The 48930-nt window shown below is 73.0% G+C and carries 48 protein-coding genes (1 of these 48 cut by a window edge); 25 read left to right on the plus strand and 23 right to left on the minus strand.

What is annotated here, in order from left to right; all coding sequences use genetic code 11:
• The 8 genes from AB0I67_RS34545 to AB0I67_RS34580 all read left to right on the plus strand — a co-directional run.
• Positions 1-999 carry the final stretch of a right-handed parallel beta-helix repeat-containing protein gene (locus tag AB0I67_RS34545; protein ID WP_357932447.1) on the plus strand. Its footprint begins 1026 nt before the window's first position, so only the last 999 of its 2025 coding nucleotides appear in the window; the start codon falls outside the window, past its left edge; its stop codon occupies positions 997-999.
• A gap of 123 nt (positions 1000-1122) precedes the next feature.
• Positions 1123-2376: a Gfo/Idh/MocA family oxidoreductase gene (locus AB0I67_RS34550; RefSeq protein WP_357932450.1), complete on the plus strand. Its 1254-nt coding sequence runs from the start codon at positions 1123-1125 to the stop codon at positions 2374-2376.
• Between the two features lie 12 nt (positions 2377-2388).
• Positions 2389-3666, plus strand: coding sequence for an extracellular solute-binding protein (locus tag AB0I67_RS34555; protein ID WP_357932453.1), 1278 nt, complete (start codon positions 2389-2391; stop codon positions 3664-3666).
• Between the two features lie 4 nt (positions 3667-3670).
• Positions 3671-4615 (plus strand): sugar ABC transporter permease, encoded by a 945-nt coding sequence (locus AB0I67_RS34560; RefSeq protein ID WP_357932456.1) that lies wholly within the window; start codon positions 3671-3673, stop codon positions 4613-4615.
• The gene (locus AB0I67_RS34565) at positions 4612-5478 is read left to right on the plus strand and encodes a carbohydrate ABC transporter permease (RefSeq protein WP_357932459.1); all 867 of its coding nucleotides are present in this window, start codon (positions 4612-4614) and stop codon (positions 5476-5478) included. Before AB0I67_RS34560 ends, AB0I67_RS34565 begins: the two co-directional genes overlap by 4 nt.
• A 25-nt stretch (positions 5479-5503) precedes the next feature.
• Positions 5504-7960, plus strand: a complete 2457-nt coding sequence (locus tag AB0I67_RS34570; RefSeq protein WP_357932462.1) for a discoidin domain-containing protein — start codon at positions 5504-5506, stop codon at positions 7958-7960.
• A 58-nt stretch (positions 7961-8018) separates the two neighbouring features.
• Entirely contained in the window at positions 8019-8735 is a 717-nt protein-coding gene (locus AB0I67_RS34575; RefSeq protein ID WP_357932465.1) for an endonuclease/exonuclease/phosphatase family protein, read from the plus strand.
• A gap of 336 nt (positions 8736-9071) precedes the next feature.
• Positions 9072-9275: a cold-shock protein gene (locus AB0I67_RS34580; protein ID WP_357932468.1), complete on the plus strand. Its 204-nt coding sequence runs from the start codon at positions 9072-9074 to the stop codon at positions 9273-9275.
• A 97-nt stretch (positions 9276-9372) separates the two neighbouring features.
• Here AB0I67_RS34580 and AB0I67_RS34585 read toward each other — a convergent pair whose 3' ends face one another.
• The gene (locus tag AB0I67_RS34585) at positions 9373-10485 is read right to left on the minus strand and encodes a hypothetical protein (RefSeq protein WP_357932471.1); all 1113 of its coding nucleotides are present in this window, start codon (positions 10483-10485) and stop codon (positions 9373-9375) included.
• A gap of 137 nt (positions 10486-10622) precedes the next feature.
• Here AB0I67_RS34585 and AB0I67_RS34590 point away from each other — a divergent pair, with 137 nt between their 5' ends.
• Complete coding sequence (locus tag AB0I67_RS34590) at positions 10623-11288, plus strand: response regulator transcription factor (RefSeq protein WP_357932474.1); 666 nt, start codon at positions 10623-10625, stop codon at positions 11286-11288.
• Positions 11285-12385 (plus strand): ATP-binding protein, encoded by a 1101-nt coding sequence (locus AB0I67_RS34595; RefSeq protein ID WP_357932476.1) that lies wholly within the window; start codon positions 11285-11287, stop codon positions 12383-12385. The genes AB0I67_RS34590 and AB0I67_RS34595 overlap by 4 nt, the downstream gene beginning before the upstream one ends.
• 6 nt (positions 12386-12391) lie before the next feature.
• Here AB0I67_RS34595 and AB0I67_RS34600 read toward each other — a convergent pair whose 3' ends face one another.
• Positions 12392-13348, minus strand: a complete 957-nt coding sequence (locus AB0I67_RS34600) for a helix-turn-helix domain-containing protein (RefSeq protein ID WP_357932478.1) — start codon at positions 13346-13348, stop codon at positions 12392-12394.
• Between the two features lie 114 nt (positions 13349-13462).
• On the opposite strand from AB0I67_RS34600, the gene AB0I67_RS34605 reads away from it, so the two are divergent.
• The 5 genes from AB0I67_RS34605 to AB0I67_RS34625 all read left to right on the plus strand — a co-directional run bounded on the left by AB0I67_RS34605 (position 13463) and on the right by AB0I67_RS34625 (position 20105).
• The gene (locus AB0I67_RS34605; RefSeq protein WP_357932481.1) at positions 13463-14395 is read left to right on the plus strand and encodes an NADP-dependent oxidoreductase; all 933 of its coding nucleotides are present in this window, start codon (positions 13463-13465) and stop codon (positions 14393-14395) included.
• 59 nt (positions 14396-14454) lie between these two features.
• Positions 14455-14874 carry a DNA-binding protein gene (locus AB0I67_RS34610; RefSeq protein WP_357932483.1) on the plus strand — a complete coding sequence of 140 codons (420 nt, stop codon included), beginning with the start codon at positions 14455-14457 and terminating at the stop codon, positions 14872-14874.
• A gap of 111 nt (positions 14875-14985) precedes the next feature.
• Positions 14986-16437, plus strand: coding sequence for a serine hydrolase domain-containing protein (locus AB0I67_RS34615; RefSeq protein ID WP_357932485.1), 1452 nt, complete (start codon positions 14986-14988; stop codon positions 16435-16437).
• 78 nt (positions 16438-16515) lie between these two features.
• Positions 16516-18336: an ABC transporter ATP-binding protein gene (locus AB0I67_RS34620; protein WP_357932488.1), complete on the plus strand. Its 1821-nt coding sequence runs from the start codon at positions 16516-16518 to the stop codon at positions 18334-18336.
• The gene (locus tag AB0I67_RS34625) at positions 18333-20105 is read left to right on the plus strand and encodes an ABC transporter ATP-binding protein (RefSeq protein WP_357932490.1); all 1773 of its coding nucleotides are present in this window, start codon (positions 18333-18335) and stop codon (positions 20103-20105) included. Before AB0I67_RS34620 ends, AB0I67_RS34625 begins: the two co-directional genes overlap by 4 nt.
• On the opposite strand, the gene AB0I67_RS34630 is transcribed toward AB0I67_RS34625, so the two are convergent.
• Entirely contained in the window at positions 20088-20540 is a 453-nt protein-coding gene (locus AB0I67_RS34630) for a MarR family transcriptional regulator (protein WP_357932493.1), read from the minus strand. The two genes, AB0I67_RS34625 and AB0I67_RS34630, sit on opposite strands and share 18 nt — an antisense overlap.
• A gap of 131 nt (positions 20541-20671) precedes the next feature.
• Here AB0I67_RS34630 and AB0I67_RS34635 point away from each other — a divergent pair, with 131 nt between their 5' ends.
• Together AB0I67_RS34635 and AB0I67_RS34640 are read left to right on the plus strand one after the other, a co-directional pair.
• Entirely contained in the window at positions 20672-21016 is a 345-nt protein-coding gene (locus AB0I67_RS34635) for a multidrug efflux SMR transporter (protein WP_357932496.1), read from the plus strand.
• A 29-nt stretch (positions 21017-21045) separates the two neighbouring features.
• The gene (locus AB0I67_RS34640; RefSeq protein WP_357932499.1) at positions 21046-21366 is read left to right on the plus strand and encodes a multidrug efflux SMR transporter; all 321 of its coding nucleotides are present in this window, start codon (positions 21046-21048) and stop codon (positions 21364-21366) included.
• An 11-nt stretch (positions 21367-21377) separates the two neighbouring features.
• Here AB0I67_RS34640 and AB0I67_RS34645 read toward each other — a convergent pair whose 3' ends face one another.
• Positions 21378-22292, minus strand: coding sequence for an alpha/beta fold hydrolase (locus AB0I67_RS34645; protein WP_357932501.1), 915 nt, complete (start codon positions 22290-22292; stop codon positions 21378-21380).
• An 81-nt stretch (positions 22293-22373) separates the two neighbouring features.
• Here AB0I67_RS34645 and AB0I67_RS34650 point away from each other — a divergent pair, with 81 nt between their 5' ends.
• A complete protein-coding gene (locus tag AB0I67_RS34650) occupies positions 22374-22964 on the plus strand; it encodes a TetR family transcriptional regulator (protein WP_357932504.1) in 591 nt (196 codons plus the stop codon).
• Here AB0I67_RS34650 and AB0I67_RS34655 read toward each other — a convergent pair.
• Positions 22951-23784 carry a pyridoxamine 5'-phosphate oxidase family protein gene (locus AB0I67_RS34655; RefSeq protein WP_357932507.1) on the minus strand — a complete coding sequence of 278 codons (834 nt, stop codon included), beginning with the start codon at positions 23782-23784 and terminating at the stop codon, positions 22951-22953. The genes AB0I67_RS34650 and AB0I67_RS34655 overlap by 14 nt on opposite strands.
• 2 nt (positions 23785-23786) lie before the next feature.
• The gene (locus tag AB0I67_RS34660; protein ID WP_357932510.1) at positions 23787-24233 is read right to left on the minus strand and encodes a VOC family protein; all 447 of its coding nucleotides are present in this window, start codon (positions 24231-24233) and stop codon (positions 23787-23789) included.
• A gap of 82 nt (positions 24234-24315) precedes the next feature.
• Here AB0I67_RS34660 and AB0I67_RS34665 point away from each other — a divergent pair, with 82 nt between their 5' ends.
• A complete protein-coding gene (locus AB0I67_RS34665) occupies positions 24316-24846 on the plus strand; it encodes an ABATE domain-containing protein (RefSeq protein ID WP_357932513.1) in 531 nt (176 codons plus the stop codon).
• Positions 24847-24855: 9 nt separating this feature from the next.
• On the opposite strand, the gene AB0I67_RS34670 is transcribed toward AB0I67_RS34665, so the two are convergent.
• Complete coding sequence (locus AB0I67_RS34670) at positions 24856-25809, minus strand: helix-turn-helix domain-containing protein (RefSeq protein ID WP_357932516.1); 954 nt, start codon at positions 25807-25809, stop codon at positions 24856-24858.
• A gap of 72 nt (positions 25810-25881) precedes the next feature.
• Between AB0I67_RS34670 and AB0I67_RS34675 the strand changes: the two genes are divergently transcribed.
• A complete protein-coding gene (locus AB0I67_RS34675; protein WP_357932519.1) occupies positions 25882-26208 on the plus strand; it encodes a cupin domain-containing protein in 327 nt (108 codons plus the stop codon).
• Positions 26209-26212: 4 nt separating this feature from the next.
• On the opposite strand, the gene AB0I67_RS34680 is transcribed toward AB0I67_RS34675, so the two are convergent.
• The 15 genes from AB0I67_RS34680 to AB0I67_RS34750 form a co-directional block, all read right to left on the minus strand.
• A complete protein-coding gene (locus tag AB0I67_RS34680) occupies positions 26213-27331 on the minus strand; it encodes a BMP family ABC transporter substrate-binding protein (protein ID WP_357932522.1) in 1119 nt (372 codons plus the stop codon).
• A gap of 7 nt (positions 27332-27338) precedes the next feature.
• Positions 27339-28283 (minus strand): LLM class flavin-dependent oxidoreductase, encoded by a 945-nt coding sequence (locus AB0I67_RS34685; protein ID WP_357932525.1) that lies wholly within the window; start codon positions 28281-28283, stop codon positions 27339-27341.
• Complete coding sequence (locus AB0I67_RS34690) at positions 28280-29323, minus strand: oligopeptide/dipeptide ABC transporter ATP-binding protein (protein WP_357932528.1); 1044 nt, start codon at positions 29321-29323, stop codon at positions 28280-28282. Before AB0I67_RS34690 ends, AB0I67_RS34685 begins: the two co-directional genes overlap by 4 nt.
• On the minus strand, positions 29320-31254 hold the full coding sequence (locus AB0I67_RS34695; protein WP_357932531.1) for a dipeptide/oligopeptide/nickel ABC transporter permease/ATP-binding protein: 1935 nt from the start codon (positions 31252-31254) through the stop codon (positions 29320-29322). The genes AB0I67_RS34690 and AB0I67_RS34695 overlap by 4 nt, the downstream gene beginning before the upstream one ends.
• Positions 31251-32195 (minus strand): ABC transporter permease, encoded by a 945-nt coding sequence (locus tag AB0I67_RS34700; protein WP_357932534.1) that lies wholly within the window; start codon positions 32193-32195, stop codon positions 31251-31253. The genes AB0I67_RS34695 and AB0I67_RS34700 overlap by 4 nt, the downstream gene beginning before the upstream one ends.
• 3 nt (positions 32196-32198) lie before the next feature.
• Positions 32199-33761, minus strand: coding sequence for an ABC transporter substrate-binding protein (locus AB0I67_RS34705; RefSeq protein WP_357932537.1), 1563 nt, complete (start codon positions 33759-33761; stop codon positions 32199-32201).
• Between the two features lie 38 nt (positions 33762-33799).
• Positions 33800-34696, minus strand: a complete 897-nt coding sequence (locus AB0I67_RS34710; RefSeq protein WP_357932540.1) for a tryptophan 2,3-dioxygenase family protein — start codon at positions 34694-34696, stop codon at positions 33800-33802.
• Positions 34693-35556 carry an alpha/beta hydrolase gene (locus AB0I67_RS34715; protein ID WP_357932543.1) on the minus strand — a complete coding sequence of 288 codons (864 nt, stop codon included), beginning with the start codon at positions 35554-35556 and terminating at the stop codon, positions 34693-34695. The genes AB0I67_RS34710 and AB0I67_RS34715 overlap by 4 nt, the downstream gene beginning before the upstream one ends.
• A gap of 1 nt (position 35557) precedes the next feature.
• A complete protein-coding gene (locus tag AB0I67_RS34720) occupies positions 35558-36835 on the minus strand; it encodes an amidohydrolase family protein (RefSeq protein ID WP_357932545.1) in 1278 nt (425 codons plus the stop codon).
• A gap of 275 nt (positions 36836-37110) precedes the next feature.
• Positions 37111-38067, minus strand: a complete 957-nt coding sequence (locus AB0I67_RS34725) for an endonuclease/exonuclease/phosphatase family protein (protein ID WP_357932548.1) — start codon at positions 38065-38067, stop codon at positions 37111-37113.
• A gap of 23 nt (positions 38068-38090) precedes the next feature.
• The gene (locus AB0I67_RS34730; protein WP_357932551.1) at positions 38091-39332 is read right to left on the minus strand and encodes a Gfo/Idh/MocA family oxidoreductase; all 1242 of its coding nucleotides are present in this window, start codon (positions 39330-39332) and stop codon (positions 38091-38093) included.
• 10 nt (positions 39333-39342) lie between these two features.
• Positions 39343-40509, minus strand: coding sequence for an ROK family protein (locus AB0I67_RS34735; protein ID WP_357932554.1), 1167 nt, complete (start codon positions 40507-40509; stop codon positions 39343-39345).
• Positions 40510-40557: 48 nt separating this feature from the next.
• Positions 40558-41376 carry a carbohydrate ABC transporter permease gene (locus tag AB0I67_RS34740; RefSeq protein WP_357932556.1) on the minus strand — a complete coding sequence of 273 codons (819 nt, stop codon included), beginning with the start codon at positions 41374-41376 and terminating at the stop codon, positions 40558-40560.
• Positions 41373-42227 (minus strand): sugar ABC transporter permease, encoded by an 855-nt coding sequence (locus AB0I67_RS34745; RefSeq protein WP_357932559.1) that lies wholly within the window; start codon positions 42225-42227, stop codon positions 41373-41375. The genes AB0I67_RS34740 and AB0I67_RS34745 overlap by 4 nt, the downstream gene beginning before the upstream one ends.
• Positions 42224-43495 carry an extracellular solute-binding protein gene (locus tag AB0I67_RS34750; RefSeq protein ID WP_357932562.1) on the minus strand — a complete coding sequence of 424 codons (1272 nt, stop codon included), beginning with the start codon at positions 43493-43495 and terminating at the stop codon, positions 42224-42226. Before AB0I67_RS34750 ends, AB0I67_RS34745 begins: the two co-directional genes overlap by 4 nt.
• 117 nt (positions 43496-43612) lie before the next feature.
• Here AB0I67_RS34750 and AB0I67_RS34755 point away from each other — a divergent pair, with 117 nt between their 5' ends.
• The 4 genes from AB0I67_RS34755 to AB0I67_RS34770 all read left to right on the plus strand — a co-directional run bounded on the left by AB0I67_RS34755 (position 43613) and on the right by AB0I67_RS34770 (position 46618).
• Positions 43613-45145: a phosphodiester glycosidase family protein gene (locus tag AB0I67_RS34755; RefSeq protein WP_357932565.1), complete on the plus strand. Its 1533-nt coding sequence runs from the start codon at positions 43613-43615 to the stop codon at positions 45143-45145.
• 156 nt (positions 45146-45301) lie between these two features.
• Positions 45302-45742, plus strand: a complete 441-nt coding sequence (locus AB0I67_RS34760) for a hypothetical protein (RefSeq protein ID WP_357932568.1) — start codon at positions 45302-45304, stop codon at positions 45740-45742.
• A 52-nt stretch (positions 45743-45794) separates the two neighbouring features.
• Positions 45795-46277 (plus strand): hypothetical protein, encoded by a 483-nt coding sequence (locus tag AB0I67_RS34765; RefSeq protein ID WP_357932571.1) that lies wholly within the window; start codon positions 45795-45797, stop codon positions 46275-46277.
• Positions 46274-46618, plus strand: coding sequence for a hypothetical protein (locus tag AB0I67_RS34770; protein WP_357932573.1), 345 nt, complete (start codon positions 46274-46276; stop codon positions 46616-46618). The genes AB0I67_RS34765 and AB0I67_RS34770 overlap by 4 nt, the downstream gene beginning before the upstream one ends.
• 51 nt (positions 46619-46669) lie before the next feature.
• On the opposite strand, the gene AB0I67_RS34775 is transcribed toward AB0I67_RS34770, so the two are convergent.
• Entirely contained in the window at positions 46670-48301 is a 1632-nt protein-coding gene (locus tag AB0I67_RS34775) for a discoidin domain-containing protein (RefSeq protein ID WP_357932576.1), read from the minus strand.
• A gap of 165 nt (positions 48302-48466) precedes the next feature.
• On the opposite strand from AB0I67_RS34775, the gene AB0I67_RS34780 reads away from it, so the two are divergent.
• The coding region (locus AB0I67_RS34780; protein ID WP_357932579.1) for a carbohydrate-binding protein at positions 48467-48930 on the plus strand (464 nt) is incomplete at its 3' end.

Raw genomic sequence — 48930 nt, forward strand, 5'->3', positions numbered from 1 at the left:
CAGTACAACTTCAGCCACGACAACGAGGGCGGCTTCTTCATCGCCGTCTCGACCGGCACCGGGCCGGCCGAGGCGACCATCCGCTACAACGTCAGCCAGGGTGACGCCAACCAGGTCTTCGCCCTGTCGACGAACGCCACCAACATCGACGTCTACAACAACACCATCTGGGTGCCGCTGACGCCCTTCATCCGCGACCATCCGGACCGGGGCTCGTTCAGCCTGGTCAAGGTGTGGAACTCCAGCGTGGGCAGCGTCCGGTTCCGCAACAACGTCATCCACAACTCGGCCGGCCTGCCGTACAACGACAGCGGGAAGGTCGTCTACGACCGCAACCTGTACCACGGCGGTCCCGTGCCGTCGCGCGACAAGGCGGCGCTGACCGGCGATCCGCTGCTGACCTCGCCGGGGACGGCCACCGCCATCACCGGGCTCGCCGGATACCTGCCGGCCGCCGGCTCGCCGGTGCTCCGCCAGGGCCTGGAGATCCCGCTCGACGGCGGGCGGGACACGGTCGGCACCGCGCTGCCCGCCGGCATGCCCGACCTCGGCGGCCTGCAGCGCGCCGCGGGCTCCGGGAGCAACGAGGTCGCGGCCTCGGTGGCCACCACGTTCGGCAACGGCCAGTCGACCACCCCGGCCGGCCTCACCGACGGCACCGACTACGTGACCTGGGCCAGCCCCAGCTCCGGGGTCACTCTGCCGGGCAGCATCACGCTGACCTACCCGAGCTCGCGCCAGGTGTCGGAGGTCGTGCTCGCCACGCACTTCGGCCAGGGCCAGGGCATCACCAAGCTGGACGTCCAGACGTGGAACGGCTCGGCCTGGGTCACCCAGGTGACCGACGCCGCGATCACCTGGGCGAGCAACACGGCCACCGTGGAACGCCGGGCCGTACCCCTGCCCGCCGCGGTCGCCACGACGCAGGTACGGCTGGTCGTCAAGGCCGCCAACCGCACGTGGGGCAACCTGTCGGTCAACGAGATCACCACTCGCTGACGCCCCGGCCCCGGCGGCCCGTGCCGCCGGGGCACACCGGAAAGCGCTTCCCTCTTGCTCTTGACAGGCTCCGGCGCGAACTAATAAAAACACTAACCATTAATAAGTCGGGGGAGAACACTCATGGTCACACTCGCCGTCATCGGGGCGGGACTGCGCGGGCTCGGCTACGCGCGCCACGCCCTGGAGAGCGGCCGGGCCCGCGTCGTCGCGGTGGCGGAACCGGACCGCCACCGGCGGGAGAGCTTCGCGGCCGAGCACGACCTGCCCGCCGCGAACGTCTTCGCCGACTGGAGCGAGCTGCTGGCCGGGCCGAAGCTGGCCGACGCCGTGATCGTGGCCACGCAGGACCGGATGCACGTCGGCCCCGCCGTACGGGCGGCTGAGCTGGGCTACCACATCCTGCTGGAGAAGCCGATGGCGCCGACCGAGGCGGACGCCACCGTGATCGCCGAGGCCGCCGAGAAGCACGGCGTGCTGCTGGCCGTCTGCCACGTGATGCGTTACACGCCCTACACCCGGACGCTGAAGGCGCTCATCGACGAGGGCCGCATCGGCCAGGTCATGAACATCCAGCACCTGGAGCAGGTCGGCTGGTGGCACATGGCGCACTCCTTCGTCCGCGGCAACTGGCGCAACGAGGCCGAGTCCGCGCCGCTGCTGCTCGCCAAGGCCTGCCACGACCTCGACTGGCTCGTCCACCTGAAGGGCGCGCTGCCCGAGCGGCTGTCCTCCTTCGGCAACCTGGTGCACTTCCGGCCCGAGCAGCGCCCGGCCGGCGCCGCCGCCCGCTGCCTCGACTGCCCGATCGAGGCCACCTGCCCCTACTCGGCCAAGCGCCTCTACCTCGGCTGCCTGGGCGACCCGGAGCAGGAGTTCTGGCCGCTCTCGGCGGTGACGCACGACCACACCGAGGCCGGCGTGCTGGCGGCGCTGCGCGAGGGACCCTACGGCCGCTGCGTCTACGCCGCCGACAACGACGTCGTCGACACCCAGGTCGTGACCATGGAGTTCGCCGACGGCACCTCCGCCACCTGCACGGTCACCGCCTTCGCCGCCCTGGAGCACCGCAAGACGCGCGTGTTCGGCACGCACGGCTCGATCGAGGGCGACGGCGTCACACTGCGGCTGCACGACTTCCTCACCGACCAGGTGTCGGTGATCGACACCCGCACCGGCGCGGGCGCCTCGGCCGCCACCGGCCACGGCGGCGGCGACGGCGGGCTGCTCGACGCGTTCGTGGCCGCCGTCGCCGGCGGCGACCCCTCGCTCGTGCTGACCAGCGGCCGCGAGAGCCTCGCCACCCACCGCGTGGTCTGGGCCGCCGAGCAGGCCCGGCACGCCGGCACCGTCGTCCCCTTCACCCCCCACCCCTGAAAGGCATCCATCATGCGCAAGTTGACGGCCGTCCTCACCGTCGGAGCCCTCGCCCTGGGCCTGGCCGCGTGCGGCAAGAAGAACAGCGACGCCGGCGCCGCGCCGGCCGCCTCGCTGGCCTACCGCTCCTCCTGGGGCGCCGACGAGCCGCAAGGCAAGATCATCAAGACCCTGCTGGACGACTTCGCCAAGCAGACCGGCACCAGGGTCGACCTCAAGTTCGTCGGCCGCAACGGCAACGAGAACCTCTCCACCGAGATGGCCTCGGGCCAGGGCCCCGACCTGTTCGACACCTCGACCGACAACCTGGCCACCTACGCCGCCCAGAACCTGGTCGCGCCGCTCGACGACGTGCTGACCGCGCAGGTGCCCGGCGAGGGCAAGACCGTCCAGGACGTCCTGCCCGCGTCGGTACGGCAGGCGTCCTCGAACGACAAGGGCCTCGCCTTCGTCCCGCACACCGTGATCTCCACCGCCGTCTGGTTCGACGCGGCCAAGCACCCCGACCTGGCCGCCACGCCCCCGCAGAGCTGGGAGGACTTCGTCGCCTACCTCGACCGGGCGAAGAAGGAGGGCCGCACCCCGATCGGCCAGGACGGCACGATCAACTTCTACAACGTGTACTGGTTCTACAGCCTCCTCGTGCGCGCCAACGGCGCCGGCAGCCTCAAGGCGCTGGCCACCGACCCCGCCGCCTGGGACCGGCCGGAGGTGCTCGCCGCCGCCGAGCGGGTCTCCCAGCTCGCCAAGGGCGGCTACTTCCAGAAGGACTTCATGGCCACCAAGTTCCCGGCCGCGCAGGACGCCTGGGCCCAGGGCCGCTACGACCTGAACCTCAACGGCACCTGGCTGGCCAGCGAGACCAAGCCCAAGCTGGCCGCCGGCGCCAAGGTCGCCTCCTTCCAGCTCCCGGCGGGCGGCAAGAACTCCGTCGAGGTCGGCACGCTCGGCTGGGCCGTCAACGCCAAGGGCAAGAACGTGGCCACGGCCAAGAGCTTCCTGGCCTTCGCGCTGCAGAAGAAGTACGTCGAGCAGATCTCCGCCACCGCGCTGAACATCCCCTCGCGCGCCGACGTGCCCGCCCCCGAGCACCTGGTGGCCGTGCAGCAGGCCGTCGCCGAGGCGACGGCCACGCACAAGACCTACGACGACGCGGCGGCCGACAAGACCTGGTGGAACGACCGCTTCCTGCCGCTGCACGACCAGCTCATCGGCGGCAAGATCGACGCCGCCGCGTTCGTGAAGAACGGCAAGCAGGCGACCACCGACTACCTCGCGAACAAGAACTGAGCCCATGGGAGCGGGAACCCTCACCCAGGCGCCGCCGGTGGCCCCACCGGTCAGGAGCAGGCCGCTGCGCCCCGGGCGCGAACGGGCCTTCTGGCCGTTCCTGCTGCCCGCGCTCATCGCCTACACCGCGCTGTTCGTGGCGCCCTCGCTGTTCGGCTTCTGGGTCAGCCTGAACAAGTGGTCCGGCCCCGGCTCGGAGATGACCTGGCGCGGGCTGGACAACTACCTGGCCCTGCTCACCAACGAGGCCTTCCGCACCTCGTTCGTGAACACGTTCGTGCTGGCGATCGTCGGCGGCGGGCTGGTCTTCGGCTTCACGTTCCTGTCGATGGTGGTGCTACGGCACATCAAGGGCCGGGCGTTCATCCGGTCGGTGATGTTCCTGCCGATGATCATCTCGATGATCGCGGTGGGCGCCGCCATCGGGTTCCTGCTCAACCCGGAGGGCGTGGTCAACTCCCTGCTGACCGGGCTCGGGCTCGACCCGCAGCCCTGGCTCGGCCCCGACCTGGTCTTCCGGTGCATCGTGGGCGGCCTGGTCTGGTCGAGCACCGGCTTCTACGTGGCGCTGATGATGTCGGCCGCCGACTCCATCCCCGCGCACATCTACGAGGACGCCCAGATCGTCGGCGCCACCCGCTGGGAGCAGTTCCGGCACATCACGCTGCCGCTGACCTGGGACGTCTTCGCCGTGTCCGCTGTGCTGTGGGTGGTCAACAGCCTGAAGATCTTCGAGATCGTGCTCGCCTTCACCACCGCCGGCACGCCGGGCAGCCCGCCCATGCAGGCCAGGACGGTGGCCGTGCAGCAGTTCTCCATGGTGGCCGGCGGCGGCGTGCCCGACCTCGGCAGTGCCGCGGCCATGGGCGTGGTGGTGCTGATCGTCACCGCCGTGCTCATCGCCCTGACCCGGCGCATCACCCGGCGCGATCGAGTGGAGCTGTCATGAGACGCCTGATCGGCGACGTCCTGCTGCCGCGCGTCACCGCGATCGCCCTGTGGGCCTGGGTGGCCTTCAACCTCGCGCTGGTCGGCTGGGTGGGCCTGCAGTCGCTCAAGGAGTCGGGCGAGGTGTGGCTCAGCCCGTTCGCGCTGCCCGCCGACCCGCAGTGGGGCAACTACGCCTCCGCCTGGCAGGCCGCCGAGTTCTCCGTGGCCGCGCTGAACAGCACCGCGCTCACCCTGCTCGGCGCGCTGCTCATCGTGGCGCTCGCGGCGCCCGCCGCCTACGTGCTCGCCCGGTCCAACCGGCGCGCGGCCGGGCCGCTGACCGGCTACTTCGCGATGGGCCTGAGCATCCCGCTGCAGACGCTGGTGATCCCGGTCGTGGTGGTCAAGCTCTCGCTCTACACCTTCATGGAGGACTGGGTCACCGGCTGGTGGGACAACCGCATCACGCTGCTGATCTTCCAGGTCGCGTTGTCGCTGCCGTTCGCGGTGTTCGTCCTGACCGGCTACATGCGCTCGCTGCCGCACGAGATCGAGGAGGCCGCGGAGATCGACGGCGCGGGCCCGTTGCGGTCCTTCGTCCGGATCGTGCTCCCGGTCGCCAGGCCCGGCGTGATGACCGTGCTCGTGCTCAACATCATCGGCCTGTGGAACGAGACGCTGCTCGTGCTGCTCATCGCGCCGCTGCCCGAGGAGCGCACGCTGCCCGCGGCGCTGCTCAACCTCTACAGCTCCATGCAGTACAGCTCCGACTGGGGCGGCCTGTTCGCCGGGATCGTCATCCTGATCTACCCCATGGTCGTGCTCTACCTGTGGCTGGGCCGCCGCATCGTCGACGGCATGACCGCCGGAATCGGCAAGTAACCCCCCTCCGAAAGGACCAGAGGTTTTGCGTACCCGCTTCGGGTGGGCAGGGCTCGCCCTGCTCGCCATGATGGCCTCGTTCGCCACCCCCGCGCACGCGCGGGCCGCCGGCACCACCTTCTACGTCGACGCCGAGTCCGGCGACGACACGGCGGCGGGCACCAGCCGGACGACCGCGTGGAAGTCGCTGGCCAAGGCCGGCACGCTGCGGCTCGGCCCCGGTGACCGGCTGCTGTTCAGGGCCGGGCAGCGCTGGCAGGGCCGGCTCCTCCTCCAGGGCGCGGGCGCGCCGGGCGCGCCCGCCCTCGTCGGCTCGTACGGCGAAGGCCCCAAGCCGGTGATCGACGGCCAGGGCCTGGTGGAGTCCGCCGTCCGGATCAGCGACGTGCACGACTTCACCGTCGACGGCCTGGAGGTCACCAACTACAGCGCCGACACCTCCGCCTACCGCAGCGGCGTCAACCTGTACGCCAAGGACTCCGGCCGGCTGGAGAACGTCACGCTCCGGAACCTGACCATCCACGGCGTCAACGGCCAGGGCGGCCACAGCGTCGCCGCGGCCGGCCTGCTGATCTCCATCCGGGGCAACACCACGCCCACCTACTTCCACAACCTGGTCGTGGAGAAGAACGAGATCTCCAGGATCGGCTCGTACGGGATCATCATGTGGTCCACCTGGTCCCGCCGGAGCGGCATGACCAGCCTGTACCCCGTCGAGACCGGCATCCCCGACAGCGAGGTCGTCACCTGGACGCCCAGCACCGGCGTCCGCATCAGCGACAACTACGTGCACGACGTGACCGGCGGCGGCATCACCCCGATGCACACCGCGGGCGCCGTCATCGAGCGCAACCGGGTGGAGCGGGCCGTACGCGGCCGGACCAAGACCACCGGCGGCAACGTCGGCATCTGGTGGCAGGGCAACGACGACATCGTCGTCCAGCACAACGAGGTCTCCCACACCGGCTTCAACGGCCCCGGCAGCGACGGCCACGGCTTCGACGCCGACGCCGACAACAACCGCAGCCTCGTGCAGTACAACTACAGCCACCACAACGACGGCGGTTTCTTCCTGGCGGTCTCCTTCGCCGCGGCCCCGACCCGGGACACCGTGGTGCGCTACAACGTCAGCCGCGACGACGGCTTCGAGGGCCTGGCCGCCTCGACCTCCACCACCGGCACCCACTTCCTCAACAACACGCTCTACATCACCGACCGCGTCGTCGAGGTGAAGCCGCCCTTCAGCGGGGCCGGCAAGTACCCGTTCGAGCAGGTCGTGCGCCTGTACAACAACGCCGCCGACGTGACCGTGCGCAACAACGTGTTCGTCAACCTCGCCGGCGCGGGCTTCGACAACAAGAACGGCATCGTCTACGACCACAACCTCTACTGGGGCAAGGCCGGCGGCAACGGCCGGCCGCCCACCGGCCAGGACCACGCGCCGGTCGTCGCCGACCCCAAGCTGGCCGAGCCCGGCTCCGCCGACCCGGCCGGCTACCGCCCCCTGCCCGGCTCGCCCGCCCTCGACGCCGGCGTGACCGTGGACTCCGGGCTCTTCGCCCAGGGCACCCTGGACGCCGGGCGCGACTACGCCGGCACCCCGATCCCCGACGGCGCCCCCGACCTCGGCGCCTTCCAGCGGGAGATCGCGCCCGCCCGGGTGGCCGCCACGCTCGTGCCCCAGGGCCACCTGGAGCGCCTGGCCGACCGCGACCAGGCCACCGCCTGGCGCAGCGTGCCCAAGCCGCGCCTGCCCGGCACCGTCGAGCTGACCTACCCGGTCGCCCGCACCTTCCGCACGGTGACCGTCTCGGCCGCGCACGCCGCCTCCCGCGCGGTCACCGAGGCCGAGGTCCAGACGCACGACGGCCGGGACTGGGTCAGCCGCGGGAGCGCCAAGCTCGTCTGGAAGACCGACGACGACACCGTCGAGCGGCAGCCGATCACCCTGCCCGAGACCGTCACCGCGAGCCGGGTCCGCCTGATCGTCAAGGCGGCGGCCGGGGGTCCGCTGCAGATCAACGAGATCGCGCTCGGCGTGCCCGCGGCGGGCGAGCCGTACCGGCCGGGGCCGTCCACGGTGGCGAGCACGACCTTCCAGACCTCGCCGACGCACACCGTGGACGCGCTCGTGGACGGTGACCCGGGCAGCCCGTGGGCCTCGGTGAGCGAGGGGGTGAGCTTCCCCGGCGAGTTCGTGGTGGACTACGGCAGCGACCGGCCGATCGCCGCCGTCACCCTGCACACCGCCTGGGCCAAGGGACAGGGCGTCACCGACGTCTCCCTCGACACCTGGGACGGGACCCGCTGGGTCAGCCAGGCCGCCCACCACCTGCCCGCCTGGCAGGAGCTGAGCGCCAAGGTCGAGACCAGCACGATCACCCTGCCGAGCCCGGTCAGCACCCGCAAGATCCGGCTGACCGTGCACGACGCGAACCTCCAGTGGGGCAATATCGCCCTGTACGAGATCACCACCTCCTGACCCCCGTGCGGTCCGCGGCGCCGTCGCGGACCGCACCCCTCAGGAAAGGACAGCGGCGATGCGGGTGCTCACCTTCAACATCCACCACGGGCGCGGCCCGGACGGCCGGCTCGACCTGCGGCGGGTCGCGGAGGTGATCCGCGCGGGCGAGGCCGACGTCGCCTGCCTCCAGGAGGTGGACCGGCACCTCTCGCCGCGCAGCGACTTCGCCGACCAGGCCGGGTGGCTGGCCGCCGACCTGGGCATGGACCTCGCCTACGGCGCCAACGTGGACTTCGATCCGCCCGCTCCGGGCCGCCCGCGCGGCCGGTACGGCACCGCGATCCTGTCCCGCCTGCCCCTGCGCGACAACGGCAACACCTTCCTGCCCGGGGCGCCGGGCAACGAGCGGCGCGGGCTGCTGAGCGTCACGGTCGTCGCGGACGGCCGGCCCGTCGAGGTCTTCACCACCCACCTGCAGGACACCGACGCCGCCGAGCGGCTCGACCAGGCCCGGGCCGTCGCGGCCCTGGTCGCCGGACGGCCTGGACCGGTGGTGCTGACCGGGGACTTCAACGCCCAGCCAGGCACCCCGGAGATCCGCGCCCTGACCGGCTTCCTGCGCGACGCCTGGCAGCAGGCCGGCGCGGGAGCGGGGATCACCTACCCCGCCACCGGCTGGCGGATCGATTACGTGTTCACCTCGCCGGACGTCGGGGTGAGTTCGGTCACGGTGCCGCCCAGCGACGCCTCCGACCACCTGCCCCTCCTCGCCGACCTGCGGTTGCCCGGCTGAGCCTGGGATCCCGCGAACCCGCAATTCGGCATACCGTGGTCAGGGCGATCGAATATCTGGTGCCGCAAGTACAGAAATTGGCGCGGCGCTCGGTCAGATTTATGCCATGTCCGTGTATATTCCGGGCCTGCGCTCTTCTTTGATTCCGGCACTGTGCTAGTGTCTCTGTTGGTTGCAGTTGTGGTTCCCAAAGACTTCAAGTGCCTTCACCGGAGACATGAGCCGGAGTGGGCACTTTGTATTGCCGGTGCTTTTCCGGACGGGGTAATCATCGCGGCGATGCGAGGCCCGCACAGTGCGGACCTTACGGGCACTGCCCCAGAAGGAGAAAAGAAAATGGCTACTGGCACCGTGAAGTGGTTCAACGCGGAAAAGGGCTTCGGCTTCATCGAGCAGGACGGCGGCGGCGCTGACGTCTTCGCCCACTACTCGAACATCGCCGCCCAGGGCTACCGTGAGCTCCAGGAAGGCCAGAAGGTGAACTTCGACATCACCCAGGGCCAGAAGGGCCCGCAGGCCGAGAACATCGTTCCCGCCTAAGGCTCACGCCTGACATGGACCGAGGCCCGCGCCGCACGGCGCGGGCCTCGGTTTTTTGCATTTCTTTTGTCGCCGGCAAAGGCGAATTGTTTTCCGCTCAGCCCGCCCACAGGTGGTTGGTGAAAACCAGCACGTGCAGTGCCATCAACGGCCCCGCCACCCAGGCGTACACCACCAGCCGGCGCCGGTCGCGGGCGAGGAGCAGCCACAGCGGGAACCACAACAACGCCGCCCGCGGGATCGACATGTAGAACGTCGAGGTGACCAGGGCCGCCACCTGCAGCCCGACATACGCGAACGCGCCCCAGTCGCGGCGCCGGGCCAGCCAGCAGGTGAGCGCCACCCCCAGCACCGCCGCCGCGAGTTCGCCGCGGAAGGCCCAGGTGAAGGCGTTGTCCACGTCCCAGGCTCCGGCCCAGGTCGTCCGCCAAGCCTCCCACGGCCACACCAGTTCCCTGCCCCAACCCAGCCGCTGTGCGGTCTGCCAGGCCAGCCAGTCACCGGTGCGGGTCCACTGGTAGAGGCTGTATCCGGCCAACGGGAGGAAAGGCACCACCAGCCAGCCGCCCGAGCGCACCCGCGCCTCGCCGCGCCGCCACGCCAGGCCGAACTCCACGACGAGCGCCACGGCCAGGAACAAGCCGGTGACGCGCACGCAACTGGCCCCGGCCGCGCACCCGGCGGCCGCCGCCCAGCGGCCCCGCCGGGCCAGCAGCCAGGCGGGCAGCGCGAAGGCCAGGAACAGCGCCTCGGTGTACCCGGCGAACAGGAACACCGCCGGCGGCGCGAGCAGCAGGGCCGTCACCGCCCGCCGCCCGCTGCCCGGCGGGCCCTCCCGCTCGGCCAGCAACGCCAGCGCGCAGACCGCCACCGCCCCGGCGACCAGCGAGATCAGCAACCCGGCCGCCGTCCAGTCGCCCACGACCGCGTGCACCGCGCGCAGGGCCAGCGGCAGGCCGGGGAAGAAGGCGGGCAGCCCGGGGTCGGCCGGATCGGCGTAGCCGTCGCGGGCGATGGTGACGAAGTGCACCGCGTCCCAGCGCATCCAGCGCTCCAGGTGCCCGGTGTCGCGGCCCAGGTTCAGGAACCACGCGCCCCCGGCCGCCAGCAGCGCCACCCCGAGCCGGCTCAGCAGCCAGACTCCCAGCGCTTCGGCGATCACCCGGCCGGACGGGCTCCTCCGGAACGCGTTCTCGGCACCGTACGGCATGCCGTACCCCCTCGATGTGGCCGTCAGGGCGGCCAGCTCACCAAGCGGGCCGTCTGCCGGGCGTCGCGGAAAATCCATACGCTCGCCATAGGCCCGGCCTGCTGGACTGGGCGCGGCCGGAACGAGGGGTGGCGCGGGTGCGGGTGCTGGTGGTCGAGGACGAGCCCTACCTGGCCGAAGCCCTGCAGGCGGGCCTGCGCCGCGAGGCGATGGCCGTCGACGTGGCGCTGGACGGCGACGCGGCGCTGGAACGGCTCGCGGTGCACGACTACGACGTGGTCGTGCTCGACCGCGACCTGCCCGGCGTGCCCGGCGACGACATCTGCCGGACGCTGGCCGTCCTGAAGCCCGGGTGCCGGATCCTGATGCTGACGGCGGCGGCGCGGCTGGACGACAAGGTGGCCGGGCTGGAGCTGGGCGCCGACGACTACCTGGCCAAGCCGTTCGACTTCCCCGAGCTCGTCGCCCGGCTCCGGGCGCTGCAGCGGCGGGCGGCCCCCGCGACGCCGCCGGTGCTGGAGCACGCCGGGCTGCGGCTGGACCCGTTCCGGCGCGAGGCCTACCGGGACGGGCGCTACCTGCGGCTGACCCGCAAGGAGTTCGGGGTCCTGGACCTGCTGATGCGGGCGGCGGGCGGGGTGGTGAGCGCCGAGCGCCTGCTGGAGAAGGTCTGGGACGAGCACGCCGACCCCTTCACCAACGCGGTGCGGATCACCGTCTCCACGCTGCGCCGCAAGCTCGGCGACCCGCCCCTGATCCACACCGAGACGGGGGTCGGCTACCGGCTGGGCGGGCGGCCGTGAGCCGGTTCACCGTCCGCACCCGGCTCACCCTCGTCCACGGCGGGCTGTTCGTGGTGGCGGGGACGGCCCTGGTGGCCTTCGTCTACCTGCTGATGCGGTTCGCGCCGCGCTATGTCTTCCCCACGCCGGCGGCGGAGGAGGGCGGGGCGCGGGTCCCCACGCCGATGCCCACCGCCGCCGCCCCGCTGGACATCAGCGACAAGGAGGACGTGCTCCGCACCCTGCTGCTGTTCAGCGGGCTCGGGCTGGCCGTGCTCGGCGTGGCGGCCCTCGCGCTGGGCTGGTGGATCTCCGGGCGGGTGCTGGCGCCGCTGCACGACATCACCGCCACGGCGCGCGCGGTCGCCTCCGGCAACCTGCACGAACGCATCGGCCTCCAGGGGCCCGCCGACGAGCTCAAGCACCTGGCCGACACCTTCGACGCCATGCTCGCCCGCCTCGACGCGGCCTTTGAGGCCCAGCGCCGGTTCACCGCCAACGCCTCGCACGAGTTGCGCACGCCGCTGGCCACCACGCGGACCATGCTCCAGGTCGCGCTCGCCGACCCCGAGGGCCAGGACCTGCCGGAGCTCGGGCGGCGGCTGCTGGAGACCAACCAGCGCAGCATCGACATCACCGAGGCCCTGCTGACGCTCACCCGCGCCGACCACGGCCTGACCGCCGCGGGCCCCGCCGACCTGGCCCGGCTGGTCGCCGAGGTGGTCGCCGCCGTCGATCCGGGCGACGTCACGCTCACCACCTCGGTACGGCCCGCCACCGTCGTCGGCGACGCCACCCTGCTCCGCCAGCTCGTCGGCAACCTCGTGACCAACGCGGTGCGGCACAACCACCCCGGCGGCCGGGCCGAGGTGCGCCTCACCCAGGACTCCTTCGCGACCCGGCTGACCGTGACCAACACCGGCCCGCTCCTGTCGGCCGCCGACCTCGCGCTGATCGTCGAGCCCTTCCACCGCCTGGCCCCCCGCACCGCACGAACGGCCGGGCACGGTCTCGGCCTGCCGATCGTGCGCTCCATCGTCGAAGCCCACCGCGGGGTCCTCGCGATGCGCCCGGTGCCGGGCGGCGGCCTGGAGGTGACCGTGACGCTGCCCGGCTGATCGGTCTCAGCCGGCGCGGAAGGACTGGCGGTAGGCCGAGGGCGGGACGCCGATGGCGGTGGCCAGGTGCTGGCGCAGCGAGGCGGCCGTGCCGAAGCCGGCCAGGGCGGCGACCTGGTCGACCGGCAGGTCGGTGGTCTCCAGGAGGCGGCGCGCGTGCTCGACCCGCTGCCGGGTGAGCCACTGGCCGGGCGGCAGGCCGGTCTCGTCGCGGAAGCGGCGGCAGAAGGTCCGGACGCTCATGCCGGCGTTGGCCGCCAGTTCGGCCAGGGTCAGCGGCCGGTGCAGCTCCCGCAGCGCCCAGACGCGGGTGGCGGAGGTGGTGGCGGCCGCGGGCTCGGGCACGGGGCGCTCGATGTACTGCGCCTGGCCGCCCTCTCGCCACGGGGGCACCACGCACAGGCGGGCCACCCGGTTGGCGACCTCGCTGCCGTGGTCGCGGCGGACCAGGTGCAGGCAGAGGTCGATGCCCGCGGCGACGCCCGCGGCGGTGAGGATCCGCCCCTCGTCGACGAACAGCACGTTCGCGTCGACCTGGACCCGCGGGAAGGACCGCTGGAAGTGCTCGGCCTCGTTCCAGTGCGTGGTGGCGGGCCGGTCGTCGAGCAGTCCGGCGGCGGCCAGGACGTAGGAGGCCGTGCAGATCGAGACGATGCGCGCACCGGCCGGCACCAGCGCCAGCGCGTCGCGCAACGAGTCGGGCAGCCAGTCGCGCTCCACCCCCGGGCCGCAGGCGAACGGCGGGATGACCAGGGTGTCGGCCGAGCGGAGCGCCTCGGCTCCGTGCGCGACGGTGATGGCGAAGTCGGCGCTCGTGGTGACCGGCCCGCCGTCCAGGCTGCAGGTGGTGACCTCGTAAAGCGGCTCGCCGTCGAGACCGGCGGCGGTGCCGAAGATCCGCACCGGGATGCTGAGCTCGAACGGATAGACCCCGTCGAGGGCGAGGACACGAACACGATGCATGGCACGATCCTTGCACATGTTGTCACTCTTGCCACTCGTGGGCCGGGGCCGGAGCGCGAGAGCCTGGACCTCGCCGGGCCGCCAGGGCCCGGCCGGAGAAGGCAGGAGATGACGATGCGCGCGATCGGCCAGGACGGGTTCGGCGGTCCCGAGGTGCTGAAGGTGATCGAGGTGGAGCGGCCGGAGCCCGGCCCGGCGGAGGTGCTGGTGCGGGTGCACGCGGCCGGGGTCAACCCGACCGACTCCTGGCACCGGGGAACCGGCGGGCTGGCCGGCGCGGTGGTGCCGCTCGGCTGGGACCTGTCCGGCGTGGTCGAGGCCGTGGGGCCGGGGGTGCCCACGCTCGCCCCCGGCGACGAGGTGTTCGGGATGCCGCGCCACCCGCTTCCGGCGGGCACGTACGCCGAGTACGTGACCTCCCCGGCCCGGCACCTGGTCCGCAAGCCCGCGACGCTGACCCACGAGCAGGCCGCGGCGCTGCCGCTGGCCGCGCTCACCGCCTGGCAGGCCCTGGTGGACGTGGCCGAGGTGCGGGCGGGGCAGCGGGTCCTGGTGCACGCGGCGGCGGGCGGGGTCGGGCACCTCGCCGTCCAGATCGCCAAGGCGCGCGGTGCGCACGTGATCGGCACCGCGCGTACGGCGAAGCACGAGTTCCTGCGTGGGCTCGGGGCGGACGAGCTGATCGACTACACCGAGACCGACTTCGAGACGGTCGTGGAGCCGGTGGACGTGGTGGTCGACGCGATCGGCGGTGCGTACGGGCCGCGTTCGCTGCGGGTTCTGCGGCCGGGCGGCATCCTCGTCTCGCTCGCCTCACCGGCCGAGGCCTACCTGGCCGAGGAGGCCGCCGCGGTGGGCCGGCGTGCGGTGTTCATGATCGTGGAGCCCGACCAGGCGGGGATGCGGCAGGTGGCCGAGCTGGTGGAGGCGGGGCTGCTCCGCCCCGAGGTCGACCGGGTGCTTCCGCTGGAGCGGGCGGGCGAGGCTCACGAACTCAGCGATGCCCGCCGTACCACGGGGAAGATCGTCTTGAGCACGATCCGTTGAACAGTTTGTTTAAAACGTTCTGTTGACATCAGAGTGTGTGGCCCGGCAGGGTGGTCCCCATGTCCGATCCCTTCACCGCGCCGCACCCCGAGCAGGCCCGCGCGCAACGCGTGCACGCCTCCCTCCTCCGGATCGCCGAACGGCACGCCGCCACCGCCGAGCAGCGTCACCGGCAGGTCCACCCCTCCGTCCTCGCCCCGCACGAGGCCGTCCGGCTCGTGTCGTTCCTGCTCAGCGGGGCCGCGAAGCTCGACGCGGACGAGCCGGAGGTGGACCACGCCGACGTCACCGCGGCGCTGAGCCTCGTCCCGCTGGTCCGCGGGGAAATGGACGCGCTGGAGGCGGCGCTGCTGCAGATGGCGCGCGGGCGCGGCATGACCTGGCAGGAGATCGCCTTCGGGCTCGGGCTGGGTACGGCACAGGCCGCCCGGCAACGCGCCGAACGCCTCGCCGACCGGGCCCTGTCCGAGGATTCCTAGACCGACCCTACGAAAGTCGTGCCGGGGTCCAGACGATCGTGCACTGTGCCCTACCTGGGCGAACTCCTACCTTCTCACTCATCGGGCGGACATGACGAAAGGAACCCCCCCATGAGGATGAAGAAGGTCGCGGCTGCGGCCGGTGCGGTGCTGGCGCTGGGACTCACCGCCGGACCGGCCGCGGCGGGAGCGCCGGCGGGCGGGGAGCTGAGCGCGGGCGTGATCGACGCCTACGTGCGCGGCTATGCGGAGCGGACGGGGTTGCCGGGTGCCGTGGTCGCCGTCACCAAGGGCGACCAGGTGGTGCACGTCGCGGGCTATGGCCGCACCGCCGCAGGTGAGCCGTTCACCCCCACCACCCGGGTGCCGCTCGCCTCGCTCTCCAAGTCGTTCACCGCCTTGGGAGTGCTGCGGCTGGCCGAGGAGGGTCGGATCGGGCTGGACGTGCCGGTGCGGAGCTACCTGCCCGAGTTCACCTTGGACGACCCGCGGGCCGCGAAGATCACCGTGCGCCAGTTGCTCCAGCAGACTTCGGGGATGAGCGACCGGAGCTTCCCCGAGCTCACGCTCGACGCGCCGGACACGCTGAAGGACGCCGTCGCGATGATGCGCACCGCGCCGCTCGCCGCCGACCCCGGAGCCAGGATGGCCTACCACAACCCCAACTTCGCCGTCGCGGCGCGGCTGGTCGAGGTGGTCGCCCAGCGGCCGTTCGCCGACTACATGGCGGCCACCGTGTTCGGGCCGCTCGGCATGACGTCGACCCGGACCGTTAACACCACCGCCGACCTGCCCGGCCGGGGCGCCGGCTACATCCGGGCCTACGGGCAGCTCATCCCGCGGGCGCAGCCGAAGTGGTTCGTCAACGGCGGCGCGGGCGTCGTCAGCACCGCCGACGACCTGGCCCGCTGGCTCATCGCGCAGCACGGCGGCAGCCGTACGCTGCCGGAAGGCATCCGGAAGACCATGCAGACCCCCTCTGGCGTGGACGGCAGCACCTACGCCATGGGCTGGGGCGCCGGGACCACCCCCGGGGGAGCGGCGCAGCTCCGGCACACCGGCTGGCTGCTCACCCACAACGCCGCCCAGACCCTCCTGCCCGGCAGCGGGTACGGCATCGCCGTCGTCACCAACACCGGGATGGTCGCGGGCGACGACGCCCTGCTGATCTCCGACGGCCTGATCGACCTCCTCGAAGGCCGCCCCGACAGCGGGCTGGAGCCTTTGAGCCTGACCGCCGACCTCTGGCTGGCCGGCCTGACCGTCCTCACCCTCGCGCTGGGCGTCCTGGGCGTCGTCCGCAGCGCACGCTGGTCGCGCCGCCGCCAGAGCAAGGCCCCCTGGCGCACGATCGTGCGGCTCCTGCCGTACGGCCTGCCGATCGCCTTCTTCCTCGGCCTCGCCGGACTGTTCGGCCTGGTCATGAACCGCGCCGGCACCCTGGACCAGATCACCTACGTGTGGCTCGCCCTCTACATCTGGGCCGCCACCACCGCCCTCACCGCCACCGCCGTCCTGTCCACCCGGATCTTCCACCTCATCCGCGCGCGGCGGAGCCTGTGAGTCCGATCACAAAGGGGTCGGCGGGTGGATTCGCGGCTGGGAGGATCGGGTGCCTACCTAGCGGCGGGTGCGTGACGGATGGCTGGTGTTCGGGAGTGGCTGGACAGGACGAGCGAGACGTGGACGCCTCCGGGTCCGAGTGAGGTGGGCGGGCCGTTCCGGTTTCTGTTCTGGCTGGTGCGGGAGCAGGGGCGGCGGGTGGTGCTGGGCGGGGTGCTGGGCACGTGCTCGATGCTCGGGCTGGTGGTGGGGCCGTGGGTGCTGGCCAGGGTGGTGGACGAGGGGCTGGTCGCGGGGGATACGGGCGCGCTGGTGGGGTGGACGCTGGTGCTGCTCGTGGTCGGGGTGCTGAACGCGGTGGTGGGGATCGGGCGGCACCGGACGATGACCAAGATCCGGATGGACGCGTCGTTCCGGGCGATCCGGGCCACGGTGTGGCAGACGTCCCGGCTGGGCGCCTCGCTGGCGCGGCGGGTGGACGCGGGTGAGGTGGTGACGGTGGGCATCGCCGACGTCCAGACGGTGGCGCAGGCGTTGACGGTCACCGGGCCGGGGATCGGGGCGGTGGTGGCGTACTCGGTGGTCGCGGTCGCGTTGTTCGCGATGTCGCCGGTGCTGGCGGCGGTGGTGCTGGCCGGGGTGCCGCTGCTGGCCATGGCGGTCGGGCCGTTCCTGCACCGCATCGAGCGGACGAGCGGGGACTATCGGGCGCACCAGGCGGGGCTGACCACGCGGCTGGTGGATGTGCTGGCCGGGCTGCGGGTGCTCAACGGGCTGGGCGGGAAGGCGTTCGTGGCCGAGCGGTACGGCCGGCAGTCGCGGGACCTGGTGCAGCGGGGGTACCGGGTTGCCGGGCCGGCGAGCTGGGTGGGCGCGTTGGCAGGGGGCTTGCCGGCGTTGTTCGTGGCGGCCGTGGTGTGGTTGTCGGCCCGGCTGGCCGCGACGGGGGAGATCTCGATCGGGGACGTCGTTGGGGTGTACGGGTATGTCGCGGCGTTGATCATCCCGGTGTCGTCGCTCATCGAGGGGGGCGGGGACCTTGCCCGGGCCCGGGTGGCCGGGGGGCGGATCGTCGGCCTGTTGAACCTGCCGGTGCCCAAGGAGGGGGCTGGGGGTGCGCCGGCGGGGTGCGGGCCGTTGGCGGATCCTGGCTCGGGGGTGATCGTGCGGCCGGGGGTGTTCACGGCGCTCGTCGCGGCTCGGCCGGGGGAGGCGGTGGCGGTGATCGAGCGCCTTGGGCGGGTGGACGAGGCAGCGGCGCCTTCCGATCGGCTCAGAGAGGGGCGGCCTGGGCGCGGCGATGCTGCGGGGGGTGTGACGTGGGCGGGGGTGCCGGTTGGGGAGGTGGCGCGGGAGGAGTTGCGGAGTCGGCTGCTCGTGGCGGACAACGACGCCGAGGTGTTCGCCGGTACGGTCCGGGACGTGGTGGCGGGGCGGCTGGAGGCGGATGACGGGCGGATCCGGGCGGCGCTTCGTGTCGCGGTGGCCGAGGATGTCGTGGAGGCGTTGCCCAGGGGTCTGGACGCCACGGTTGCCGCCGGGGGGAGTGACCTGTCCGGTGGGCAGCGGCAGCGGCTTCGGTTGGCTCGGGCGGTGTATGCCGGTCCTGATGTGCTGCTGGCGGTTGACCCGACTTCTGCGGTGGACGCCACGACTGAGGCGGCCATGATCGAGCGGCTTCGGGAGGTGCGGCGGGGGTTGACCACGGTGGTCACGACGAGCTCGCCGCTGGTGCTGGCTCGGGCCGATGAGGTGGTCGTGCTGGAGGACGGGTACGTGGCGGCGGTGGGGACGCATGCTGAGCTGCTGCGAGGTGACCCCGCCTATCGGGCCCTCGTCTCCCGCGCGCAAGACACCGAGGAACTCCGGGACGCTCAGGACGCTGGGGCGGGGCGATGAGTGGGGGGCTGCCGGTGGCGGGGGTGGCCGCGGTTCGGGGGGCGGCGGTGCGGGATCTGCGCGCCGATCGTGGAGCCGTGGTGGCGCTCGTGCTGGTCAGCGGGCTGGCTTCTGCGGCCGGGTTGCTGGGGCCGTGGTTGCTGGGCGGGATCATCGACACGATCCAGGCCGGTTCCGGTCCCGGTTCCGGTGGTGTGGTGGGGGTGGTGGATCGGCTGGCGCTGGGGGTGGTGCTGTGCACCGTGGCGCAGGTCGTCCTGCGGTGGTGGGCGCTCAAGATCGGCTATCGCTTCGGTGAACGGACCGCGGCGCGGGTGCGGGAACGGTTCCTGACCCGGGCTCTGGCCCTGCCCCCTCGGGCGGCGGATCAGCTGCCGCTCGGTGACCTGATCGCCCGGGGGAGCACGGACGCCTCCCTGGTGGCCGCGGTGCTGCGGTCGGCGGTGCCTGAGGTGCTGGTGGCGGTGGTGCACGCCGTACTGCTCATCGTCGCGGTGCTCGTGCTGGACCCGCTGCTCGGGCTGTGCGGGCTCGGCTGCCTGCTGGGCGTGGGAGCGGCGGTGCGGTGGTACCTGCGCCGGGCCCGGCCCGCCTACCTGGCGGTGGCCGACTCGGGGGCCGAACTGGCCGAGGTGATCACGAGCACCGCCCGGGGAGCGCGGACCGTCGACCTGCTCGGGCTGCGGCACCGCCGTACCCAGGTGACGGAGGCCGCGCTGGCGCAGGCCCGGTCGGCCCGGCTGGGTGCGCTGTGGTTGCGCACGGTGCTGTTCCCCTGGGCGGACGTGTCGTTGGTGGTGCCGGTGGCCGGGGTGCTGCTGGCCGGTGGCGCCCTCTACAGCGGCGGGGTGGTCAGTCTCGGCGCCGTGGTGACGGCCACCGTCTACCTCCGCCAGCTCTCCGGCCCGCTGGACACGCTGATGCTCTGGATCGAACAGCTCCAGGGCGCGGGCGCCTCCTATGCCCGTGTCGAAGGGCTCGCCGCCCTGCCCGGCGAGGAACCGCCGGCACCCCCGCGCGAGCCGGAGGGCGGCGACCGGATCCAGGTGGCGAACGCGCACTACAGCTACACCGGCCGCCGCGACGTCCTGCGCGGCATCGACCTCGTCGTCCGGCCCGGCGAGCGGCTGGCCGTCGTGGGCACGTCGGGGGCGGGCAAGACGACGCTGGCCCGCCTCCTGGCCGGGCTCGACCGCCCGCACACCGGGTCGGTGACCATCGGCGGCACGGTCGTGGCCGATCTGCCGCCCGAGCGGCTGCGCGAGCACGTCGTGCTGATCACCCAGGACTATCACGTCTTCCACGACACCGTCCGCGACAACCTGCGGCTCGCCCGCCCGGAGGCCACCGACGAGGAACTGCGCGCCGCCCTGGAAGCCGTCGGCGCCACGTGGCCGGCCGGCCTGCCGTACGGGCTGGACACCGAGCTCGGCCGCGATCTGCACCTCGACGCCGCCGGCGCTCAACACCTCTCGCTGGCGCGCGTCGTCCTGGCCGATCCGCACACGGTGATCCTGGACGAGGCCACCGCCCAGCTCGACCCGAGGACGGCCCGGCGCACCGAGCGGTCCCTGGCCGCCGTCCTGCGCGGCCGGACGGTCATCGCCATCGCGCACCGCCTGCAGACCGCGCACGACGCCGACCGGATCGCGGTCATGGAAGCCGGCCGGCTCGTCGAGCTCGGCACGCACGACGAGCTGGTCAGCGCGGGCGGCGTGTACGGCAAGCTCTGGCGGACCTGGCAGTCGGCCTCACCGGACGGTCTCTAGCGCCGCGCCCACCTGCAGCCGCAGGTCGCCGAGCGCGGAGGCGAGCTCCGGGTCGGCCTGTCCCGCCTCGTGCAGGGCGGCGCTCAACGTCTCGGCGTAGGTACGGCTCGCCTCGGCGTGCCGCGCGCGACCGGCCTCGGTGATGACCGTGTAGACGCCGCGCTTGTCGTCCGGGCACACGTCGCGGTAGGTGAGCTCGGCCGCGTTGAGCCGGGCGACCAGGCGGGTCACCGAGCTCTGGTTGAGCCCGATCCGGTCGGCCAGCTCCTGCATGCGCAGCTCGCCCTTGGGGGCGGCGGCCAGGTGCTCCAGGGCGCGGTACTCCGACAGGCCGATGCCGTGCCGGCGCTGCACCGCCGTACCGAGCCTGCCCTCGACGCGGGCGTGCAGCAGCAGGACGTGGTGCCAGGTCGCGACGGGTGCTGCGGAAGCCATGGGGATCCTCCAGGCGCTGGGGCGTCCGGTCCGTCATCCGGACCGGCTTGACAAGAAGATACATGTACATACATGCTCTTGCCCAGCCCAACTGTTTGCAGATACATGCAAATTCCTGAGGAGTCTCCCCGATGCCCTGGATCTACCTGCTCATCGCGGCCGTTTTCGAGGTCGTCTTCGCCCTGGGCACCAACGCCACCGAGGGCTTCACCCAACTGGGCCCGTCCCTGCTCACCGCGGCCGCGGCGGCCGGCGGGATCTTCTTCCTGAGCCTGGCGCTGAAGACCCTGGACGTCGGCGTGGGCTACACCATCTGGACCGGCATCGGCTCGGTCGGCACCGTCGTCCTGGGCTCGGTGATCTTCGACGAGGAGATCACCATCTGGAAGGCGCTGGCCTTCGTCCTCATCATCGGCGGCGTGCTGGGCCTCAAGCTCTCCGACCGCCGGCCCGCCGCCGAGCCGTCCGCCGCCTGATCACCCCCACGAGCTGAAGGAACACCGTCATGGCCTGGATCTACCTCTCCATCGCGATCGTCTTCGAGATCGGCTTCGCGCTCGGCACCAACGCCACCCAGGGCTTCACCCGGCTCTGGCCCTCGATCTTCACCCTGCTGGCCGCCGCGGGCGGGATCTTCACCCTGAGCCTGGCGCTGAGGACGCTGGACGTCAGCGTCGGCTACACCATCTGGACCGGGGTCGGCTCCATCGGCACCGTCGTGCTCGGCGCGCTGCTCTACAAGGAGAAGATCACCCTCGCCAAGCTCGGCTCGTTCGCCGCGATCATCGGTGGCGTCGCGCTGCTCAAGATCGCCGCGGGCATCTGAGCTGGGCGGCCTCAGCCGGCGTCGACCTCTTCCACGAAGGCGAGTACCCGGGCGTTCACCCGCTCGGGGAACTCGCCGTTGATCGCGTGGGAGGCGTCCGGCCACAGCTCGACGACGCCGTGCGGGAGCAGGCGCCGGGCGCGCAGGGCGGCCTTGCGCGGGTCGTGGATGATGCTGCGCCCGGCGATCAGGGCCAGCACCGGCACGCCGGCCCCCGCCACCTGCTCGTCGGAGGGGTAGCTCGGCGGCGGCAGGAACGCGGTGAAGTCCCGCATCCCGGCCGAGATCAGGTCGGCGACCGGCTCGTCGCCGGAGGCGTCCGCGCCGCCGGAGATCCAGCTCAGCAACCTGCGCCGCCACGACTCGGGGAAGGACGGCACCACCGAGCCCAGCGAGACGACCACCACCTTCCAGGTGATCCGGCCGAAGAGGTGGGCGGGGTCCAGCACGCTCACCGAGGCGACCCGCTCCGGAGCGCGCAGGGCCAGGTGGAAGGCGCTCCAGCCGCCGATCGACACCCCCAGCAGGTGCACCCGCTCCTCGTCCAGGGCGGCCAGCACCTCGGCCAGCCAGGTGGCCTGGTCGTCGGAGCCGGTGAACGGCCGGGTCTGCACCGACAGGCCGGGCTCGCCGAGCAGGTCGATCGCGTACACCGGCCTCCGGGCGGCTAGAGCGGCCAGGTTGGGCTCCCACATCGGGGTCGCCGCGGTACGGCCCGGCAGCAGCAGGAGCGGCACGCCGTCGCCGGCGCCGAAGCGATAGACCCGGACCGTCCCGAACTCGGTGGAGACGTCTCGCGTGGAGCCGGGCACGGGCAGGCCGCGCATCGCCCGGTCGTAGGCGCTCCGGTAGCGCGCGAAGGCGGCCGCGTCACGGAAGTGGCCCAGCCGCCGCTCGCGGAAGGCGGCTCCGATGTTGGGTTCCACGATGAACCCTCCCTTTTGGCAATACGATCGTATAGCAACACCGTCACGATACACTCGTATCGCCAAGAAGGGGGACCGGGCATGCCGAAGCAGGTCGACCACGCGGCGCGGCGTGCGGAGATCGCCCAGGCCGCGCTGCGGCTGTGCGCGCGGGAGGGCCTCGCCGAGGTGAGCATCGGGCGGGTCGCGCAGGAGGCCGGTATCTCCAAGGGCCTCGTCCAGCACTACTTCGCCGCCAAGGCCGACCTGCTGCGGGCGAGCGCCCATCTGCTGCGGCAGGAGATCGAGCAGCATTTGCGCGCGGCGTCGCGGGAGGCCGACGGGCCGGCCGACACGCTGCGCCGTACCCTCCTGGGGGTGGTCGAGCTCGGCGCACAGGCGCCCCTGCTCCTGCTCGCCGGGCACGCCTTCTTCGCGCGGGCCGCCGCCGACCCCGAGGTCCGCGGGCTGTACCGCACCGGTGGCGACATGCTCCACCGCGAGGTCGCCCAACTCGTCGCCGCCGCGGCCCCGGACGCCGACGCCTCGGCCGAGGCCCACGTGCTGCTCGGCGTCGCGCGCGGTCTCGGTGACAGCGTGCTCGTCGGCGAGCTGAGCGTCGCGGAGGCCACCACGATCCTCGACCACCAGCTCCGCCGGCTGAACCGCCCGGCGGGGGTCAGCGGGGATTGAAGGGGGAGTACTCGGGCGGGCTCCAGCGCAGCGGGCTGGCGCCGGAGGTCTCCACGACCCGCTCGACCTCCAAGGTCACCATGCGCTCCGCGCCGCTCCAGTCGGCCCGGGCCCGCCCGCGAACCTCCAGGGTGTGGCCGTTCGACCAGTCCACGAACAGCAGCGCGGCGGCCGGCTCCAGCTCCAGGTTCCCCAAGGTCAGGAACATGAAGTTGCCCGGGTAGTCGAGCCACCGCACCACGCCGTCGGCCGCCGTCACGAAGCCGGGCATGCCGCCCCGATGGGAGGCGTCGGCGCCGTGACCGGGGGCGTGCGTGGCGATGAAGAAGGTGTCGGCCGCCGCGATCCACTCGCGGTGACGCCAGGCGAGCGCGGCGTGCTCGCTCGTCCGGTACGGCTCGCCCGCCACGACGCCGGTGATCCGCCGGTCCTGGAGGTACTTGGGGCAGTTGGAGATCACCTGGTCGGTCTGCACGAGCAGCACGTCCCCCTCCCGACGGGCCCGGCCGTTGACGCGCATGCGCCGCCGGGTCCACGGCTCGATCGCCAGCAGGCCGATCTCCCCGTCGAGGTCGAAGGGGAGAACTGCCTCCACCGCGAGCAGGCGCGGGCCGAGTGGCCGGACGAAGCCGGGCTCACCGGTGAGCAGGCCCGCCCGCAGGCCGCCGTCCGGGCCGGGAGCGCCCACGACCAGCATGCGCTGGTGGCGCAGGAACTCCTGCGCGACCGGCGGCAGCTCGGCCCGCGCCCGCGCCGAACCGAGCGGCTTGCGCACGCCGGCCCGGCGCTGCGCGGCCTCCTCGCCGGGATGCGCGCCCATGGCTAGAAGAACCCGCAGGTCGGCGCCTCGTCGTGCGGGGCGGGCGCGGACAGGCCCTCGGTCACGTACAGCTCCAGCCGGGTGCCGTCCGGGTCCTCGAAGAACAGCCCGCCCGACTCGGCGCCCTCGCGATGGGCCGCCAGGCCGTCGTGGCGGACGTGCGCGCCGAGCGTGCGCAGCTTGGCGAGCGTCTCTTCGAGCTCGGCCACGCCCGGCGCCTCGAACGACAGGTGGTGCAGCCCCGGCCGGTCGGTGGCGAAGCGGCCCTCGCTCTGCTGCCAGAGCGTGAGCACGAGCTGCCCGCCCCGGCCGAGCCGGGCATAGCTCCAGCCGTCGCCGTCGGTCCGTCCGGCCAGGTCGAAGCCGAAGACCTGGCGGTAGAAGTCGATCGAGCGGTCGAGGTCGGTGACGTTCAGCCCGACGTGGCCGGTCTGGAATGCGGTCGCCATGGGCGACTCCTCTCTAATGAATGAGCGCCTCATTTGACCATTAGTGAGCTAACGTGTGCAAGTCCGGGATAGCATTAGTTTCGTGGTGCATCTCGCCGTCGCCCTCGCCAACACCGTCCGCGCCTCCACGGGAGACGCGCTGGCCGGTCCTGACGGGCTGGCCGCCTGGTTGCGCGAGGTCCGGCCGCGGTTGCGCACGCCCGTGACCGAGGCCGACCTGGACGCGATCACCGAGCGGGACGCCGCCGCGGCTCGCCGGGTGCGTGACGCCGTCCGCGCCCTGATGGCCGGCGCCGCCGAGCCGGACGGGCACGTCGCCGAGCTCAACGCGGCCTGCCGGGCCGCGCCGCGCTGGCACGAGCTGGTGTGGGGCGAGCCGCCGGCCCTCGCCACCCGTACGGCCCAGCCCGCCGTGCCGTCCGCGCTCGCCGAGGTGGCCGAGCAGGCGATCCTGCTGCTGTCGGGGCCCGACCGCGAGCTGGTCCGGCCGTGCGGCGCGCCCGGGTGCGTGCAGTTCTTCCTGAAGGAGCATCCGCGCCGGGAGTGGTGCTCGGCCGGCTGCGGCAACCGGGTCCGGGTGGCCCGCCACTACGCCCGCAGCCGCGAGCGCTGATCACCTGCTTCAGCGGGAGCCGAAGGAGCGGCGGTAGGCGGCGGGCGTGGTGCGCACCAGGGTGTGGAAGCGCCTCCGCAGGTTCGCCGCCGAGGCCAGGCCGACGCGGGTCGCGATCGTCTCCACCGGCAGATCGGTCTCCTCCAGCAGCACCCGGGCCGCCGCGACCCGCTGCTGCAGCACCCACCGGCCTGGACTGAGACCGACCTGGTCGGCGAACCGGCGCGCGAGCGTGCGCGGCGCGAGACCGGCCCGGGCGGCCAGGTCCTCGACGGTCAACGGCAGGTGTAGCCGCTCGCCCGCCCAGTCCAGCAGCGGCGCCAGCGACCCCGGCGGGTGCGCGGCGGGTCTCTCCGCCGGGCCGTACTGCAACTGGCCGCCCTCGCGGTGCGGCGGCATGACCATGTGCCGGGCGACGTGCGCGGCGTAGGCGGCCCCGTGGTCGGCGCGGGCCAGGTGCAGGCACAGGTCGATGCCCGCGGCGGTGCCCGCGCTGGTGGCCACGTCGCCCAGGTCGGCGTAGAGCGTGTCCGGCTCGACCCGCACGCGGGGGAAGCGCGAGGCCAGCTCGCCGGCCAGCCGCCAGTGGGTGGTGGCCCGGCGGCCGTCGAGCAGGCCCGCCTCGGCCAGCAGGAACGCCCCGGAGCAGATCGCCACGATGCGGGCGCCGCGCGCGTGCGCCTGCCGTACCGCGTCGAGTACGGCAGGCGGAGCCGGTCGCGCCCGCTGGTGCCAGCCGGGCACGACGACGGTCCGCGCGGTGCCGAGCGCGTCGAGCCCCGCGCCGACCAGCATGTCGTACCCCGCCAGCGTGGCCACCGGGCCCGGCCGTTCCGCGCACACCGAGAAGGCGTAGCGGCCGGGCAGCCCGGGCCGTTCCATCCCGAAGACCTCCGCCGCGCACGCCAGCTCGAACGTCGACTGCGGCGGCAGGACCAGCGCGACCACCTGGTGAACGGCCATGGCAAGAAAGTACCTGAACAGGGCAATCCTGACACTCACCGCCGGCTCGCCCGGGCGACGACGATGCTGGACATGACGCGAGACTCTTTTGACGACGTCCAGATCCTCAACGTCGACGACGTCGAGCCGGTCGAGGTCGTCCCCGGCATCGTCCGGCGCCGACTGCCGGCCACCGCGTGGGCCCGTGGCTGGATGTACGACTTCGCGCCCGGCGCCGAGTGGCCCGAGGACGACGTGCACGAGGGCGAGGAGCGCTACTACGTGCTCTCGGGCGAGTTCCTCGACCGGGGACGGCGGCTCGGGCCGGGCAGCTACGTCGTCTTCGCCCCCGGCAGCCGGCACCGCCCCCGGACCGAGACCGGTGCCCGCATGCTGGGCATCAGCATCCTCACGCCGTGAGGGCCTACAGGGCGCGGGACTCGGCGTCCTGCTCCAGCCACGCCTGGAGCGGGTCGACGCTGCCGGTGATCGCCTCGTGGAACCAGGCGAACTGGCGGGAGGTCAGGTAGGCCTCGGCGCGGGTGAGCTCGGGCTCCGGATCGGGCCCCTCGTACAGGTCGGCGATCGACCGGCCGGCCGGCACGACCACGACGCCCCGGTGGTCGCGGATCGGGCCCTGCCAGAGGTCCAGCTCGCCCGCGCGCAGGGCCCGGGCGGCCTCGACGGCCCGCTGGGCGGCGGCGTGCGGCACCACCGCGGCGGGCGGGGTGTTGCGGACCACGCCGTCGCGGGCCCGCAGGTAGGCGTGCCGGGCCCGCCAGGTGCCGTCCTGGACGGCCCGCACCTCCCGCAGGTAGAACGGCGCCCAGTCGATGTAGGCCACGTCGAGCACCGCGCTCTGCCCGGCCGAGCGCAGGTCGCGGCCCATCGACCACAGGCCGCGCTCGGAGGCCAGCCGGGTGATGGTCGGCATCTCGGTGAGGGTGCCGCCGAAGGTGTCCACGCCGAGCGCGACCAGCTCGTCCACCGCCGCCGTCTCACGCTCGGCCTGGTCGTCGGCGAAGTAGCTGCCGACCCAGCGGTCGTGGATGACCGCCGTGGGGTTGACCGCCCGCACGCCGATCGCCCAGGCGTTGACGATCTGCAGGTCGAGCGGGCCGGGCGTGCCGCCGATCACGCCCAGCACGCCGGTCCTGGTCATCGCCCCGCACAGCAGCCCCGACACGTAGGCGTGCTCGTCGCGGGCCTCGCGGTAGGTGCCGAAGTTGGGCGCCAGATCCACGCCCTGGTTGTGCATGAACCGGGTGCCGGGGAAGCGCCCGGCGACCGGGAGGACCTCCAGCCCGCCCCGGGTGTCGCAGGCGAAGACCAGGTCGAAGCCGCGTTCGGCGAAGTCGGTGGCCGCCGCGGCGAACCCCTCGGCGCGGCCGACGCCGTCGGCGACCTCGGTGTGGACGGCGGCGCCGAGCTCGGCCTCGACGGCCTGGCGGGCCTGCTCGTGGCCGTGCAGCCAACTGCTGATCCGGTCGCCCACCTTGGCGCGGTGGATCCAGCCGACGCGGACCGGCGAAGAAGTAGTCATGACGTCCTCAGGTAGTGGGGGTGAACTGGGGGGCCAGCAGCCGGCCGCCGTCGTCGAAGAGGGCCGAGGCCGAGATCTCGACGACGTCCGCGCCGCTGTGCTCGCGCAGCCGGTCGAGCGCCGTGCGCAGCTCGGGGCGGGGCGCGACCAGGGTGAACTGGGGCAGCAGGTCCGGGGGCACCAGGGCGGCGGCCCGGTCCAGCGAGCCGCCGCCGAACAGCTCCCGCTTGACCGCCTCGACCAGCGCGGCGTCGATGCCGGCCGCCTCGCGGTACTCCTCGCGCAGGTTGCCGAGCTCCAGGGCGACGCGGATCAGGCCGTCGCGGGTGCTCGCCGTACCGTCGCCTCCGTAGGCGACGCTCAGGCCGAGGGTGACCGGGCGGTCCATCGCCGCGCGCAGCTTGGCGGTCACCTCCGGCAGCAGGGCGTGCGGGACCCCGGACAACAGCAGGCCGTCGGCGTGCCGCAACGCCATCGCGGCCATCGCCGGGCCCTTGGTGGCCACCCAGGTCTCAGCACCGGGGCACAGCTCGCCGATCACCCGCAGGCTCTCCTGGACGGCGGCGATCGGGCGGTGGGCGACGGCGCCGCCGCCGGACAGGATGCGTTCGCCGCCTCTGGCCAGCACCACGAAGGCCCGGCCGCCGGTCAGCTCGCGCAGCGTGCGCAGGGCGTTGGCGGTGGTGGCGGGGGTCCGGGTGAACGGGTTGGTCACCAGGCCGAGGCGGATGTGCCGGGTGGTGCGGGCCGTCGCGCCGAGCATCACCCACTGGTCGCGGCCGTCGAGCCCGCGGTCGGCCAGGTGGAAGCGCCCGAACCCGTGCCGGTCCGCGGCCTCGGCCCGGTTGGCCCCCGCATCGGTCGGACTGTCCGCCAGCATCACCCCGGCAAGCCCAGGAGCAAGCCCTGGGAGCCCTGCTGGCAGCCCTGCGTCCATGGGTTCCCGGCTCATGCGGGCTCCTTCCCCGTGTCGGCGCCGCCCGCCAGGTGGCAGGCGGCCTGCGTCCCACCGGCCAGCTCGCGCAGGACCGGCACCTCGGTCCGGCACCGCTCGACCACCAGCGGGCAGCGCTGCTGGAACGCGCACCCGCTCACCACCTCCGCCCCGAGCGGCTCGGCGAGCGTGAACCGCCGCCGCTCGGCCCGCCGCCGCCGCTGCCGAGCCGGATCGGCCACCGGCGTGGCCTCCAGCAACATCCGGGTGTAGGGATGCACGGCCCGCCGGAAGACCTCCGCCACCGGCCCGATCTCCACGATCCGGCCGTGGAACAGCACCGCCAGCCGGTCGCTGACGTGCGCCACCACGTCCAGGTCATGGCCGATGAACAGGTACGACACCCCCAGCTCCGCCTGCACGTCGGCGAACAGGTTGATCACCTGCGCCTGCGTCGAGACGTCGAGCGCCGCCACCGGCTCGTCGCAGACGATGAGCCGGCCGCGACCGGCCAGGGCCCGCGCGATGGCGACGCGCTGCTGCTGCCCGCCGGAGAACTCGGCCGGGTAGCGGTGCCGGTGATCGGCGGGGATGCCCACCAGGTCCAGCAGCTCGGCCACCCGGGCGTCGGCGGTGGCCCCGCGCAGGCCCAGGTGCAGCCGGAGCGGCTCGGCGATCGCGTCGGCAATGGGGTGCGAGGGGTCCAGCGACGAGCCGGGGTCCTGGAAGACCGCCTGGATCTGCCGCCGCACCTCCTTCGGCATGCCGTTGGCGGCGCCGTACTCGTGCTCGCCGAAACCGATCGTCCCGGCGGTGGGCCGGTGCAGCCCGAGGACGGCCCGCCCGATGGTGGACTTGCCCGAGCCGGACTCGCCGACCAGGCCGAGGGTCGTGCCGGGCGGGACGGCGAAGGAGACCTCCTGCACCGCCCGCACCACCCCCGGCCGCCGGTACGGCAGGCCGCGGTGGGCGAAGTGCACCGACAGGTCCCGCACCTGGAGCAGGCCGGGGTCGACCCGCTCCTTGCCCGGCACGCCGGGCGCTCTGGAGGTGTTCACAGCCAAGGTGACTCCTGTGCTCGCAGGCAGCGCGATCGGTGATCGCCGCTGAGCGCGGTGGTCGGGATGGCGGCGGCCGAGCAGCCGGCCACCGCGTGGGCGCAGCGCGGCTCGAAGCGGCAGCCGCCGGGCCAGTGGCCGGGGGCGGGCACCGAGCCGGGGATGGTCGGCAGCCGGCGGCCGGTCAGGGCCGAGGGCCGGGCCCCGAGCAGGCCGTGGGTGTAGGGGTGGGCGGGCGAGCGGAAGAGCTGCTCGGCCGGGGCCTGCTCCACCAGCTCACCGGCGTAGGCGACGATGGTGCGGTCGCAGGCGTCGGCCACCACGCCCAGGTCGTGGGTGACCAGCAGCACGGCCATCCCGAACTCGGCCCGCAGGTCCAGGAGCAGGTCCAGGACCTGCTCGCGGACGCGGACGTCGAGCGCGGTGACCGGTTCGTCGGCGATGAGCAGCTTCGGGCGGCCGGCGACGGCCATCGCGATCATGGCGCGCTGGGCCATGCCACCGGAGAACTCGTGCGGGTACTGGCGGGCCCGGCGCGCGGGGTCGGGCACGCCCACCTTCTCCAGCAATGCGACCGCTTCGGCGCGGGCGGCGCGGGCGCTGTGGCCGGCCAGCCGCAGCGGCTCGGCGATCTGGTCGCCGATGCGCATGGTCGGGTTGAGGCTGGCCTGCGGGTTCTGGAAGATCATCGCCAGGTCGCGGCCGCGGAGGCGCTCCCATCGGGCTTCCGGGGCACCCACCAGCTCGGTGCCGGACAGTTCGACGGAGCCCGCGGTGATCCGCCGCGGCTCGTCGAGCAGGCCCATCAGCGCCAGCGCGATGGTGGACTTGCCGCAGCCGGACTCGCCGACCAGGCCGACCACCTCGCCCGCCTCCAGGTCGAAGGAGACGTCGGACACGATCGCCGCCGCCCCGGCCGTGACGGTAAGACCGCGCACCCGCAGCAACGGCGCGGCCCCCTCACCCTCCGGCTCGCGCACCTGCAGCGGAAGCGCGGTCCCCTCACCCTCCGGCGCGTGCACGTGCGGCGGGGGCGCAGGCGTGGCCGGCGGCGGTGCGGGGGTCTTGGCGGGCCGGGCGGCGCCGGGCTTGAGCGCGCCCAGCAGCCCGTCGCCGACCAGGTTGAGCGCCAGCACGGTCACCGTGATCGCCAGGCCCGGCCACACCACCAGCCACGTGTCGGCCCCCTCGATACTGGTGGCGGCCATCGCCAGCAGCGTGCCCCAGCTCACGTCGGGCGGCTGCGCGCCGAGCCCGATGAAGCTCAGCGACGCCTCGATGGTCAGCACCACCCCGCACTGCAGCGCGAGCTGCACCATGATCGGCCCGAGCGCGTTGGGCAGCACGTGCCGGCGGACGAGCCGCCACGTCGGCACCCCGATCACCTTCGCCGCCGCCAGATAGGTCTCCGCGCGGATCTCGGTGACCGCGTTGCGCGCCACCCGGATGAAGCCGGTGGAGAACACCAGCCCGAGCGCCGCCATCGACGGCCCGAGCCCGGTCCCCAGCACCGCGATCACCAGCATCACCAGGACCAACGCGGGAATGGCGAAGACCAGGTCGTTGAGCCGCATCACCAGCCGGTCGGGCAGCCCGCCGCGGAAGCCGGCCAGCAGCCCGATCGGCACCCCGATCACCACCGCGAGCCCCATCGCCTCGGCCACCGCCAGCAGCGAGATCCGGGTGGCGACCAGCATCCGGCTGAGCTCGTCGCGCCCAAGTTCGTCGGTGCCCAGCCAATGCTCGGCGCTCGGGCCGCCGAAGGCGGCGAGCAGGTCCTGCCGCTCGGGGTCGTACGGCGTGAGCCACGGCGCGAACAGCGCGACCAGCACCAGCAGCGCCAGATAGGCCGCGGCGACCAGCGCCCAGCGGTCGGCACGGAAGCGCCGCCACACCTGACCGGCCCGGCTCGCCGGAGCCGCGGCGCTCACGCCTGCCTCGCCTTCGGGTTGAGGGCCGACAGGCACAGGTCGACCGCCAGGTTGACCAGCACCACGACCACCACCAGGACCAGTGCCAGCCCGACCAGCAGCGGCACGTCGTGCTGCATGATCGCGTTGCTCATCGCCCCGCCGAGGCCGGGCAACGAGAAGACCTGCTCGACGATGAGCGAGGTGCCCAGCATGATCGCCACCCAGAAGCCGAGCTGGGTGACCACCGGCCCGGCCGCGTTGCGCAGCGCGTGCCGCCGGACGATCCGCCCGCGTGGCACGCCCTTGGCGCGAGCCGTACGCACGTAGTGGCTGTCCATCACCTCGGCGATCGAGGTCCGCATCTGCCGGGCCAGGGCCGCGGCCGGGGTCAGCCCCAGCGCGACCGCCGGCAGGACGAGCCCGGCCAGCCAGCCTCCCGCGTCCACGCCCGGCGGGACGTACCCGGTGGCCGGCAGCCAGCCCAGGCGCAGCGAGAACAGCGCGACCAGGATGAGCCCGAGCCAGAAGGCCGGGAAGGCGACCCCGACCGAGGCCCCGGCGGTGGCCAGCCGGTCCCACACCGAGCGGGGCCGCAGCCCGGCCAACACCCCGGCCGGCACGCCCAGCAGGCAGGCGACCACCGCACCGGCCGCGGTCAGCGACAACGTGACCGGCAGCCGGTCGGCGATGGTGCCCGCCACCGGCGCGCCGTCGACGAGGGAGCGGCCGAGGTCGCCGCGCACCGCGCCCAGCAGCCAGGACAGGTACTGGCTCGGCAGCGGGGCGTCCAGCCCCATCTTCTGGCGCAGCCTTTCCACCTGCGCGGCGTCGGCCTGCACGCCGGCCGCCGACTCCGCGGCGTCGCCCGGCACCAGGTAGGTGATCCCGAAGATCACCACCGACATCGCCAGCACGACCAGCGGCAGCGACACCAGCCGTTCGAGGAGGACCTTCCGCATCGATCAGCCCTTCTCGCCGACGCTGACGCCGTACACCGGCGGGCCCATGTAGCCGCCCGCCCACGGCCGCAGCCCCTTGACGTGGCCGGCGTAGGCCACCCCGACCGGGCTCCAGAAGGCCGGGATGACCACGCCCTCCTCGGTCAGGGCCGCCATCATCTCGGCGTAGAGCGCCCTGCCCTTCGCCTCGTCCGCGACGCTGGCCGCCGCGGCCTGCCGGGCCAGGCCGAGCGCCTTGGCGTACGGCCGGCCGGTCGGGTTCATCGCCCCGCCCTCGGGCGCCAGCGCGTCGGCGAGCGTGGGCGCGTCCGGGACGAAGACCGGCACGTAGGCCAGGTGGTACTTGCCGGAGTAGATCTCCCGCCCGATCATCTGCGGCGGCGGGGAGACCACCTTCGCCTTGAAGCCGACCGCGTTGAGCATGCCGGCGACCGCCTCGGCCTCGGTCTTGTTCTGCGGGCCCGGCATGGCCGGGATGGTCACCGGCACGTCCTTGACGCCGGCCTCGGCCAGCAGGGCGCGGGCCTTGGCGGGGTCGTGGGTGTAGGCGAAGGCCGGGACGTCGGCGTGGCCCGCGTTGCCGGGGGAGAAGAGCTGGTCGGAGGGGGTGGACATGCCCTTGCGGAACGGGGTGCCGGTGAGGGCGGCCCGGTCGAGGGCGTAGCCGACCGCCTGCCGTACTCGCTGGTCGGCGAAGGGGCCGCTGGGGTCGACGGTGATGACGCCGATCGGGTCGCCCCCCTCGGTGACCGCGGTCTGCAGGCCGGCCTCGCGGTAGCTCGCCAGCTCCTGGGCGTCGCCGATCATGGAGGCGTCCACCTGGCCGGTGCGCAGGGCGGCGACGCGTTGCTGTGCCGTGCCGATGAGCACGATCTCCAGCCGGTCGAGGGTCTGCTGGGCCGGGTCCCAGTAGTGCTTGTTCTTGGTGTAGACCCACGTGGAGCCCGGAACGGTGGCCGCGGCGTCGAGCACGTACGCGCCCGCGCCGACCGGGGCCCGGCCCAGGTCGGGGGAGTCGAAGGCCTTGGGACTGACCATCATCCCGGCGCCGGTGGTCAGGCCGAAGAGCAGGGCCGGCTGGGGACCGTCCGTCTTGATCACCACGGTGGTGGCGTCGGGCGCCTCCACGCCGGTGACGTGCGCCAGCGTGCTGCCGCAGCCGCCGCCGGCGGCTTTGCAACGCTCCAGGTTGGCCTTGACCGCGGCGGCGTCGAGAGTGTCGCCGTCGCTGAACTTCAGCCCGGGGCGCAGGGTCAGCGTGAGGTCGCCGGCGCTCAGCTTCCACGCGGTGGCCAGGCCCGCGACCACCTTGCCGGTCGGGTCGGTGCGCAGCAGCGGGTCGTAGACCGGGAAGAGGTAGTTCAGGCCAGAGGTGCCGGCGGAGCGCTTGGTGGGGTCGAAGGTGTCGGGCACGGTGAAGGTGGCGAACCTGAGCACGCCCTTGGCGGCGCCGGCCTGGCCCCGGGCGGCGGAGCCGGCGCCCGGCGCCTGACCACCGCCGCAGGCGGCCAGCGTGAGCAGGCCGGTCAGGGCGGCGACCGCCGGACCGGTGTGGCGAAGACGCATGACGGTCTCCTTCTGGATCGGGGGGTGAGGAGAAGCGGTCAGAGGCGGGTGCGGACCGCCCACAACTCGGGGAAGAACTGGTGCTGGACGATCTTCCGCAGCCAGCCCGAGCCGCTGGTGCCGCCGGTCCCGGGCTTGTAGCCGATGATGCGTTCCACCGTGATCAGGTGCCGGTAGCGCCACTGCTGGAAGCGGTCGGCGACGTCCATCAGCGCCTCGCCGAGCAGGTACAGGTCGTTGTCCGGGCGCGAGTCGGCGTAGACCTCGAACCAGGCCTGCTCCACCGAGTCGTCGGCGGTGTACGGCTGCGCCGGGTCGCGCCGGAGCACGCTGTCGTCGATCTTGTGCCCGCGAGCCGCCAGCAGCGCGATGACGTCGTCGTAGAGGCTGGGCGCGTGCAGCGCCTCCTCCAGCTCGCGGTGCACGCTCGTCACGCCGCGGTGCGGGTTCAGCAGCGCCCGCACCTTGTTGCCGAGCAGGAACTCCAGGTGCCGGTACATGTACGACTGGAAGCCCGACGCGGTGCCGAGATGGTCGCGGAAGGCGTTGAACTGGGCCGGGGTGATCGTGCCGAGCACGTCCCAGGTGGAGACGAGCAGCTCCTGGATGCGCACGACCCGGCGGAAGGCCTCGAAGGCGCCGGGCAGCCGGTCGGCCCGGATGTGCCGCTGCGCGGCCAGCAGCTCGTGCCGCATCAGCTTGAACAGCAGCTCCTTGACCTGGCCCATGATGTAGAAGGCCAGCTCGTCGTGGGTGCCGCTGCGGGTGTGCTGCAGGTTGAGCAGCACGTCGATGCTCTCGTAGTCGATGTACGGCGTGCTCTCCCCGGCCGGGTCCAGCAGCGGGCCGCCGCCGGTGCGGGCGGCGGTCGCGGCTCTGGCCTCGTCCGACGAGCGCTCGATCCGCCGGGGCTCGGGGGTGGGTGCGGGGGTCATCGCGGGATCTCCTCCAGGACGGAAAGGGTGGCCGCGCCCACCGGGGTGGCCGGGTCGGTGAGCGCGAAGACGTTGTCGAAGTGGTTGAGCCCGGCCAGCTCCCAGGTCTGGACGGGGGTGCCGGCGGCGGCCAGGGCGGCGGCGAAGGCGCGGCTCTGGGCCACGAACTGGGCGGTCTCGATCTCGCCCCAGGCCACGAGCACCGGGGGGCCGGCCTGCCGTACCCGGCGGATGGGGCTGAGCTCCCAGGCCTGCTCGGCGGTCAGGCCGAGCGCGTGGTTGACCGTGGTGGGGACCAGGGGGCGCAGGTCGTAGACGCCGGACAGCAGGGTGAGCGCGCGCAGCGGCACTCGCCCGTGCAGCAGGACCTCCGCCGCCAGGTGGGCGCCGGCCGAGCTGCCGGCGAGCTGGATGCGGGCGGGGTCGATGCCGTGCTCGGGGGCGTGGCGGTGCAGCCAGGCGACCGCGCGCCGGACCGCGTCCACGATCTGGGCCAGGCTCGCGGCCGGGGCCAGGGGGTAGCCGATCGAGGCGTAGGCCGCGCCGCGGGCCAGCACGGGGGCGGCCGGGAAGGCGGCGTCGTGCTTGCCGAGCTCCTGCCAGTAACCGCCGTGCACGAAGGCCAGCAGCGGGACCTGCGCTGCGGGCCGGTCTGTGGGCAGGTCGGGGAGGTACAGGTCGAGGAGCTCGCCGGGGCCGGGGCCGTAGCGCAGCTCGATCGGGGAATGGGCGGCCTGCGTGCGGGCGCTGGCCGCGGCGTAGACGCGTAACTCGGCCGCCAGCGAGGCGACCATCGAGCTCGGGGTGTACTCGCGCTCCAGCTCGGCGACGCTGAGCGACTGCCAGGAAGGGGCGCCCATCTCAGCCGGCCTGCCCGTCCGAAAAGGCCTGCCCGGTCGGGAAGGTGTGCCCGGTCGGGAAGGTGTGCTGGAGGGTGGTGCGGCTGACCACGACGCCGTCCTTGAGGACGAGGCGGGCGGCGGGCCGTTCGGCGATGGCCTCGCGCAGGGAGGCGGCCGGGAGGGCGACCAGGTCGGCCCGGGCGCCTGCCTCGACCCCGGCCGCGGGCAGCCCCATGACCCGGCGAGCCGTACGGCTGACCGCGTCGGCGGCCGAGGCGGCGCCGAGGTGGGCGGCCAGCATCAGCAGCAGGGCCACGTCCAGCGCGTCCCCGTTGCCGGCCGGGTTGAACGCGTCCTGCACGTTGTCACCTCCGGCGGCGACCAGGCAACCGGCATCGAGGAGCGCCGCGACCGGGGCCAGCCCGCGCGGGGTGGCGACCGGTTGCCCGCGCCCCTGCAGCCACAGGTTGGTCTGCGGGCAGGTCACCACCGCGATCCCGGCGGCGGCCAGGGCCGCGGCGACCCGTGCCTGGGTCTCGGGCGCCTGCGTCACCAGGCTCACGCAGTGCCCCGCGGTGACGTCCGGGACGCTCTCCCCGGTCGAGCGCAACGCGCTGACCAGTCCCGCCAGCGCGGCCAGGTCGAGGTCGGGGCGCAGGTGCTCGTCCATGTGCAGGTCCACCGGCCGGTCCCGGCGGACGGCCAGGTCCAGGCAGTACCGCATCGCCGCCACCGGGTCGTGCTCGCCGTGCGGGACCCCGCCGATCACGTCCACGCCCTCGTCGAGCGCCCGTTCCAGCTCGGCCCGCCCGGCGGAGGCGTCCGGGCCGGTGAGCGGCGCGCCCATGGCGACGATCTGGACGTCGACCAGCCCGGCCAGCCGCTTCCTGGCCGCGACCAGCCCGGCCAGCGCGGTGAAGTCCACCCCGGGCCCGCCGACGTGGGTGCGGACGGCGGTCGTGCCCTTGACCAGAGCCGCGAGCGCGCCCCGGACCGCGCGCTCTTCGAAGTCGGCCGCGCTCAGCCTCGACCGGTGCTCCCGCCAGCCGCGCACCGCGCCCGGCAGGTCGCCGGCCGGGTTCGGCACCGCGTCGGCGGTGTAGGCCTTGTCCAGGTGCGCGTGCGGTTCGGCGAACGCCGGACCGAGCAGGTGGCCGGTCAGGACGAGCGGCTCCTCGCCGGGCGCCGGTGTCAGCGACCCGGCGGGGAGCACTTCGGCGACCACGCCGCCGGCGATCCGTACGTCCACCCGGTCACCACCGAAGGTGGTCGCGTCGAGCAGCACTGTTCGGATCATGCGCGTGTCCCCCTCACTGGGAATGGCGGGCCAAGAGTGAGGGAGACGTTAATAGCTGATTAGCGAATGGAGAAGAGTGGTCCGGCAATTAATTGCCGAATTTCGGCAACTTTCTTTTTCTTCTTGACGTGATCGCGGCAAACGTGCACGTCTACTGTGAGTCAGTCAGTTCCGGCAGGTGGACCTCGGTCTTGTAGAAGGCGCTGGAACGTGCACTTGTGGATAACGCGGTAAGCGCGTTTTCCTTATCCGGCGGCCGATTGATTTCGCGGGTTTTATCGTTCCCATGCGGCGGCGCCGCGCAGCAGGTGGTGGTCGGACATGCCCGGCGTGCAGGCCGCCGCGTCGCCGCGGACGGTGGTGAACCAGGAGTAGCTCAGGAAGATGTAGTCGATCTTGCCGGGGGTGCCCACCTTGGGCGAGCAGATCGGCTCGGCGGTCGCCTCGCCGCTGCGGCAGCGGTCCGCGCTCTGGGCGCAGGTGGCGCCGAAGAACTCCTTGTCGTTCTCGTCCACCTCCTGGAAGACCCCGTGGCCGCCGGTGTGGTCGTAGAGCGGGTCGAGGACGGGGTCGGCGGGCAACACGTTGAAGTCGCCGCCGAGCACGACCGGCTCGCCCTGCGCGGCGAAGCCCTCGGTGAGGGAGGCGACCCGCTCGACCTGGACCTTGGCGGTCGCGGCGTGGTAGTCGATGTGCGTGGTGCAGGCGCGCACGTTCCGCCCGGTGACCGTGGCGCGCGCGCACAGCATGATGCGGTCCTCCACCGGCTCGGCCTCGGGCAGCCGGTGAACCGAGCGGGTGCCGTTGTCGATCGTCCCGGCCGGGCCCTTGGCGAAGATCACCAGGCCGAAGCGGTGGTCCGTGCCCCAGCGAGAGCAGCCGGCGGTCGCGGCGCTCGCCGGCAGAGCCGCGGCCCAGACCGAGTCGTAGGCCGGAGCGCCGGTGCGGCTGCTCAGGTGGTTGCGCAGGAGCGTCCACTGGTTGTAGCAGACCTCCTGCAGCATCACGAGGTCGGCGTCCCAGTGGTCGATGGCCTTGACGACCTGGTCGCGCCAGGCGGCGGGGGAGCCGCCGTAGAGGTCGGCGCACTGGCTGGCGGCGCCGCAGACGTTGTAGGAGAGGAAGCGCGGCCGGGGCCAGCCGGCCGCGTCGGGGGTGTCGGCGTTCGCGGGAACGGGTCCGGTGAGCAGGGTCAGGGCGATCAGGAGGAGGGTGGCTAACGCTGCCCGCATCGCGAGCTCCTTTCACATCGGTGTCACCCCACGGTGACGACCTGGTCGGTGAGCCTCGCCCGTTCGGCGGCGAAGACCGCGCGGTGGGAGGCGAGGGATTCGGCGGGGCCGGAGCGGATCAGGCCGCGGTCGCCGGTGGCGACGGCGCGCACGAAGGCGGCCATGAGCCGCTCGTCGCCGCCCGCGTGCCCGCCGCCCGCCGTGGCGTCCCCGCCCGCGTGCACCGGGACCGTCGTGGCGGTGCCGGTGCGGAAGTCCTCGACGTGCACGCTCACCCCGTCGCAGGCCAGCTCCCCGTGCGTGCCGAAGATCCGGGTACGGCGGTGCCCCCCGGTGTTGAACGCGGTCATGGTGAAGGTCCCGCTCGCGCCGCCGTCGAACTCCATGGCGACGACCTGGTGGTCGACCACGTCGTTGTCGCAGTCGTAGACGCACCTGCCGTACGGCCCGTGCCGCAGCGCCTCGGTGAGCGCCTCCTCGGTGAAGACCGGCGTGACCACGCTCAGCGGCCACTCGTGCCGCCCGGCGTGCAGCCGGTCGAAGTACAGCCGCTTGGCCGAGTACGGGCAGTCCGGCTCGACCGGGCAGTCGAGGCAGCGCGCGGCGGCCCCGGCCGGGCGCCGCTCCGGGCGGAAGTGCTGGAGGCCGCCGAAGCTGGAGACCCGGCGGATGCGCCGGCCGACCACGTACTGCAGCCAGTCGAGGTCGTGCGAGGACTTGGCCAGCAGCATGAACGCCGCCTGGTCGCTGCGCCGCCAGTTGCCGCGCACGTAGGAGTGCGCCTGGTGCCAGAAGCCCACCGGTTCGAGATGCTGGACCGAGACGACCTCCCCGATCCGTCCCGAGGCCAGCACGGAGCGGACGGCGTCGGTGTAGGGCGCGTACCGCAGCACGTGGCAGACCGCGAAGATCACCCCCGCCCGCTCCACCGCGGCGACGATCGCCTCGCACTCGGCCTCGGTCGGCGCCAGCGGCTTCTCCACCAGCAGGTGGTAGCCGAGCCCGGCCAGCGCGACGGCCGGTTCGGCGTGCTCGCCGTCCTGGGTGGCGAGCACGACCGCGTCGGCGATCCGGCCCGCGGCCACCAGCTCACGCCAGTCGGCGAAGACCCGCGCGCCGCTCGCCTCGGCCAGCGGGCGCGCCCGATCGGCCACCGGGTCGGCGACGGCCACGATCCGCGCCTGCTCCGGGTGCGCCAGCGCCCACCGGGCGTACCCGGTGCCGCGGTCCCCGGCTCCGACGATGGCCAACGACACAGGTGACATGCTGCTCCGCTCAGGCATTCAGGTTGTCCAGCAGGGAACTCTCGACGGTGTCCAGGGCCGTGCGCAGCGCGCCGACGGTCACGGCGCGATCCCCCAGCAGGGACACCTCGAGCTGGGGCGGCAGGGAGGTCATCTGCGGCAGCCTGCGCCGGATCGGCTCGGCGATCTGCTCGCCGGCCGCCGCGACGCCGCCGCCGATGACGATCAGTTCGGGGTTGAGCAGCAGGGCCAGCGTGCCGACCGCCCGGGCCATCCGGGCGAGGATCTCCTCCAGCACCTGCTGGGCCTCGACGTCGCCGTCGCGGGCGGCGGCCAGCAGGAGCGCGGCGTCCCCGGTCAGCTCGTGGCCGTGCTCGCGCAGCCGGGCCACGACCTCCTTGCCGATGTTGCTGGCCAGCGCGCCGATGCCCTCGGCGCCGGGGGTGTGCTCCAGCAGGCTGAGGAAGGCCATTTCGCCCGCGCCCCCGTCGTGGCCGCGGAAGACCTGGCCGCCCGAGACGATGCCCGCGCCCAGCCGCTCGCCGGCCAGCACGTAGATCACGTCCTGGCTGGCCGAGGCGACGCCGCGCCACCGCTCGCCGATCACGGCCAGGTTGGCGTCGTTGTCCGCCAGCACGGGCGCGCCGAAGGAGCGGCCGAGCTCGGTGCGCAGGTTCAGCCCCTTCCACTCCGGCAGGACGTCGCAGGTCAGCACCACCCCGGTGCGGGGATCGACGATGCCCGGGGTGGCGGCGCAGGCGGCCAGCACGGCCGAGCGCTCGACCCGGGCCGCCTTCAGCGCGGCCCGGACGGCCTTCCGCACCCCTTCCAGCCGGTCCCGGCGGCCGAGCTCCTGCCCGAGCGGGCGCACCTCGGTCGCCAGGACGGTCCCCCGCAGGTCGGCCACCGAGACCATGCACTTGTGCACGCCGATGTCGAGGCCGACCACGTGCCCGCGATCGGCCTTCAGCCGCACGAGCCGGGCCGGGCGGCCCCGCCGTCCCGGTGTGTCGTCCTCCGTCTCGTCGATCAGCCCGATCCGCCGCAGGTCCTCGATCACCGCGTCGACCGTCGGCCTGGACAGGCCCGCCGCGTCGGCCAGCTCGGTGAGCCGGATCAGGTCGACCTCCCGCAGCACGCCGAGCACCGACTCGGCGTTCAGGCGGCGGAGCAGGGGGGCGGTGGCGGAAGAGGTCATGGGGCTACCCTCGGGAGGAGTCTGACAAGGTCGGCAGGAGGCATCAGATCACCCCTTCACCGCGCCGGAGGTGAGCCCGGCGACGATGCGGCGCTGGCTGAGCAGGACAAGCACTACCACGGGCACCGTCACCATCAGGGCGGCCGCGGCGATCGCGCCGTAGGGCTGCTGGAACTCCGAGTCGCCGGTGAAGAAGGCCAGCGCGGCGGGGACCGTACGGGAGGCCTCGGTCGAGGTGAGCGAGATCGCGAACAGGAACTCGCCCCAGCAGGCCAGGAAGGTGAGCAGGAACGTGGTGACCACGCCCGGCGCCGCCACCGGCAGGATCACCCGGACCAGCGCCTGGAGCCGGGTCGCCCCGTCCACCTGCGCCGACTCCTCCAGATCCCGCGGGATGGTGCGGAAGAAGGCGGTCATCAGCCAGATCGCCAGGGGCAGCGAGAACGACACGTACGGGATGATGAGCCCGAGCCAGGTGTCGAACAGCCCGATCTCCGTCCAGAGCGTGAACAGCGGTCCGACCAGCGCGATGGCCGGGAACATGGTCAGGCCCAGCGCGACCCCGAGCACCAGCCGGTTGCCGCGGAAGCTCAGCCGGGCCACCGCGTAGGCCGCGACCACCGCCACGACCACGGAGACGGTCGTGGCCAGCAGCGAGATGCCCACCGAGTTGCCCAGCGCGGTGGTGAACATCGGCTTGGTGAACAGGCCGGTGTAGTTCTCCAGCGTGGGGGAGGCGGGCAGGAAGCGGCCGTCGTTCTGCAGCGTGGGCGGCTTGAGCGACAGGCTCACCACCCACACCAGCGGGCCCAGCGTCCAGACCGCGACGGTGGCGGTGACCAGGAGGTCGGTGATCTTGCGCCTCATCGTGCCCCGCCCAACTCGGACCGGAAGGCCCGCACGAACCCGCCGGCGATCAGCGCGACGCAGACGAACAGCAGCACCGACACAGCCGAGCCCAGGCCCACCTCCAGGTCCCTGATCAGGAACCGGTAGCTCAGGAAGGACAGCGTCTCGGTGCCGACCGCGCCCTGCGTCTGGATGTAGACGGTGTCGAAGATCCGGAAGGCGTCCAGCGTGCGGAAGAGCAGGGCGACCATGATGGCCGGCCGTACGCAGGGGACGGTGACCCGCCAGAAGCGCTGCCAGGCCCCCGCCCCGTCCACCCGGGCCGCCTCGTACACCTCGCCGGGTACGGTCACCAGCCCGGCCAGCAGCATCAGCGCCATGAACGGGGTGGTCTTCCACACCTCGGTCAGCACGATCACCGTGTAGGCCGACCACGTCTCGCCCAGCCAGTTGAAGTCGCCGCCCACGAACCCCACCGAGGGCTGGAAGGCGAAGCGGAAGGCGAAGGCGGACACCACGGTCAGCACCGCGTACGGCACCAGCACGACGGTCCGCAGCAACTGCCGCCCCCACAGCACCCTGTGCATGGCCAGCGCGAGGGCGAAGCCCAGCACGAACTCGGCCCCCACGCTGGTCACGGTCAGGATCAGCGTCGCGCCGAGGTCCTGCCACCAGGCCTGGCTCGCCAGGATCTCCCGGTAGTTGCCGAGCCCGGTGAAGGCGCGCTCGTCCGGGGCGCTCAGCGAGTAGTCCTCCAGTGACAGCCAGGCCGTCCGGAGCACCGGGACGATCGTCACCGCCATCATGAGCAGCAGGGCGGGGCCGACCATCAGCCAGCCCAGCCGCTGCTCGGCCCGGACCCGGTTCACTGCCCCACGGCCTCGGCCAGCGCCGCGCCGGCCTTGGCCGCGGTCTCGGGCGTCACCGACGCGGGCGGGTGGAAGGCCGTCTGGATCGCGGTGGACAGCGCGTTGTACTTGCGCACCATCGGCCGCGGCGCCGCCTCGGCGATCGAGTCGCGCATGACGTCGGCGAACGGGAACCTGGCCCGCACCTCCGCGTCGTCGTAGACCGACGAGCGGGCGGCCGGGATGCCGGCGTCCAGCATGAAGCCCTTCTGCGACTGGGTGGAGGTCAGGCAGGCCAGCGCGGCGAAGGCGCTGTCGCGCTGGTCCTCGGGCGTGCCGGCCCCGACGGCGATGTTGGAGCCGCCGAGCGGCGGCGCGCTGGGCACCCCGGCCGTGACCCTCGGGTAGCGGGCCCAGCCGTAGTCGTCGAAGACCTTCTTGAACTCCGGCTCCTTGGCCGCGCGCTCGGCGGCGGCGGCGTAGACGTAGCCCCAGTTGGTCATGAACGAGGCCTCGCCCTTCTCGAAAGCGGCCCGCATGGTCTCCTCGTCGAGCGTGCTGATCCCGGTCAGCGCGGCCGGGCCGGTGGCCAGGGAGCTGATCACGCCGGCCGCGGCCCGCCCGGCGTCGCTGTCGAGGCCCGGCTTGCCCTGCGCGTCCACGACCTGGCCGCCCGCCGAGGCGACGAGCGCGTTGATGAAGACGGTGTAGCCCTCGTAGCGGTTGCCGGGCGTCGCGACGCCGCGCTGGCCCTCCGGCAGGCCGCCGGCCGCCTTGATCAGCTCGTCCCAGGTCAGCTCGCCCTTGGCGGGGTCGATTCCCGCCTGCTCGGCGCGGGACTTGCGGTACCACAGCAGTTGCGACCCGGACAGCAGCGGCGCGGCGTAGACCTTGCCCTCCCACGTCGCCGACTTCAGCGCGCCGCCCAGCGTGCCCTCGGTCACCGTCGCGGCGGTGCCGGCGGGCAGGGGCAGGATCCAGCCGGCCTCGGCGAACTCGGCCGTCCAGACGACGTCCATGGTGATCAGGTTCACCGCCCGGTCCTTGGCCGACAGCCGCCGGACGAGCTGCTCGCGCTGCTTGTCGGAGCCTTCGGGGAGGGTCTCGACCTTGATCGTGTACTTGCCGTCGCGGGTGCAGGCCGCCACGGCGGCCTGGGTGGGCTTGTCGGCGTTGGGGCCCTGCCACCAGGTGAGCGCGACGGGGCCTTCGCTCCCGGTCCCGGCGGCGCACGCGGTGAGCGGCAGGGCGGTCAGCGCGGCCACGGCCAGGCGAAGCAGATTCTGCATGGGGATCCTTGGGGGCGGCGGTTTTTTCAGCTACATTTATTAATTGTCTCGGAAGAATAAGCAAGCAGGAAGCCCTCGTCAAGGCATGCCCGGCTTGCCCCCATGCGAAGGACCCAGATGCCCCCCAGAGCCCTGACGACCCTGGTCGCCGCCCTCACCCTGGCGCTCCCGGCCACCGCCGCACCCGCCTCCGCGACCGCGCCCGCCCTGGATCCCGCGCTACCGCCGGGCGTCACGCTGACCTCGTTGTCGCTCGGCGCGCAGGACGCCGACGACTACTGGACGGTGCACGTCTACCTCCCGGCGACCCTCGACGGGCCGCTGAACACCGCCCCGACCGCGCTCGGCCCGAAGGAGATCGCCGACCGCGTCGCCGCCGCCCTGCGCGACAAGGGCTTCGAGCCCCGCGTCGAGCAGGTGGACCTGCCCGCGTTCGCCGACCGCCCGGCCGGCGTCCTCGGCTGGACGGTACGGCTCGGCCGCCACGCCACCAGCGGCGAGGCCTCGGCCGCGCTCACCAAGGTCAGGGCGGCCGGCTTCGCCGGCGGCACCCGCTACACCGCGCAGGACGGCACCGACCCCGGCGCCCCGCAGCGCGTCCACGTCCTGCGCGTCGACTTCAGCCAGTTCCGCGGCAGCGTGGACACCGACTTCGGGCCGGCGCTGAACGGCATGGAGACCCTCACCGACCTCGTCGCCGCCTCCGGCGCCGCCGCCGGGATCAACGCCCAGTGGTTCTACAACCGCGCCCCCGGCGGCCTGTACGTCAAGAACGGCAAGCTCATCGGCTCGGCCACCCAGGGCCGCGGCGGCATCAAGATCACGCACGGCGGCCGCCGCGTCGACGTGGACGCCTACACCGCCCGCGTCACGCTGCACGCCGGCGGCGAGCGCGTCGAGCTCGACGGCGTCAACCGCCTGCCCGGCGAGGTCTGGAACTGCGGCGGCGTCGGCGGCGACCAGCCCACCGAGAAGGCCCAGCATGACCTGAAGTGCACCGACGCCAGCGAGCTCGTGCGCTTCACCCCCGAGTTCGGTGTCACGCCGGCCGGTGAGGGCGCCGAGGCCGTGCTCGACTCCCGCGGCACCGTGCTCGCGCTCAACCCGACGCGCGGTGCGGCCGTCCCGCCGGGCGGTTCCGTCATCCAGGCCATCGGCGACAGCACCGCCTGGCTCCAGGCCCACGCCCGTCCCGGAAGCCGGTTGCGCCTCTCCGAGCGGGTCGAGGACAGCCGCGGCCACCGCGTCCCGCTGACCCCCGACACGACCATCCTCCAGGTCGGCCCCACCCTCGTCCGCGACGGCCGGGTGTCGGTCAACGCCGACGCCGACGGGCTGATCCGCGAGGGCGCCGACCAGACCTTCACCTACAACTGGACCCTGCGCGCCAACCCGCGCTCCATGATCGGCATGGACGCCCAGGGCCGGCTGATGCTCGTCGTGGTCGACGGCCGCCAGGCCGGCTACAGCGAGGGGCTCGGCATCCCGCAGACCGCCGAGCTGATGCGCAGCCTCGGCGCGGTCGAGGCGCTCAACCTGGACGGCGGCGGCTCCAGCGTGCTGGCCACCGCCGGGACCGGCATCGTGAACCGCCCCTCCGACGCCACCGGCCAGCGCTCCCTCGGCAACGTCATCCTCGTCCGCCCGTAACCGGACCCCTCGGACCGCCCCGGGCCGGCCGGCCACCCGGCCCGGGGCCTGCACGGCGAGCAACTCCCGGGCTCGTCGCGGGCGAGCCGCCGCGTCCCTGGGTCACGCCAGCCGGTTGCAAGATCTTTCCAAGTCCGCCCGCCTAGGCTCCCGCCCATGAGAACGAACCTTGTCCTGGGCGCCACCGTGGCTCTCCTGCTCGGCGCCGCCTTGCCCGCCCCGGCGTCGGCCGCCGCCGGCGTCCACTGGGGCCCCGTGCAGTCGGCGGGCGGGCACGGCGGCTACGCCAAGGCCGACGTGTGGATCTCCGACTTCAGCGCGGAGACCTTCCAGGTGTACGGCAAGCTGTACGACCGCGACCCGCACCGCGACCACTGCGCGACGGTCCGGGCCCGCTTCCACTACGCCGGCGGCGGCACCGGCTGGAGCCGCGCCAAGTCCACGTGCTCACCCAGCGGCTCGTTCCGGTTGAGTTCCGACGGGGAGATCAAGCGGGTGGACGTCCGGGTGTGCGTGTACGACACCGCGCGGCGCACGACGCTGAAGTGCCACCACGACGCCATCACGCCCGAGATCATCGCCGGCTGGCCGCAGTAAATGAAATGACAGATATTTGTGTCATTTCCGCGATTTGCGATAGCCTCCAAGCGTGGCACACGACGAGCAGCTGATCTTCGCCGACCATGTGGGCCGGTTCTACGCCCGGCACTACGGCTTCCCGCCGATGGCCGGGCGGCTGCTGGGCTACCTGCTCGTGTGCGACCCGCCCGAGCAGCCGATCGACGAGCTGGCCGACGCCCTCCTGGCCAGCCGGAGCGCGATCACCGGGGCGGTGAAGCTGCTGGAGGGCTACCAACTGGCCCGCAGGACGCGGGCCGCAGGCGAGCGGATGGACAGGGTGAGCGTCGACCCGGCCAGCCGGCAACCGCAGAACTTCGACGCCACCCTCCATCTGCAGCACGCCGCCCTCTTCCGGGAGGGTCTGGCGTTGCTCGCCGACGCCCCGGCCGAGCGCCGCGCCCCGCTGGAGGAGATGGTGGCGCTCGCCGAGTTCCTGAGCGAGCGGTTGCCGGCGTTGCGGGAGGAGTGGCTCGCCCATCGCGCGGCGCGAGAGCTTGGAGGCTCGGCATGACCCACCTCGACCTGACCGAACTGCGGGCCCGATCCGACGCCGGCGACCGTGACGCGACCGACCTGCTGGTCGAGGCCGCCGGAGAGCTCGGCGACGTGGCCGAGCTGCGGCGGCTGTCCGACGGCGGCAACCCGGACGCCACCGACCTGCTGCTCGAACTGGCCGCCGAGCACGGTGACCTGGGCGAGCTGCGGCGGCTGTCCGACGCCGGGCACTCCGGCGCGATCGACCAGCTCATCGAGACCGCCACCGAGCTGGGCGAGCTCGGCGAGTTGCGCCGGCTGGCCGCGCTGGGCAACTCCACCGCCGCCGAACAGCTCGCCGAGCTCACCGGCCAGTAGCCCCGCCGTACGAGCCGGCTTTCGGCGGGGGCGCCTGCCGTACGGGCAGGGTCAGAGCTGTTGCCAGAGGGAGGGCGCGGCCGGGGGCTCCCACCCGGCCTGAGCGGTGTGCGCCTGGAGGCAGCGGTAGGTGACGCCCCCGTAGACGACCTGGCTGTTCACCGCGTACACGGTGCCGGACCGCCAGGTGGTGGCGCCCGTGGAAGTGGGGGAGGGAGACGGCGTGCTTCCCGCGGTGCCGTAGACCTGGAATTCGTGCAGGCTGTAGCCGTAGGGGGTGGCGCGCTGGGTGCCGTGGACGCGGATGTGGCGGGCGTTGGCGTTCAGGGTGAGGTCGTCGGTGCCGCCGTCGCCGTTGGTGGTGGTGTGGACGGTGGTCCAGGTGCTGGCGTCCGGGCTGGTCTGGATCGTGTAGGCCTTGGCGTAGGCGGCTTCCCAGGTGAGTTTGACCCGGGTGATGGCGGCGGTGGAGCCGAGGTCGACGCGCAGCCACTGCGGGTCCTGGCCTTCGAGGCTGGCCCAGCGGGTGGCGGCGTCGCCGTCGACGGCCTTGCCGGCTTCGAAGCCGGCGCCCTCGATGGAGGAGGCGTAGGCGGGCTTGCCCTGCGACAACAGCGTCCCGGTGCTCGTGCCCGCGGTGGTGCCGGTGACCGGACCGCCGGCCGCTGAACGGTTGCCCGCGGCGTCGAGGGCCTTGACGGTGTAGGTGTAGCCGGTCGAGGGGCTCAGGCCGGTGTCGGTGTGGGTCGTCCCGGTGACGGTGGCGACCAGGGTGGAGCCGCGGAAGACCTCGTAGCCGGTGACGCCGACGTTGTCGGTGGAGGCGTTCCAGGCCAGCGACACGCTGGAGGAGGTCGTGCCGGTGACGCGCAGGCTCGCCGGGGTGCTGGGCGCGGCGGTGTCCCCGCCGCCGTCGGTGAGCTGGTAGGCACGCAGGTTGCGCAGCAGCAGGTAGGTGTCCTGCAGCGAGCCCGAGGTGTCGCCGAGCGAGCGGTAGATGCCCCACTTCGGGCGGACGCGGTCGGCGAGGAAGGTGTCCACGCCGGTCTTGGTGGCGTCCACGATCGTGGTGCCGCCGCTCTTGACCACCCAGCGCACCGAGCCGTCCGTCCCGTTGCCGATCTTCATCTCGTACTCGATGTCGATCCACTTGTCGTGCAGCGGCTCCAGGTTGGTCCGGCCCACCAGGATGTTCTGCTCGAAGACCTTGTGCTCGATGGTCTGTACGCCGTTGACCCGGCGCAGCGAGGTGACCGTGATGGGCGAGCCGCCCGATCCCGGCTGCTTGGTCTGCATGATGTGGGTGAAGGTCGTGGTGGCCTTGAGCGTGCTCGGGATGTACATGGAGTAGGTGACGCGCCAGGTCTCGCCGAGCTTCCACTGCAGGTGACCGGCGGGCGTACGGTTGCCCGTGACCTCCTGGCGCTGGCGGTCGGTGATGGAGTCGCGGTCGACCATGTGCATGTCGAAGCGGTAGGCGTCGCCCGAGACCTTGATGTGCGGCCTGGCGGCGGGGTGGGAGTCGGCGCGGTCGTCCTCCAGGGTCTCGAAGGCCTGCGCGGGGGTGTGCGTGGTCGCGTTCGGCGACCAGCGCAGCGTCCAGGTGGGGGCGGCGTGCGCGGCGGGGGTCAGCAGCGCGAGCAAGAGCGTGGACGCGGCTAAGACGCCGAGCCTGCGGATCATGGGGGCTCCCGGGGCTGGGGGATAGATCGGACCTCATAGTGCCCGAGACTTGACTGATCGTAAAGATTCTTAACAAAAGATGGGCCCGGATATTGAGCTCGGCCGCCGGCTGTCCTAGGGTCATTGTTTATTAGGAAGCTTTCCTAACTGATGAGAGGAGTACGGATGCGCCGCGCCACCCCCCTCCTTCTGCTCGCCGCGCTGCTGGTTCCGTTAGGACCCGTCGCCCCCGCCTGGGCGGCCGGGACCGGACCGGCCGTCTCGGTGCGAGCGGCGTACCCGGCCTGGACGCCGGGCACGACCTACCCCACCGGTTCCCTGGTCACCTACGCCGGGACCGACTACGAATGCCTGCAGACCCACACCGCCCAGACCGGCTGGGAACCCGCGACGGCGGCCGCGCTCTGGAAGGCGGTCGGCGGCGGCGGTCCCACCCCGACGCCCACCCCGACGCCAACTCCCACGCCCAGCGCCTCCGCCACCCTGCTGTCGCAGGGCAAGCCCGCCTACGCCTCCTCCATCGAGGGCGCGGGTTTCGAAGCCGGCAAGGCCGTCGACGGCGACGCCGCCACCCGCTGGGCCAGCCTCGAAGGCCAGGACCCGCAGTGGCTGCGCGTCGACCTCGGCTC

It is taken from the genome of Nonomuraea sp. NPDC050310, from assembly GCF_040655795.1.
Taxonomy (GTDB): Bacteria; Actinomycetota; Actinomycetes; order Streptosporangiales; family Streptosporangiaceae; genus Nonomuraea.

What these genes read in the sequence shown, in the direction of transcription:
- AB0I67_RS34550 (WP_357932450.1), top strand. Translation starts at nt 1,123, where the DNA reads ATGGTCACACTCGCCGTCATCGGGGCGGGACTGCGCGGGCTCGGCTAC.
- AB0I67_RS34555 (WP_357932453.1), top strand. Translation starts at nt 2,389, where the DNA reads ATGCGCAAGTTGACGGCCGTCCTCACCGTCGGAGCCCTCGCCCTGGGC.
- AB0I67_RS34560 (WP_357932456.1), top strand. Translation starts at nt 3,671, where the DNA reads ATGGGAGCGGGAACCCTCACCCAGGCGCCGCCGGTGGCCCCACCGGTC.
- AB0I67_RS34565 (WP_357932459.1), top strand. Translation starts at nt 4,612, where the DNA reads ATGAGACGCCTGATCGGCGACGTCCTGCTGCCGCGCGTCACCGCGATC.
- AB0I67_RS34575 (WP_357932465.1), top strand. Translation starts at nt 8,019, where the DNA reads ATGCGGGTGCTCACCTTCAACATCCACCACGGGCGCGGCCCGGACGGC.
- AB0I67_RS34580 (WP_357932468.1), top strand. Translation starts at nt 9,072, where the DNA reads ATGGCTACTGGCACCGTGAAGTGGTTCAACGCGGAAAAGGGCTTCGGC.
- AB0I67_RS34585 (WP_357932471.1), bottom strand. Translation starts at nt 10,485, where the DNA reads ATGCCGTACGGTGCCGAGAACGCGTTCCGGAGGAGCCCGTCCGGCCGG.
- AB0I67_RS34600 (WP_357932478.1), bottom strand. Translation starts at nt 13,348, where the DNA reads ATGCATCGTGTTCGTGTCCTCGCCCTCGACGGGGTCTATCCGTTCGAG.
- AB0I67_RS34605 (WP_357932481.1), top strand. Translation starts at nt 13,463, where the DNA reads ATGCGCGCGATCGGCCAGGACGGGTTCGGCGGTCCCGAGGTGCTGAAG.
- AB0I67_RS34610 (WP_357932483.1), top strand. Translation starts at nt 14,455, where the DNA reads ATGTCCGATCCCTTCACCGCGCCGCACCCCGAGCAGGCCCGCGCGCAA.
- AB0I67_RS34615 (WP_357932485.1), top strand. Translation starts at nt 14,986, where the DNA reads ATGAGGATGAAGAAGGTCGCGGCTGCGGCCGGTGCGGTGCTGGCGCTG.
- AB0I67_RS34620 (WP_357932488.1), top strand. Translation starts at nt 16,516, where the DNA reads ATGGCTGGTGTTCGGGAGTGGCTGGACAGGACGAGCGAGACGTGGACG.
- AB0I67_RS34625 (WP_357932490.1), top strand. Translation starts at nt 18,333, where the DNA reads ATGAGTGGGGGGCTGCCGGTGGCGGGGGTGGCCGCGGTTCGGGGGGCG.
- AB0I67_RS34630 (WP_357932493.1), bottom strand. Translation starts at nt 20,540, where the DNA reads ATGGCTTCCGCAGCACCCGTCGCGACCTGGCACCACGTCCTGCTGCTG.
- AB0I67_RS34635 (WP_357932496.1), top strand. Translation starts at nt 20,672, where the DNA reads ATGCCCTGGATCTACCTGCTCATCGCGGCCGTTTTCGAGGTCGTCTTC.
- AB0I67_RS34640 (WP_357932499.1), top strand. Translation starts at nt 21,046, where the DNA reads ATGGCCTGGATCTACCTCTCCATCGCGATCGTCTTCGAGATCGGCTTC.
- AB0I67_RS34650 (WP_357932504.1), top strand. Translation starts at nt 22,374, where the DNA reads ATGCCGAAGCAGGTCGACCACGCGGCGCGGCGTGCGGAGATCGCCCAG.
- AB0I67_RS34655 (WP_357932507.1), bottom strand. Translation starts at nt 23,784, where the DNA reads ATGGGCGCGCATCCCGGCGAGGAGGCCGCGCAGCGCCGGGCCGGCGTG.
- AB0I67_RS34660 (WP_357932510.1), bottom strand. Translation starts at nt 24,233, where the DNA reads ATGGCGACCGCATTCCAGACCGGCCACGTCGGGCTGAACGTCACCGAC.
- AB0I67_RS34670 (WP_357932516.1), bottom strand. Translation starts at nt 25,809, where the DNA reads ATGGCCGTTCACCAGGTGGTCGCGCTGGTCCTGCCGCCGCAGTCGACG.
- AB0I67_RS34675 (WP_357932519.1), top strand. Translation starts at nt 25,882, where the DNA reads ATGACGCGAGACTCTTTTGACGACGTCCAGATCCTCAACGTCGACGAC.
- AB0I67_RS34680 (WP_357932522.1), bottom strand. Translation starts at nt 27,331, where the DNA reads ATGACTACTTCTTCGCCGGTCCGCGTCGGCTGGATCCACCGCGCCAAG.
- AB0I67_RS34685 (WP_357932525.1), bottom strand. Translation starts at nt 28,283, where the DNA reads ATGAGCCGGGAACCCATGGACGCAGGGCTGCCAGCAGGGCTCCCAGGG.
- AB0I67_RS34700 (WP_357932534.1), bottom strand. Translation starts at nt 32,195, where the DNA reads ATGCGGAAGGTCCTCCTCGAACGGCTGGTGTCGCTGCCGCTGGTCGTG.
- AB0I67_RS34705 (WP_357932537.1), bottom strand. Translation starts at nt 33,761, where the DNA reads ATGCGTCTTCGCCACACCGGTCCGGCGGTCGCCGCCCTGACCGGCCTG.
- AB0I67_RS34710 (WP_357932540.1), bottom strand. Translation starts at nt 34,696, where the DNA reads ATGACCCCCGCACCCACCCCCGAGCCCCGGCGGATCGAGCGCTCGTCG.
- AB0I67_RS34715 (WP_357932543.1), bottom strand. Translation starts at nt 35,556, where the DNA reads ATGGGCGCCCCTTCCTGGCAGTCGCTCAGCGTCGCCGAGCTGGAGCGC.
- AB0I67_RS34720 (WP_357932545.1), bottom strand. Translation starts at nt 36,835, where the DNA reads ATGATCCGAACAGTGCTGCTCGACGCGACCACCTTCGGTGGTGACCGG.
- AB0I67_RS34725 (WP_357932548.1), bottom strand. Translation starts at nt 38,067, where the DNA reads ATGCGGGCAGCGTTAGCCACCCTCCTCCTGATCGCCCTGACCCTGCTC.
- AB0I67_RS34730 (WP_357932551.1), bottom strand. Translation starts at nt 39,332, where the DNA reads ATGTCACCTGTGTCGTTGGCCATCGTCGGAGCCGGGGACCGCGGCACC.
- AB0I67_RS34735 (WP_357932554.1), bottom strand. Translation starts at nt 40,509, where the DNA reads ATGACCTCTTCCGCCACCGCCCCCCTGCTCCGCCGCCTGAACGCCGAG.
- AB0I67_RS34740 (WP_357932556.1), bottom strand. Translation starts at nt 41,376, where the DNA reads ATGAGGCGCAAGATCACCGACCTCCTGGTCACCGCCACCGTCGCGGTC.
- AB0I67_RS34750 (WP_357932562.1), bottom strand. Translation starts at nt 43,495, where the DNA reads ATGCAGAATCTGCTTCGCCTGGCCGTGGCCGCGCTGACCGCCCTGCCG.
- AB0I67_RS34755 (WP_357932565.1), top strand. Translation starts at nt 43,613, where the DNA reads ATGCCCCCCAGAGCCCTGACGACCCTGGTCGCCGCCCTCACCCTGGCG.
- AB0I67_RS34760 (WP_357932568.1), top strand. Translation starts at nt 45,302, where the DNA reads ATGAGAACGAACCTTGTCCTGGGCGCCACCGTGGCTCTCCTGCTCGGC.
- AB0I67_RS34770 (WP_357932573.1), top strand. Translation starts at nt 46,274, where the DNA reads ATGACCCACCTCGACCTGACCGAACTGCGGGCCCGATCCGACGCCGGC.
- AB0I67_RS34775 (WP_357932576.1), bottom strand. Translation starts at nt 48,301, where the DNA reads ATGATCCGCAGGCTCGGCGTCTTAGCCGCGTCCACGCTCTTGCTCGCG.